49 protein-coding genes, 2 tRNA genes and 1 pseudogene are annotated in these 57671 nt (G+C 68.4%); 17 read left to right on the top strand and 35 right to left on the bottom strand.

Features of this window, described 5'->3' with window-relative positions; genetic code table 11:
• Positions 1 to 673: 673 nt before the first annotated feature.
• Complete coding sequence (locus tag AU195_RS25720; protein WP_157531151.1) at positions 674 to 934, bottom strand: hypothetical protein; 261 nt, start codon at positions 932 to 934, stop codon at positions 674 to 676.
• 47 nt (positions 935 to 981) lie between these two features.
• Between AU195_RS25720 and AU195_RS25715 the strand changes: the two genes are divergently transcribed.
• Positions 982 to 1584, top strand: coding sequence for a hypothetical protein (locus tag AU195_RS25715; protein ID WP_157531150.1), 603 nt, complete (start codon positions 982 to 984; stop codon positions 1582 to 1584).
• 360 nt (positions 1585 to 1944) lie between these two features.
• On the opposite strand, the gene AU195_RS15855 is transcribed toward AU195_RS25715, so the two are convergent.
• The 4 genes from AU195_RS15855 to AU195_RS15840 all read right to left on the bottom strand — a co-directional run bounded on the left by AU195_RS15855 (position 1945) and on the right by AU195_RS15840 (position 4836).
• Positions 1945 to 2742 carry a bestrophin-like domain gene (locus AU195_RS15855; RefSeq protein WP_059160010.1) on the bottom strand — a complete coding sequence of 266 codons (798 nt, stop codon included), beginning with the start codon at positions 2740 to 2742 and terminating at the stop codon, positions 1945 to 1947.
• A 138-nt stretch (positions 2743 to 2880) separates the two neighbouring features.
• Positions 2881 to 3285, bottom strand: coding sequence for an arsenate reductase ArsC (locus AU195_RS15850; protein WP_059160009.1), 405 nt, complete (start codon positions 3283 to 3285; stop codon positions 2881 to 2883).
• Positions 3278 to 4387: an ACR3 family arsenite efflux transporter gene (arsB, locus tag AU195_RS15845; RefSeq protein WP_059160019.1), complete on the bottom strand. Its 1110-nt coding sequence runs from the start codon at positions 4385 to 4387 to the stop codon at positions 3278 to 3280. Before arsB ends, AU195_RS15850 begins: the two co-directional genes overlap by 8 nt.
• Positions 4384 to 4836: an ArsI/CadI family heavy metal resistance metalloenzyme gene (locus AU195_RS15840; protein WP_059160008.1), complete on the bottom strand. Its 453-nt coding sequence runs from the start codon at positions 4834 to 4836 to the stop codon at positions 4384 to 4386. The genes arsB and AU195_RS15840 overlap by 4 nt, the downstream gene beginning before the upstream one ends.
• A gap of 101 nt (positions 4837 to 4937) precedes the next feature.
• On the opposite strand from AU195_RS15840, the gene AU195_RS15835 reads away from it, so the two are divergent.
• Both AU195_RS15835 and AU195_RS15830 read left to right on the top strand, forming a co-directional pair.
• Positions 4938 to 5297: an Rv2640c family ArsR-like transcriptional regulator gene (locus AU195_RS15835; RefSeq protein ID WP_059160007.1), complete on the top strand. Its 360-nt coding sequence runs from the start codon at positions 4938 to 4940 to the stop codon at positions 5295 to 5297.
• A 385-nt stretch (positions 5298 to 5682) separates the two neighbouring features.
• The gene (locus tag AU195_RS15830; protein ID WP_082703079.1) at positions 5683 to 6090 is read left to right on the top strand and encodes an Ltp family lipoprotein; all 408 of its coding nucleotides are present in this window, start codon (positions 5683 to 5685) and stop codon (positions 6088 to 6090) included.
• 36 nt (positions 6091 to 6126) lie between these two features.
• Here the strand turns inward: AU195_RS15830 and AU195_RS15825 are convergent.
• The 3 genes from AU195_RS15825 to uvrB all read right to left on the bottom strand — a co-directional run bounded on the left by AU195_RS15825 (position 6127) and on the right by uvrB (position 9892).
• Positions 6127 to 6200 (bottom strand) — tRNA-Cys (locus AU195_RS15825).
• Positions 6201 to 6290: 90 nt separating this feature from the next.
• On the bottom strand, positions 6291 to 7688 hold the full coding sequence (locus AU195_RS15820) for an MFS transporter (RefSeq protein WP_059160017.1): 1398 nt from the start codon (positions 7686 to 7688) through the stop codon (positions 6291 to 6293).
• Positions 7689 to 7732: 44 nt separating this feature from the next.
• The gene (gene uvrB / locus AU195_RS15815) at positions 7733 to 9892 is read right to left on the bottom strand and encodes an excinuclease ABC subunit UvrB (RefSeq protein WP_059160006.1); all 2160 of its coding nucleotides are present in this window, start codon (positions 9890 to 9892) and stop codon (positions 7733 to 7735) included.
• A gap of 57 nt (positions 9893 to 9949) precedes the next feature.
• Here uvrB and AU195_RS15810 point away from each other — a divergent pair, with 57 nt between their 5' ends.
• Together AU195_RS15810 and AU195_RS15805 are read left to right on the top strand one after the other, a co-directional pair.
• A complete protein-coding gene (locus AU195_RS15810) occupies positions 9950 to 10456 on the top strand; it encodes a ribonuclease FAU-1 family protein (protein ID WP_172800604.1) in 507 nt (168 codons plus the stop codon).
• Positions 10457 to 10466: 10 nt separating this feature from the next.
• Positions 10467 to 11009, top strand: coding sequence for a hypothetical protein (locus AU195_RS15805; RefSeq protein ID WP_059160004.1), 543 nt, complete (start codon positions 10467 to 10469; stop codon positions 11007 to 11009).
• 4 nt (positions 11010 to 11013) lie between these two features.
• Here AU195_RS15805 and coaE read toward each other — a convergent pair whose 3' ends face one another.
• Positions 11014 to 12171, bottom strand: a complete 1158-nt coding sequence (gene coaE, locus AU195_RS15800; RefSeq protein WP_059160003.1) for a dephospho-CoA kinase — start codon at positions 12169 to 12171, stop codon at positions 11014 to 11016.
• A gap of 76 nt (positions 12172 to 12247) precedes the next feature.
• Complete coding sequence (rpsA, locus tag AU195_RS15795; protein ID WP_059160002.1) at positions 12248 to 13687, bottom strand: 30S ribosomal protein S1; 1440 nt, start codon at positions 13685 to 13687, stop codon at positions 12248 to 12250.
• Positions 13688 to 13882: 195 nt separating this feature from the next.
• On the opposite strand from rpsA, the gene AU195_RS15790 reads away from it, so the two are divergent.
• Positions 13883 to 15061, top strand: coding sequence for a PrsW family intramembrane metalloprotease (locus AU195_RS15790; RefSeq protein ID WP_059160001.1), 1179 nt, complete (start codon positions 13883 to 13885; stop codon positions 15059 to 15061).
• A 23-nt stretch (positions 15062 to 15084) separates the two neighbouring features.
• Here the strand turns inward: AU195_RS15790 and polA are convergent, their stop codons facing one another.
• Positions 15085 to 17745 carry a DNA polymerase I gene (gene polA / locus AU195_RS15785; protein ID WP_172800602.1) on the bottom strand — a complete coding sequence of 887 codons (2661 nt, stop codon included), beginning with the start codon at positions 17743 to 17745 and terminating at the stop codon, positions 15085 to 15087.
• A 185-nt stretch (positions 17746 to 17930) separates the two neighbouring features.
• Between polA and AU195_RS15780 the strand changes: the two genes are divergently transcribed.
• Positions 17931 to 18371, top strand: coding sequence for a Zn-ribbon domain-containing OB-fold protein (locus AU195_RS15780; RefSeq protein ID WP_059159999.1), 441 nt, complete (start codon positions 17931 to 17933; stop codon positions 18369 to 18371).
• A complete protein-coding gene (locus AU195_RS15775; RefSeq protein ID WP_059159998.1) occupies positions 18368 to 19567 on the top strand; it encodes a lipid-transfer protein in 1200 nt (399 codons plus the stop codon). The genes AU195_RS15780 and AU195_RS15775 overlap by 4 nt, the downstream gene beginning before the upstream one ends.
• Before the next feature lie 24 nt (positions 19568 to 19591).
• Here AU195_RS15775 and AU195_RS15770 read toward each other — a convergent pair whose 3' ends face one another.
• The 6 genes from AU195_RS15770 to AU195_RS15745 all read right to left on the bottom strand — a co-directional run bounded on the left by AU195_RS15770 (position 19592) and on the right by AU195_RS15745 (position 25467).
• Complete coding sequence (locus AU195_RS15770) at positions 19592 to 20335, bottom strand: ABC transporter ATP-binding protein (protein WP_059159997.1); 744 nt, start codon at positions 20333 to 20335, stop codon at positions 19592 to 19594.
• Positions 20319 to 21146, bottom strand: coding sequence for an ABC transporter ATP-binding protein (locus AU195_RS15765; RefSeq protein WP_059159996.1), 828 nt, complete (start codon positions 21144 to 21146; stop codon positions 20319 to 20321). The genes AU195_RS15770 and AU195_RS15765 overlap by 17 nt, the downstream gene beginning before the upstream one ends.
• Positions 21143 to 22321, bottom strand: a complete 1179-nt coding sequence (locus AU195_RS15760) for a branched-chain amino acid ABC transporter permease (protein ID WP_286149281.1) — start codon at positions 22319 to 22321, stop codon at positions 21143 to 21145. Before AU195_RS15760 ends, AU195_RS15765 begins: the two co-directional genes overlap by 4 nt.
• 32 nt (positions 22322 to 22353) lie before the next feature.
• Complete coding sequence (locus AU195_RS15755) at positions 22354 to 23391, bottom strand: branched-chain amino acid ABC transporter permease (RefSeq protein WP_059094746.1); 1038 nt, start codon at positions 23389 to 23391, stop codon at positions 22354 to 22356.
• Positions 23392 to 23475: 84 nt separating this feature from the next.
• The gene (locus AU195_RS15750) at positions 23476 to 24687 is read right to left on the bottom strand and encodes a branched-chain amino acid ABC transporter substrate-binding protein (RefSeq protein ID WP_059159994.1); all 1212 of its coding nucleotides are present in this window, start codon (positions 24685 to 24687) and stop codon (positions 23476 to 23478) included.
• A gap of 156 nt (positions 24688 to 24843) precedes the next feature.
• The gene (locus AU195_RS15745; protein ID WP_157531148.1) at positions 24844 to 25467 is read right to left on the bottom strand and encodes an ANTAR domain-containing response regulator; all 624 of its coding nucleotides are present in this window, start codon (positions 25465 to 25467) and stop codon (positions 24844 to 24846) included.
• Positions 25468 to 25537: 70 nt separating this feature from the next.
• On the opposite strand from AU195_RS15745, the gene AU195_RS15740 reads away from it, so the two are divergent.
• A tRNA-Leu gene (locus AU195_RS15740) sits at positions 25538 to 25611 on the top strand.
• Positions 25612 to 25623: 12 nt separating this feature from the next.
• On the opposite strand, the gene AU195_RS15735 is transcribed toward AU195_RS15740, so the two are convergent.
• Positions 25624 to 26940, bottom strand: coding sequence for a lipase family protein (locus AU195_RS15735; RefSeq protein WP_059159992.1), 1317 nt, complete (start codon positions 26938 to 26940; stop codon positions 25624 to 25626).
• Between the two features lie 115 nt (positions 26941 to 27055).
• Here AU195_RS15735 and AU195_RS15730 point away from each other — a divergent pair, with 115 nt between their 5' ends.
• On the top strand, positions 27056 to 28348 hold the full coding sequence (locus AU195_RS15730) for an HNH endonuclease signature motif containing protein (protein WP_059159991.1): 1293 nt from the start codon (positions 27056 to 27058) through the stop codon (positions 28346 to 28348).
• Between the two features lie 4 nt (positions 28349 to 28352).
• On the opposite strand, the pseudogene AU195_RS15725 reads toward AU195_RS15730, so the two are convergent.
• Positions 28353 to 29108: pseudogene (locus AU195_RS15725) on the bottom strand (arginase family protein).
• Between the two features lie 91 nt (positions 29109 to 29199).
• On the opposite strand from AU195_RS15725, the gene AU195_RS15720 reads away from it, so the two are divergent.
• Positions 29200 to 30519 (top strand): adenylate/guanylate cyclase domain-containing protein, encoded by a 1320-nt coding sequence (locus AU195_RS15720; RefSeq protein WP_059159990.1) that lies wholly within the window; start codon positions 29200 to 29202, stop codon positions 30517 to 30519.
• Here the strand turns inward: AU195_RS15720 and AU195_RS15715 are convergent.
• The 9 genes from AU195_RS15715 to AU195_RS15675 are packed head-to-tail and all read right to left on the bottom strand — an operon-like array spanning position 30485 to position 39358.
• Positions 30485 to 32077, bottom strand: a complete 1593-nt coding sequence (locus tag AU195_RS15715) for a phytoene desaturase family protein (RefSeq protein ID WP_059160016.1) — start codon at positions 32075 to 32077, stop codon at positions 30485 to 30487. The genes AU195_RS15720 and AU195_RS15715 overlap by 35 nt on opposite strands.
• Entirely contained in the window at positions 32058 to 32510 is a 453-nt protein-coding gene (locus AU195_RS15710) for an SRPBCC family protein (protein ID WP_059159989.1), read from the bottom strand. The genes AU195_RS15715 and AU195_RS15710 overlap by 20 nt, the downstream gene beginning before the upstream one ends.
• Before the next feature lie 28 nt (positions 32511 to 32538).
• Entirely contained in the window at positions 32539 to 33027 is a 489-nt protein-coding gene (locus AU195_RS15705; protein ID WP_059159988.1) for a Dps family protein, read from the bottom strand.
• Positions 33028 to 33082: 55 nt separating this feature from the next.
• On the bottom strand, positions 33083 to 34870 hold the full coding sequence (locus AU195_RS15700; RefSeq protein WP_059159987.1) for a DUF2339 domain-containing protein: 1788 nt from the start codon (positions 34868 to 34870) through the stop codon (positions 33083 to 33085).
• 57 nt (positions 34871 to 34927) lie between these two features.
• Positions 34928 to 35557: a response regulator gene (locus AU195_RS15695; protein WP_157531152.1), complete on the bottom strand. Its 630-nt coding sequence runs from the start codon at positions 35555 to 35557 to the stop codon at positions 34928 to 34930.
• A 19-nt stretch (positions 35558 to 35576) separates the two neighbouring features.
• Complete coding sequence (gene macS, locus AU195_RS15690; protein ID WP_059159986.1) at positions 35577 to 36722, bottom strand: MacS family sensor histidine kinase; 1146 nt, start codon at positions 36720 to 36722, stop codon at positions 35577 to 35579.
• Entirely contained in the window at positions 36723 to 37475 is a 753-nt protein-coding gene (locus AU195_RS15685; RefSeq protein WP_059160014.1) for an amino acid ABC transporter ATP-binding protein, read from the bottom strand.
• A 5-nt stretch (positions 37476 to 37480) separates the two neighbouring features.
• Positions 37481 to 38404, bottom strand: coding sequence for an amino acid ABC transporter permease (locus AU195_RS15680; RefSeq protein ID WP_059159985.1), 924 nt, complete (start codon positions 38402 to 38404; stop codon positions 37481 to 37483).
• Between the two features lie 18 nt (positions 38405 to 38422).
• Positions 38423 to 39358 (bottom strand): ABC transporter substrate-binding protein, encoded by a 936-nt coding sequence (locus AU195_RS15675; RefSeq protein WP_059160013.1) that lies wholly within the window; start codon positions 39356 to 39358, stop codon positions 38423 to 38425.
• Positions 39359 to 39509: 151 nt separating this feature from the next.
• Here AU195_RS15675 and AU195_RS15670 point away from each other — a divergent pair, with 151 nt between their 5' ends.
• The 6 genes from AU195_RS15670 (at position 39510) to AU195_RS15645 (ending at position 46445) form a co-directional block, all read left to right on the top strand.
• Positions 39510 to 40094 (top strand): HdeD family acid-resistance protein, encoded by a 585-nt coding sequence (locus tag AU195_RS15670; RefSeq protein WP_059159984.1) that lies wholly within the window; start codon positions 39510 to 39512, stop codon positions 40092 to 40094.
• Positions 40095 to 40189: 95 nt separating this feature from the next.
• Positions 40190 to 41659, top strand: coding sequence for a cytochrome ubiquinol oxidase subunit I (locus AU195_RS15665; RefSeq protein ID WP_059159983.1), 1470 nt, complete (start codon positions 40190 to 40192; stop codon positions 41657 to 41659).
• A 14-nt stretch (positions 41660 to 41673) separates the two neighbouring features.
• Entirely contained in the window at positions 41674 to 42726 is a 1053-nt protein-coding gene (gene cydB, locus AU195_RS15660; RefSeq protein WP_059159982.1) for a cytochrome d ubiquinol oxidase subunit II, read from the top strand.
• Between the two features lie 23 nt (positions 42727 to 42749).
• Positions 42750 to 44315, top strand: coding sequence for a thiol reductant ABC exporter subunit CydD (gene cydD, locus AU195_RS15655; protein ID WP_059159981.1), 1566 nt, complete (start codon positions 42750 to 42752; stop codon positions 44313 to 44315).
• Positions 44302 to 45822 (top strand): ATP-binding cassette domain-containing protein, encoded by a 1521-nt coding sequence (locus AU195_RS15650; RefSeq protein ID WP_059159980.1) that lies wholly within the window; start codon positions 44302 to 44304, stop codon positions 45820 to 45822. The genes cydD and AU195_RS15650 overlap by 14 nt, the downstream gene beginning before the upstream one ends.
• Positions 45823 to 45833: 11 nt before the next feature.
• The gene (locus AU195_RS15645; RefSeq protein ID WP_059159979.1) at positions 45834 to 46445 is read left to right on the top strand and encodes a DUF4190 domain-containing protein; all 612 of its coding nucleotides are present in this window, start codon (positions 45834 to 45836) and stop codon (positions 46443 to 46445) included.
• Here the strand turns inward: AU195_RS15645 and AU195_RS15640 are convergent.
• The 7 genes from AU195_RS15640 to AU195_RS15610 form a co-directional block, all read right to left on the bottom strand.
• Positions 46442 to 47305 carry an acyl-CoA thioesterase II gene (locus AU195_RS15640; protein WP_059159978.1) on the bottom strand — a complete coding sequence of 288 codons (864 nt, stop codon included), beginning with the start codon at positions 47303 to 47305 and terminating at the stop codon, positions 46442 to 46444. The two genes, AU195_RS15645 and AU195_RS15640, sit on opposite strands and share 4 nt — an antisense overlap.
• Before the next feature lie 11 nt (positions 47306 to 47316).
• Positions 47317 to 48735, bottom strand: a complete 1419-nt coding sequence (gene pyk, locus AU195_RS15635; protein WP_059159977.1) for a pyruvate kinase — start codon at positions 48733 to 48735, stop codon at positions 47317 to 47319.
• 27 nt (positions 48736 to 48762) lie between these two features.
• Positions 48763 to 50271: a glutamate synthase subunit beta gene (locus tag AU195_RS15630; protein WP_059159976.1), complete on the bottom strand. Its 1509-nt coding sequence runs from the start codon at positions 50269 to 50271 to the stop codon at positions 48763 to 48765.
• Positions 50264 to 54820: a glutamate synthase large subunit gene (gene gltB / locus AU195_RS15625; RefSeq protein ID WP_059159975.1), complete on the bottom strand. Its 4557-nt coding sequence runs from the start codon at positions 54818 to 54820 to the stop codon at positions 50264 to 50266. The genes AU195_RS15630 and gltB overlap by 8 nt, the downstream gene beginning before the upstream one ends.
• Before the next feature lie 83 nt (positions 54821 to 54903).
• Positions 54904 to 55317 (bottom strand): DUF2752 domain-containing protein, encoded by a 414-nt coding sequence (locus AU195_RS15620; protein WP_059159974.1) that lies wholly within the window; start codon positions 55315 to 55317, stop codon positions 54904 to 54906.
• Positions 55307 to 55714, bottom strand: a complete 408-nt coding sequence (locus AU195_RS15615) for an NINE protein (RefSeq protein WP_059159973.1) — start codon at positions 55712 to 55714, stop codon at positions 55307 to 55309. The genes AU195_RS15620 and AU195_RS15615 overlap by 11 nt, the downstream gene beginning before the upstream one ends.
• Positions 55715 to 55845: 131 nt before the next feature.
• On the bottom strand, positions 55846 to 57671 hold a 1826-nt coding region (locus tag AU195_RS15610; RefSeq protein ID WP_059159972.1), incomplete at its 5' end, for a prolipoprotein diacylglyceryl transferase family protein.

Genomic DNA, 57671 nt, shown 5'->3' with positions numbered 1-57671 from the left:
GCAGGCTCCACCACCGCAGCCGGAGGAACCGGCGGCGCCGGAGGCGTCACGGCCTCCACGGAATTGCCAGCCGGGACAGCCGGTGCGGGCGGAGCCGGAGGCGCAACACCCGCAGCAGGCTCAACCACCGCAGCCGGAGGAGCCGGCGGCGCCGGAGGCGTCACGGCCTCCACGGAATTGCCAACCGGGACAGCCGGTGCGGGCGGCGCCGGAGGCGAGAACCTCTCGACCGTGCTCGTCGAGCCACCACCCGGAGCCGGAGGCGCCGGAGGAGTCACGGCCTCAACAGAATTGGCAGCCGGAACAGCCGGCGCCGGCGGAGCCGGAGGCGAGAACCTCTCGACCGTGCTCGTCGACCCACCACCCGGAGCCGGAGGTGCCGGAGGAGCCACATTTTCGACCGAACTCACCGCCGGACCACCCGGAGCCGGAGGCGCCGGAGGAGTCACGTTCTCCACCGAACTCACCGCCGGACCACCCGGAGCCGGAGGCGCCGGAGGAACCACGTTTTCGACCGAACTCACCGCCGGACCACCCGGAGCCGGAGGCGCCGGAGGAGTCACGCCGCTCGAAGAATCGACGGTGGCCGCCGGCGGAGCCGCAGGAGCAGGAGGCGCCACCGCCCCACCCGAACCACCAGCCGGAGCACCCGGAGCCGGCGGAGCAGGCGGCGTCACACCGGCGGCCGGCTCCACCACAGCAGCCGGCGGAGCAGGCGGAGCGGGAGGCGCCACCGCCCCACCCGAACCACCAGCCGGAGCACCCGGAGCCGGCGGAGCAGGAGGCGCCACACCCGAAGCCGGCTCCACCACACCGGCAGCCGGCTCAACCACAGCAGCCGGCGGACCCGCAGGAGCAGGAGGCGCCACACCGGCGGCCGGCTCCACCACACCGGCAGGCACGGCAGGCGCAGCAGCAGGCGCACCCGCCCCACCCGAACCACCGGCCGGTCCGCCTACAGCGCCCGGCGCGGGAACCGCCGTGCCGGCAGCCGGCTGCACCACGGCCGCCGGCGGAGCCGCTGGCGCAGCAGGCGCACCCGCCCCACCCGAGGTGGCCACCGGAGCACCAGGCGCGGCAGGCGCCGGAGGAACTGCGCCACCCCCTGCACCGGCCGTCGGCACACCCGGCGCGCCGGGAGCCGGCGGTGTCGCGCCGCTGGCGGTGTCGACGCGTGCCGTCGGCGGCACCGGACCCGACGGCGGAGTGATGCTTTGCGACGACGTCGTCACCGGCGCACCCGGGACAGGCGGACGAGGCGGTGTCGCGGCGGCGGTTCCGTTGAGCGACCCGGCAGGCGGGATCGCGACCGACGGCGGTGTCGCCGATGCGGTGCCGTTCAGCGACCCGGCCGGCGGGATCCCCACCGACGGCGGCGTCGCGGTGGCGATGCCGTTGGTCGATCCGGCCGGCGGGATGGGACCCGCCGGCGGTGCGGTGTTGGTCAGAGCGGAATTAGCCCCCGGCAACGTCTGCGGCAGGCGCCCCGGCACGGTGAGCAGCTGCTGCATGATGTTCACGCACGGAACGCCGGGGCTCACTGCCCCAGGCTCAGCGATCGCCGTCGCAGGATTGAACAGCTGAACGATCCAGCAGGCCCCTGCGGTAGCCAGGGCGGTGAAGCCCAATCGGTTCGTGGTCCGCGACATGTTCCCTCAGTTCTCTGTGCGCTTCCTACTGACGCTTGCGTCGGGGGGAACGTATGCCGGTTCAGCGAATTGGCCGTTGCGACAATTCTGGCGTTTATAGAACTGTTGCAAATGAGAAGTGCTTCGGTGACCGGACGCGGGTCAACGCAGGTGAGCAGGGCATCTGCTTCGCTTAGGCAACGAACTGGGCGAACTCACGGCCCACCGCGGGAAACGCCATGACCTACCGCGGCGAACGGTCGACGGCGCCGATCGCGCGTCGTTTCGCCCGACCAGCCTGGTGAGGGGCGCTCGCCTACCCGGGGACGCGCTGAAGGAGGCGGACCACCTGATGCAACGGCTCAGATGACGTCGCAACCTCCCCGACGAACGGATGCGACAACTCCAGCACCAGGAACAGTTGCGCTCCGACGAGTACGCCCAGAATGGCGACCATCGTGTAGTGCGTAGCGGCCTTCTCGACGCTGTAGATGATCGCGCACCCCAGCAGCAGGCCACTCGTCAGGAATATGACGGCCCACAACGACCACGGCGGGCCGGTGTCGGTTCGTGCCTGCAGCACACGCTCGGAGCGTGCCTTGCTCATGTCGTTGAGGTTGGAGAACGAGGCGGACAAGAGCGCCTTCTGCGCGTCGCCACGGACTTCGACCTGCTCGTACGCGGCGTAGAGGCGGGTGAGCGCATCGTCGGCGTCAGTCGAGGAACCGCCCTTGGCGGCTTCGTCCCACTCGGTGATCGCGGCCTGGTGATAGGCCAGCAGGCTCTGCCGGATCCGACTCTCGTCAGGCTCGTCGAACACGTGGAGATCCCGGGCGAGTTGTGCGCCCGCCGACCCTTCGGCACGCGCTCTGTCATCCGCGCCGTTGATCTGACCCCACGTCGCCGACACCACGAATCCGATGAAGAAGGCGAAGACGAAACCGACGACTCCGAAGGCGAACTTCGTGACATCGTTGTGCTCGTCGCCCCGCAGGTGTTCTGCGAACCGGCGGCGGACGATCATCTGGACGCCGACAGCTAGGCACGTTGTGAGCGTTACCAGCCCGAGGAGCAGAAGCCATGACGGCAGATGACCGACCAACCACAAACTCACCCAGGGCCGCCCATCTCGTCGGGCCCGATCACTCGGCTGACACGGGCTTTCCGACTCTAGGTGCGCGGCGTCGTACGCGGGGACGAATAAGCCATTTCGTGTGCTGTCTCGCGCACACCGCGCCCGCTTAGGGACCGATCACAGCGTGAGCTGGTCCAGAAGGGTCCGCACGCGTCGTTCCACCTCATCGCGGATCGGACGCACGGAGTCCAGGTCCCCTCCGGCCGGGTCGGCCAGTTCCCAGTTCTCGTAACGCTTGCCGGGTATGTAGGGGCACTCGTCTCCGCATCCCATGGTGACGACGACGTCGACGGCTTCCACCATGTCCGTTGTCCACCGTTTCGGTTGTTCACCCGCGATGTCGATCCCCCTCTCGGCCATCGCTTGTACGGCGGCGGGATTGACCTCCTGCGCCGGCTCGGACCCTCCGGAGTAGACCCGGACGTGCTCGCCGGCAAGGCTTTTGAGGAAGCCCATGGCCATCTGGGAGCGGCCGGCGTTGTGCGTGCACAGGAACAGCACGCCGGGTGTTCGGTCATTCATCGTCCGTTGCCCTCCGCTGTGTTTCAGCACTGACAGGTGAGCGAAAACGTCTGCGCAACAACAGTGACACGTACACGAGGGCGACGAGAACGGGGACCTCGATGAGCGGGCCGACCACACCTGCGAGGGCCTGGCCGGAGGTCACCCCGTAGGTGGCGATGGCAACGGCGATGGCGAGTTCGAAGTTGTTGCCCGCTGCGGTGAACGCGAGCGTGGTGGTGCGCTGATAACCGAGACCGAGCGCCGCGCCGAGCAGGTAGCCACCGCCCCACATGAGCGCGAAGTACATCAACAGCGGCACGGCGATGCGTAGAACGTCGAGTGGGCGACTGGTGATCTGCTCACCCTGGAGCGCGAACAGAACGACGATGGTGAACAGAAGGCCGTAGAGCGCCCACGGCCCGACTCTGGGAAGAAACGTCGATTCGTACCAGGCCCGCCCCCTGACCTTTTCACCCACGCGGCGCGACAGATAGCCCGCAAGCAGAGGGATGCCCAGGAAGACGAGCACCGACTGCGCGATGTCCCATGGCGAAGCGCTGATGGTGGCGGTTTCCCAGCCGAGCCATCCCGGCAGGACGGACAGGTAGAACCATCCCAGAACGGCGAACATCACGACCTGGAACAGCGAGTTGAGCGCCACCAGGACGGCCGCGGCTTCCCGGTCACCGCATGCGAGGTCATTCCAGATGATGACCATCGCAATGCAGCGCGCGAGCCCGACGATGATCAGCCCCGTGCGGTATTCCGGCAGATCCGGCACGAGCAGCCACGCCAGCGCGAACATCAGCGCAGGACCGAGCACCCAGTTCAGCACCACGGAGCTCACGAGAAGCCTGCGGTCGCCGGTGACGGTGTCGAGCCGGTCGTATCGCACCTTGGCCAGCACCGGGTACATCATGACGAGCAGACCCAGCGCGATCGGTATCGAAATGCCCTGTATCGCAATGCTGTTGAGAGCGTCGTCGAATCCGGGCAACGAACGGCCGAGCAGCAGCCCGACGGCCATCGCCAGGCCGATCCACACCGGGAGGAATCGATCCAGCCCGGAGAGTTGCCTGACGACGGCCGAGTCGGTGCCGCTATCCACCCGTTGGGTCACGACGCCGCACTGCTGGCGCTGCCGCAGCACGCGGCACTTTCGCCGCCGTCGTCGCCGAGCGCGGACGAGTGCGTGCCGAACGTCTCCGAGTCGGCGAGCACGGTGTACACCTCCCACTTCTCCCCCGCCGGGCCCGTGACCCACACCTTGTCCTGGGTGGCGAAACAACAGGTGGTGCCGATCTCCTCTTCGGTGAAGAGACCCTCGCCCGCGAGGCGGGCGATCTCGGTGTGAACCGTCTGACTGTTCTCGACTTCGGCCCCGAGGTGGTTCAGGGTGCCGCCGTGCCCGGGGTTCTCGATGAGAACCAGCTTCAGCGGCGGGTTGGCGACCGCGAAGTTCGCGTAGCCCGGCTTGACCTTCGCCGGTGCGGTGCCGAACAGTTTCGAGTAGAAGGCGACAGCCTCGTCGAGGTCATCGACGTTGAGGGCGAGTTGTGCACGGGACATGGCGACCTCCGTTACCTGTGTGACTTATGTCGAACTTCTGATGCCGTCCAGAATCACCCCCTTTTCGATATATGTCAACAAGGTGTGGCAGAATGTTGTGCATGCCGAAGACACTGCCCACCGTCGACATCTCCGCACCGGTCTGTTGCTCACCGGTCGCGGCCGGACCTGTCGGCGACGAGGCGGCACTCGAGATCGCTCTGCGACTCAAGGCGCTGGCCGATCCGGTACGAGTCAAGCTGGTGTCACTGCTGTTCAGCTCCCAGGACGGTGAGGTGCGCGGGAGCGACCTCGCGACAGCCGTCGGCCTCGCCGAATCCACTGTCAGCCACCATCTTTCGCACCTGCGCCGGGCGGGACTGATCGAGTCGGAACGGCGCGGTATGAACGTCTACCACCGACCGCGGCGGGAGTCTCTCATCGCGCTCTGCACGGTGCTGGACCCGAACTGCTGCCGGTAGTTCTAAAGCAGGTGACGGGATTCGAACCCGGATCGCCAATGAGGCGACTGCATGGTGACGACGTCAGCGGGATGCTGCAGCGCGGTGCGCGCCAGCGTAACCAGAAGTTGCTTTCGGAAACGAAAGCAAACACATCAGGCGCTTCTCCGGTCCACCTACCTCGCTTCGCGCGCATCGACCCCACGCAGACGCAACCCTGGTCCCGCATGTGTCGCCAGTTCAGTGAGTTTCGGGAGGCAAACTTTGCGATCGCTAGGACGAACCGCATGTCAGAGGATCGCGAGGTGATCGTGCCCGAGGCGCGTGGTTGAACACGGGCCTGCAACGGAGGGCGGCGTACCTTTGGAATAGGGGGGCATCAAAACTATCGACCACAGGGGGAAACATGATTCGCGTTCTTGTTGCGGCAACTGCCATCGGCGTAGCTGGCTTCGGCTTGGCTCCGACCGTGTTGGCTGAACCTTTCGCCGTCGGCCCTTCATCCAGCTCGGAACTGCCCGCATCGCCGGTGAGCCAGCAGAACGCCGTGCGGGCCGCAGAGGAGTATCTGGAAGTAAGCGCCTTCTCCCGGCAGGGGCTGATCGAGCAACTCGAATACTCAGGGTTTTCGACCGCGGACGCAACGTTCGCGGTCGACGCCATCGTCGTTGACTGGAATGAACAGGCAGTAAAGGCCGCTCAGGAGTACCTCGAAGTCAGCGCTTTCTCCCGAAGCGGACTGATCGACCAGCTTGTGTACAGCGGGTTCACCCCGAGTCAAGCCGCGTACGGAGTCGCCGCAACGGGTCTCTGATCAACGGCGCTCGACCCGAACTGCTGCCGGTAGTTCTGGAGCGGATGACGGGATTCGAACCCGTGTAAACGGCTTTGCAGGCCGGTGCCTAGCCACTCAGCCACACCCGCGTCGCCATCGACAATGCCCGACGGCCGTCTCCGGGCCCATCTTTTCGCTCGCCGTGATTCCTTCTGGCGCCGGCTGGGTGAGCCACTTGGTCAATGGGTCCGGCAACTTCGTGCGGACGCGATGACGCCCATGGCGACGAAGGCCGCGAACACCGCGAACAGCCAACGGGCCGCCGTCGCGTTCCCGGCGTCGGTGAGGTTGACGACCACCCCCGCAAGCCCCGCCCCGAAGGCCCCGCAGATGAGTTGGACGGTGTTGATCGCCGCGGCGGCCGCTGGCCCTTCGGCCGGATCGTCGACGCGACTCATCGCCCATGCGGACAGATGTGGCCACGCGATCCCGATTCCGGTACCGGTCACGAGCAGCCCGACCGCCCACAGCGCCGCCCAGCCCGGCGACATCTCGTCGCGCAGCGCGATCATGCCGAGCGTCAGACCCGCCGCCATGACGAGCGGGGCGAGAGCGACAGTGCGCACGATGACCCGGGTGCGGGTCAGCGAGGCACTCACGATTTCGCCGCCCGTCCATCCGACGGAGAGCACGGCACCGAAGAACCCCGCGATCACCGGTGCCATACCGGCGAGACGCTGCCCGAACAGCGGCACGTACATGTCCACCATGGTGGCGGCCATCAGCAGCCCCAGCGTCGCGTAGATCCACTTCAACGGGCCGGGGCCGAACGTGCTGGGCGGCAGCACCGCAACCTCGGCGCGGCGATCCACGAGCACGAAGACGACCACCACGGCGACGCCGGCGGCGAGCAATCCGGCCGTCGCGCGAGTGTCGTGCGGGATCCCCGCCGTGCTGACCACCAGCGCCGCGGCTCCCAGCAACAGCAGAGACCACAGCGGGATACGCAGGCGTGGCCGATCCGCGTCCGGGCTCTCGACGCGGCCGGGCAGGGCGAACGGCACCAGCACTCCCATGGCGACGGTGAGCGCGACCAACAGTCCGAACGCCCACCGCCAACTGCCGAACTGCGCGAACAGCCCACCCGCGGCGGGGCCGACGAGGGTGCCCACGCCCCACATGGCGGACACCAATGCCGATGCGCGCGTCCACAATCGGCTCGGCAGTGCGGTATTGATCACCGCGTACCCGAGGCCGGCGAGCAACCCACCCGCCGCACCCTGCACCGTCCGCCCGACGAGAAGCAGTTCCATGGTCGGGGCCAGCGCACACCCCAGGCTCCCGGCCGCGAACACGCTCAGGCCAGACCAGTACGCCCGACGCGGACCCAGACGCATGAGCAGCGGGTGCACCGTTGTCGCGGCGATCACCGAGGCGACCAGATACACCGTCGTCACCCACGCGTAGAACCGCTGACCGCCGATGTCGGCGACGGCGCTCGGCATCAGGCTGATGGTGAGGAACTCGTTCGTCGCGTACAGGGCGACACCGCCCGCCAGCACGGTCGACGTACCCAGGTGGGCGGGGCCCAGCAGGTCCCGCCAGGTCGCCACCGAGACGCGTGAAGTGTCAGTCACGCCGCCCACGCTAGGAGCTCAAGGGCGGTTGAGGTCAACCCCTGTCACTTCAGGCCTGCGGCGTCCATACCGCGCAGTTCCTTCTTGAGGTCCTGGATCTCGTCGCGGATCCGGGCGGCCAGTTCGAACTGCAGGTCGCGGGCCGCAGTCATCATCTGCTCGGTGAGATCCTTGATCAGGTCTGCCAGTTCGGCTCGCGGCATGTTCGTGGTGTCGCGGCCCTCGACGATGCCGGCACTGACGGCACGGCCCGGCTCGCCCTGAGCGCGGCGGCCTCGCGACGCGTTGCGGCCGGACCCGCCGACCTCGACGGTCTCGCTGTCGTCGGCCTCGCGGTACACCTGGTCGAGGATGTCGGCGATCTTCTTGCGCAACGGTTTCGGGTCGATGCCCCGTTCCTCGTTGTAGGCGATCTGTTTGGCCCGGCGACGTTCGGTCTCGTCGATCGCCTCGCGCATCGAATCGGTGATCTTGTCCGCATACATGTGGACCTCACCCGACACGTTGCGGGCGGCACGGCCGATGGTCTGGATGAGGCTGCGCGTCGACCGCAGAAAACCTTCTTTGTCGGCGTCGAGGATCGCCACCAACGAGACCTCAGGGAGGTCCAGACCCTCACGCAGCAGGTTGATTCCGACCAGCACGTCGTACTCGCCGAGCCGCAACTGGCGAAGCAACTCGACGCGGCGCAGTGTGTCCACCTCCGAGTGCAGATAGCGAACCCGGATGCCCAACTCCAGCAGGTAGTCGGTGAGGTCCTCGGCCATCTTCTTGGTCAGCGTGGTGACCAGCACCCGTTCGTCGAGTTCGGTGCGCTTGCGGATCTCGCCGATCAGATCGTCGATCTGCCCCTTCGTGGGTTTGACCACCACCTTCGGATCGACCAGGCCGGTCGGGCGGATCACCTGCTCGACGAACTCGCCGCCGGACTGGCTGAGCTCGTAGGGACCCGGCGTGGCCGACAGGTACACGGTCTGGCCGATCCGCGATGCGAACTCCTCCCACGTCAGCGGCCGGTTGTCCACCGCCGACGGCAACCGGAACCCGAAGTCGACCAGGTTGCGCTTGCGCGACATGTCCCCTTCGTACATGCCGCCGATCTGCGGCACCGTCACGTGGGACTCGTCGATGACGAGCAGGAAATCTTCCGGGAAGTAGTCGAGCAGGGTCGCCGGGGCCGACCCGGCGGGGCGCCCGTCGATGTGGCGCGAGTAGTTCTCGATGCCGGAACAGAACCCGACCTGACGCATCATCTCGATGTCGTAGTTGGTGCGCATCCGCAGCCGCTGGGCTTCGAGCAGCTTGCCCTGCCCTTCGAGCTCGGCCAGCCGGTCCTCGAGTTCCTTCTCGATCGTCGAGATGGCTTGCGCCATCCGTTCCGGGCCGGCGACGTAGTGGGTCGCGGGGAAGATCCGCAGCGAATCGACTCTGCGGACGATGTCGCCGGTCAGCGGGTGCAGGTAGTACAGCGCCTCCACCTCGTCACCGAAGAACTCGATGCGCACCGCGAGCTCCTCGTAGGACGGGATGATCTCGACGGTGTCCCCGCGCACCCGGAAGGTCCCGCGGGTGAACGCCATGTCGTTACGGGTGTACTGCACGTCGACGAGCAGCCTCAGCAGCCCGTCGCGCGGCACCTCGTCGCCCACCTTCAGCTCGACCGACCGGTCCATGTAGGACTGCGGCGTGCCCAGACCGTAGATGCAGGAGACCGACGCCACCACGACCACGTCACGCCGCGACAGCAGGCTCGACGTCGCGGAGTGCCGCAGCCGCTCCACGTCGTCGTTGATGGAGCTGTCCTTCTCGATGTAAGTGTCGGTCTGGGCGATGTACGCCTCGGGCTGGTAGTAGTCGTAGTACGACACGAAGTACTCGACAGCGTTGTGCGGCAACATCTCCCGCAGTTCGTTCGCGAGCTGGGCGGCGAGCGTCTTGTTGGGCGCCATCAGCAGCGTCGGCCGTTGCAGCCGCTCGATCAGCCACGCGGTGGTGGCCGACTTGCCGGTACCGGTCGCGCCGAGGAGGACGACGTCACGTTCTCCCGCCCGGATGCGCCGCTCCAGCTCGTCGATCGCCGCGGGTTGGTCCCCGGCGGGCTGGTAGGGACTGACCACCTCGAACCGGTTGCCGGTACGCACCATCGCCTCGACCGGGCGGTACTCGGAGTGCGCGAGCACTGGGTGTTCGGTAGCGAAAGCCATTTCACCAGGGTAGAACCAGCCACCGACAACCTCTTGTTCGCGGTTCTATGCTGAGGTATCCATCCACCCAAACACGAGACGTTCGACCTGCTCGCCTGCACGAACACCGACCCCAAGGGCATCGTGCGGGCCGTCGACGTCTATTCGGTGGAACCGTGGGGGCTCTACATGGCCCGCCCGACACCCGGTCGCGCGCAGTTCCACTATCTCGAGTCGTGGCTGCTGCCGTCGCTGAACCTGCGCGCGTCGGTGTTCCACTTCAACCCGGGGTTCGAGAAGGACCAGGACTTCTACCTCGACGTCGGCAGCTATTCGCCGGGGCCACACCGGTGGACGGCCGAGGACCACTATCTCGATCTGGTGGTGCGGACCGGGGTCGGAGCGGAGTTGTGCGACGTCGACGAACTGCTCACCGCGGTGCGGCACAACCTGCTCACCCCGGAGGTGGGCGAGCGGGCCGTGCAGACGGCGGTGAACACCGTCGACGGCCTCGCGCGGCACGACTACGACCTCCACCGCTGGCTTGCCGGCAACGGTATGGTCCTGTCGTGGCGGACATTGTAAGGTCATCTACATGAACTCCGTCATGCGCGGATTGGCCGCGGGCGCCGCGGCCGCGGCCGTCGTCGGTGGCTTCCAGTTAAGTCCCGCCGTCGCGTTCGCCGACCCGGATGTTCAGCCGCAACCGGTCGCGCAGGAGAACCCGCAGGTGCTCCGCAACGTCGTCTACCGGGCCCGCATCGACGGCGTGTCCCGCGGCGCCACCATCACCTACAGCGCCGAGAACGATCAGACGCTGACGGCCAACCCGACCATGGTGCCGGGCCGGGTGTTCGAGGTGAACACGGTCCTGCCGGAGACCGGTGTGGCCACCATGAAGGTGTCGGTGCAGTGGCCGTACTCGGCGAATCTGCACTGCGAGATCCTCGTCGACGACCAGATCGTGGCTCAAGCAGACGATTTCATCGCCCCGCGCTTCCTGCCGCAGGACCCCGACTACGCCGCCCTGACGTGCGAGGCGCCGGTCGCCATGCAGGCGCCCGCGCCGGTAGACCCGGCTGCACCGGTCGATCCCGCGCCACCGGCGGATGCCGAACCGGTTCCTCCCGGTTTGTGACCGCTCAGGGCCGCCAGCCGGTCGCCTCCGCCCACGCCAGCGCCTTCGGGTAGGCCTCGGCGAACCAGGGTTCCTTGGCGTCCGCGTAGTCCGGCGCGCTGAGCGCCGCCCGCTTGACCTGCACGTAGTCCTCACGCGCTTCGGGGTTCGCGGTCAGCCACGCCGGGAACAGCAGCGCGAACCGCTGGTTCGGCCAGCCCTCGACGCGCAGATGGATATTGGCGGGACGGCCCGGATCGGCTGCGCCGTGCACCCGCTTACCCCACCGCCCGGTGTCGTCGTGCGCCACGTCGGTCTCATGGTCCGGCAACCGCGGGTAGCCCACGGCGGCCAGCGCACCGGCGATCTCGTCGGCGTCTTGGAGCGACGCCACCGTCACCTGGATGTCGAAGACGTCCTTGGCGTCGAGCCCGCCGACCGAGGTGGATCCGACATGGTCCGCCCGTAGCACCTTCGCCCCCGCGGCCGCCTTCACGCGGTTGATGATCCGCTGCGCGTCCGCCGCCCAGACCGGATTGTGCGGCACCAGCCCGGGCGCGGGGCGCACCGCCTGCCCGTTGCGGATGTTCTCCGCGAGCGGCAGCACCCGGTCGAACCAGAGCTGCCTCGCCTTCTCGACGAGTTCCTCCTGGGTGCCCGAATTGTTCAGCAGCACATCGGCGATGGCGCGTCGCTGCTCATCGGACGCCTGAGCCTTCATCCGCGCGCGGGCGTCGTGCTCCGGTAGGCCGCGTTTGATGAGGCGGGCGACGCGGGTTTCTTCATCGGCCCACACCACCACGACGAGCGGGAAGAAGGGCGCCATCCCGGTTTCCACCAGCAGCGGGATGTCCTCGACCACGACGGTGCCGTCGGCGACCGAGTCGATGATCTCCTGCCGGCGCTTGCCGACCAGCGGGTGCACGATGCCGTTCAAAATAGCGCGCTGTTCGTCGTCCTGGAATGCCTTGGCGGCCAACGCCGGCCGGTCCAGCGCACCGTCGGGCAGCAGGATGTCCTCGCCGAACGCCTCGACGAGCGCGGCCAGACCCTCGGTGCCCGGCGCGACGACCTCGCGGGAGATGACGTCACCATCGACGATGACGCCGCCGCAGTCGGCGAACGTCGCGGACACGGTCGACTTGCCCGCCCCGATGCCGCCGGTCAATCCAATTCTCAGCACCGCACCAGTCTGTCAGGACCCGGATACGGCGAACGCCCCGGCTCGCGGTGAGCCGGGGCGTTCGTCGAGATGGCTGCTAGGCGTTGCCGGCCAGCTTCTCCCGCAGTGCGGCGAGCTGGGCGTCGCTGGCGAGCGTTCCACCGGAAGACTCCTCCGAGCGCGACGAGCCGTTCGACACCGGACGCGCGGCCTCTTCGGCCTCGGCCGCGGCGAACTTCTCCATCTGCGCGGTGTGCATCTTGTGCCGGCGCTCCGCCTCGGCGTAGCGGGACTCCCACTCCTCACGCTGCTTCTCGAAACCTTCGAGCCATTCGTTGGTCTCGGAGTCGAAGCCCTCGGGGAAGATGTAGTTGCCCTGCTCGTCGTAGCTGTCGGCCATACCGTACTTCGAGGGGTCGAACTCCTCGGTGTAGTCCTCGTTGGCCTGCTTGAGCGACAGCGAGATCCGGCGACGCTCCAGGTCGATGTCGATGACCTTGACCATCGCGTCGTCGCCGACCTGGACCACCTGGTCCGGGACCTCGACGTGGCGCTCGGACAGCTCGGAGATGTGCACCAGACCCTCGATGCCCTCCTCGACGCGGACGAACGCCCCGAACGGCACCAGCTTGGTGACCTTGCCCGGCACGATCTGGCCGATCGCATGGGTACGGGCGAAGTGACGCCACGGATCTTCCTGAGTCGCCTTGAGCGACAGCGAAACCCGCTCGCGGTCCATATCGACGTCGAGCACCTCGACGGTGACCTCGTCGCCGACGGTGACGACCTCGGACGGGTGGTCGATGTGCTTCCAGGACAGCTCGGAGACGTGCACCAGGCCGTCCACGCCGCCGAGGTCGACGAACGCGCCGAAGTTGACGATCGAGGAGACGACACCCTTGCGGATGGCGCCCTTCTGCAGCTGGTTGAGGAACTCGCTGCGCACCTCGGACTGGGTCTGCTCCAGCCAGGCGCGGCGGCTCAGCACCACGTTGTTGCGGTTCTTGTCGAGCTCGATGATCTTGGCCTCGATCTCCTTGCCGATGTACGGCTGCAGATCGCGGACCCGACGCATCTCGACCAGGGAGGCGGGCAGGAAGCCGCGCAGGCCGATGTCGAGGATCAGGCCGCCCTTGACGACCTCGATGACGGTGCCCTTGACGGCCTCGTCCTTTTCCTTGAGCTCTTCGATGGTGCCCCAGGCGCGCTCGTACTGGGCGCGCTTCTTGGACAGGATCAGGCGGCCTTCCTTGTCCTCCTTGGTGAGGACCAGGGCTTCCACCTCGTCGCCGACGGACACAACCTCATTGGGGTCGACGTCGTGCTTGATGGAGAGCTCGCGGGAAGGGATGACGCCTTCGGTCTTGTAACCGATGTCTAGGAGTACTTCGTCGCGATCGACCTTGACGATCGTCCCCTCGACGATGTCGCCATCGTTGAAGTATTTGATGGTCTTGTCGATGGCGGCGAGGAAATCCTCAGCCGAGCCGATGTCGTTGACGGCTACTTGCGGCGAGGTGACGGAGGGACTTGGCATGTGGTGGGTTGCTCCGGACAGGTTTACTCGTAGGTACAGGTGATTGGTTGGTGACCTGAGATCGCGCACACAGGTACCTGTCGAGCCTACTCGACTCGGTCCATGCAGGACAAACCCGGATCAGCCCGGTCTCCGCCGCCCCGCGTGCCGCGGCGAAAGCCCAGATCGCCCCGGTCAGGGGGCTACCCTGCTCTGGTGTCCCCCGTCGGCACCCCGCCTCCCCCGCATCTGCCCGTTTCGCCGTGGGCCCGGCAGGTCCGCAAGGTCGGCGCCCCGCTGGGGCTGCTGATCGCGCTCGGGACCCTCGCGGGCGTCCTCGTCATCCTGCTGACCGCGGTCAACCCGGTCGGCACGGCGGTCGGGTTCGTCCTGTCCAGCATCGCGATGGCCGTCGTCGTGCTGGCTTACCTGTGGCTGGACCGGTGGGAGCCCGAACCGCCGCGGCTGCTGGTGTTCGCGTTCATCTGGGGAACCTCGGCGGCCGTCGTCATCTCTGCGGTGTTGCAGATGTTCCTCGAGGTGTGGCTGAACCCCGCTGTCGGCACCGCCGACTCGGGCGCCAGTCCGGTGACGCTGGTCCTGGGCGCCCCGCTGACAGAGGAGGCCGCCAAGGGCCTGTTCCTGCTGATCATGATGACCGGGGCGCGTCGCAACGAGATGAACTCGCTGACCGACTGCCTGGTCTACGCCGGCCTGGTCGGTGCGGGCTTCGCGTGGCTCGAGGACATCCTCTACATCGCCAACGGCGAATCGCTGGCCGATTCACTGCTGACCGCCGCGCTCCGGCTGATCATGGCGCCGTTCGCCCACTCGCTGTTCACGACGGTGTTCGCGATCGGCGTGTGGTTCGCCCTGCACCGCCGCGACGCCGCCGCGCGAGCCGGATTCCTGCTCCTCGGCTACGCCGGGGCAGTGCTGCTGCACGCCATGTGGAACGGTTCGTCGCTGCTCGGGGTCGAGGCGTACTTCGGCCTGTACGTGTTCTGGATGATGCCGATCTTCGGGCTGGCGATCCTCCTGGCCATCCGGAGCCGCCGTCGCGAACAGCACATCGTCGCGGCCAAACTCCCCGGGATGGTGGCCGCGGGAGTGGTGACGCCCGGCGAGGCGGCATGGCTGGGCTCCCTCCGCGGCCGCAACCTGGCCGTCGCGGAAGCGAGGCGGATCGGCGGCAGCCAGGCCGGCGATTCGGTCAAGCGTTTCGCCCACCAGGTCGTCGAATTGGCGTTCGTCCGCGACCGCATCGACCGCGGTTTCGGCGACCCACGCGTGGTCGGGCTCCTGCACGAGGAGACCTACGCGGTGTACGCGGCCAGGGCGGCATCGCCGGCGCTGCAGTCGATGGCCGGCTACCGCGCGACGCTCGGGCTTTGAAGTAGCACGGGTGCGACGGCACGTCAGTGCGCCGCCGCGTCCCAGCTGCGCCCGTACCCGACACTGACCTCGAGCGGCACGTCGAGCGCGTATGCGCCGCCCATCTTGTCGCGAACCAGCTGTTCGAGCGTCTCGCGCTCGCCGTCGGCGACTTCGAACAGCAATTCGTCGTGCACCTGAAGCAGCATCCTCGACGAGAGCCCGGCGTCCTTGATCGCCTGGTCGACGTTGATCATCGCGACCTTGATGATGTCGGCGGCGCTGCCCTGGATCGGGGCGTTGAGCGCGGCCCGCTCGGCGGCCTCACGGACGTTGCGGTTGCTGCTGTCCAGTTCGGGCAGGTAACGGCGGCGACCGAACACCGTCGAGGTGTAGCCGTCCTTGCGGGCCTGGTCGACGACATCGCGCAGGTAGTCGCGGATACCGCCGAACCGGGCGAAGTACTGGTCCATCTGGACCTTGGCCTCTTCGGTGGAGATCTTGAGCTGGGCGGCCAAACCGTAGGCGCTCAGGCCGTAGGCCAAGCCGTAGGACATCGCCTTGACGCGGCGGCGCAGGTCCGGCGTCACCTCGTCGATCGGCACGTCGAACGCCCGCGACGCGACGAATGAGTGCAGATCCTCGCCGGTGTTGAAGGCCTCGATCAGCCCGGCGTCCTGCGACAGGTGCGCCATGATGCGCATCTCGATCTGGCTGTAGTCAGCGGTCATGAGTTCGGCGTATCCGTCACCCACGACGAACGCGTCGCGGATTCGCCGACCCGCTTCGGTGCGGATCGGGATGTTCTGCAGGTTCGGTTCGGTCGAGGACAGCCGACCGGTCGCGGCGATGGTCTGGTTGAACGTGGTGTGGATGCGCCCGTCCGAGGCGACGGAGTTCAACAGCCCGTCGACGGTGACCTTGAGCCGGGTGGCGTCGCGATGCGCCAGCAGGTGCTGCAGGAACGGATGGCCGGTCTTGTCGAACAGCGACTGCAGCGCGTCGGCGTCGGTGGTGTATCCGGTCTTGGTCTTCTTCGTCTTCGGCATCTCGAGTTCGTCGAACAGCACCGCCTGGAGCTGTTTGGGGGAACCGAGGTTGATCTGCTTGCCGATCACCGCGTAGGCCGCCTCGGCGGCGTCGCGGATCAGGTCGGCGAACTCGCTCTGCAGCTGTCGCAGTTGGTCGACGTCGACGGCGATCCCGATGTGCTCGATCTCGGCGAGCACCCGCTGCACCGGCAACTCCATCCGGCCCAGCAGCGAGGACGAATCGATGCGGGCCAGTTCCTCGTCGAGGGCCGCGGCGAGGTCGAGGACCGCGACAGCACGCAGAATCAGCGTCTGGACGGCTTGATCGTCGCCGCCCTCACTGTCGTCGAGCAGTGAGAGTTGTTGTTGCGCAGGGTTATCCGCGCGGAGTTCGCGACGCAGGTAGCGCAGGGACAGGTCGTCGAGGCTGAAGCTGCGCTGCCCGGGCCGCACCAGATAGGCGGCCAATGCGGTGTCGGAGGTGACCCCGGCGAGCTTCCAGCCGCGGCCGGCGAGGTCGTGCATCGCCAGCTTGGCTTCGTGCAGCGCCTTCGGCGGGCCGGGGTCGGCGAGCCAGGACGCCAGCGCCGCCTCGTCGTCCGGGTCCAGCGAGGTCGTGTCGATGTAGCGGCCGTCGCCGTCGGCGGCGACGATGGCCAGCGCGGTGGCGTCGGCGTCGTAGGCGAGGTGAGTGCCGACGACCGCGAGCCCGAACCGGTTGCCGAGGCTGTGTTCGGAGAGCCAGGCCGCGAGTTCGCCGCGCTCGAGCGCCTTGCCCCGGACGTCGAAGCCGTGCTCGACCTCGGGTTCGACGGCCGCCAGCGTCTCGAACAGCCGGTCGCGCAACACCCGGAACTCGAGGTCGTCGAACAGCCGGTGGATCTGGTCGCGGTCCCAGGGCTGCACCCGCAGGGTGTCGGGGGTGTGCGGCAGCGGGACGTCCTTGACGAGGTCGGTGAGTTCGCGGTTGAGCACCACGTGGGACAGGTTCGCCCGCAGCGCGTCGCCGACCTTGCCCTTGACCTGGTCGACGTTGTCGACCAGGGCCTGCAGGGACCCGTATTCGGCGATCCACTTGGTGGCGGTCTTCTCCCCCACGCCCGGGATGCCCGGCAGGTTGTCGCTCGGATCGCCCCGCAGCGCCGCGAAGTCGGGGTACTGCTGCGGCGTGAGCCCGTACTTCTCGAGCACCGCGTCCGGGGTGAAGCGGGTCAGTTCACTGACGCCCTTGCGCGGGTAGAGCACGGTGACGTCGTCGCTGACGAGTTGCAGCGCGTCGCGGTCACCCGTCACGACGAGCGTCCGGAACCCCTCGGTCTCGGCCTGGGTGGCGAGCGTGGCGATGATGTCGTCGGCCTCGAAGCCGGGTTCGGCCAGCACGGCGATGCCCAGCGCGACGAGCACCTCCTTGGTGATGTCGATCTGTCCGCGGAACTCATCGGGCGTGGACGAGCGCCCGGCCTTGTACTCGGGGTACTTGTCGACGCGGAACGTCTGGCGGGAGACGTCGAAGGCGGCGGCCACGTGGGTGGGCTGCTCGTCGCGGAGCAGGTTGATGAGCATCGCGGTGAATCCGTAGACCGCGTTGGTGGTCAGCCCGCCCTGGGTCTTGAAGTTCTCCGCCGGCAGCGCGTAGAAGGCGCGATACGCCAGTGAGTTGCCGTCCAGCAGCATCAGTGTCGGCTTGTCGTCCGCCTTGGCGGCGGCCGTCTTCTTGTCTGCAGAGGTGCTGACTGGGCTCACGGGCACAACTCTAGGCACCCGCGGTGACACACAGGTGTTCGCGGGCCATGCCGAAGTGCCCGCCCGCTGACTGGAACACGTTTCAGTTTTACCGGTCGTCTGGGTACGCTGACCGCGTGTCAGCAGCTTCCACGCAACCGGCGATCGACGGCTGGTTCGCCACCGACGGGTCCGGTGGGGCCTATCTGATCGGCGGCAAATGCCATCAGTGCGGGACCTACGTCTTCCCTCCCCGGGCGAACAACTGCCCCAATCCCGCCTGTGACGGCGACGACCTCGCCCAGGTCCCGCTGTCCCGGCGCGGAAAGCTGTGGAGCTACACCGAGAACCGCTACGCCCCGCCCCCGCCGTATCCGTCCCCGGATCCGTTCGAACCCTTCGCCGTCGCCGCGGTCGAATTGGCCGACGAAGGCCTGATCGTGCTCGGCAAGGTGGTCGAGGGAACGCTCGCCGCCGACCTGAAGGTCGGCATGGAGATGGAACTGACCACCATGCCGCTCTACATCGACGACGACGGCGTCGAGCGCATCGTGCACGCCTGGAGGATCGCCCGATGAGCCCCGAACCCGTCTACATCCTCGGCGCCGGTATGCACCCATGGGGCAAGTGGGGCAACGACTTCACCGAGTACGGAGTGGTCGCCGCCCGCGCCGCACTGGCCGAGGCCGGCCTGGACTGGCGCCAGATCCAGTTGGTGGCCGGCGCCGACACCATCCGCAACGGGTATCCCGGCTTCGTCGCAGGATCGACGTTCGCCCAGAAACTGGGCTGGAACGGCGTGCCCGTCACCTCGAGTTACGCCGCATGTGCCAGCGGATCGCAGGCGCTGCAGAGCGCCCGCGCGCAGATCCTCGCCGGCTTCTGCGATGTCGCGCTGGTGATCGGCGCGGACACCACCCCGAAGGGGTTCTTCGCCCCCGTCGGCGGCGAGCGCAAGAACGACCCCGACTGGCAGCGCTTCCATCTCATCGGCGCCACCAACACCGTCTACTTCGCGATGCTCGCGCGCAGGCGGATGGATCTGTACGGGGCCACGCTCGAGGACTTCGCTCAGGTGAAGGTCAAGAACGCCCGCCACGGCCTGGACAACCCGAACGCGCGCTACCGCAAGGAATCCTCCGTCGAGGACGTCCTGGCCAGCCCCGTCGTGTCCGATCCGCTGCGCCTGCTGGACATCTGTGCGACGTCCGACGGCGCGGCGGCGCTCATTGTGGCCAGCAAGTCGTTCGCCGAGAAGCACCTCGGCTCGGTCGAGGGTGTGCCGTCGGTGCGCGCGGTGAGCCTACAGACGCCGCAGTACCCGCAGCACCTGCCCGAACTGCCCGACATCGCCACTGATTCGACGGCCGTGGTGCCGGCACCCGAGCGGGTGTTCAAGGACCAGATCCTCGACGCGGCGTATGCCGAGGCCGGGATCGGTCCGGAGGATCTCAGCGTCGCCGAGGTCTACGACCTGTCCACCGCGTTGGAACTCGACTGGTACGAACACCTCGGGCTGTGCCCCAAGGGCGAGGCCGAGCAGCTGTTGCGCAGCGGCGCCACGACGATCGGCGGCCGGATCCCGGTCAACCCGTCCGGCGGGTTGGCGTGCTTCGGCGAGGCCATCCCGGCGCAGGCGATCGCGCAGGTCTGCGAATTGACCTGGCAGCTCAAGGGTCAGGCCACCGGCAGGCAGGTCGAGGGCGCGAAGGTCGGCGTGACGGCGAACCAGGGGTTGTTCGGCCACGGCTCATCGGTGGTCGTCGCGCGGTAGCCGCGCAGAACCGGCGGACCCGGCTCAGGCGACACCCAGGTAGGCGGCGCGAACGCTGTCGTCGTGCAGCAGTTCCCGGGCATTGCCCGTCCGGGTGACCTCGCCGGTCTCGAGGATGTAGGCACGATCGGAGCGTGACAGCGCCTGCTGCGCGTTCTGCTCGACCAGCAGCACGGTCGTGCCCTGAGCGTTGATGTCGGCGATGATCTTGAAGATCTGCGAGATCACCATCGGCGCAAGCCCCATCGAGGGCTCGTCGAGGAGCAGCACCTTCGGCCGGGCCATCAGCGCCCGCCCGATCGCCAGCATCTGCTGTTCGCCGCCGGACAACGTCCCGCCGACCTGTGAGCGCCGCTCCGCGAGCCGAGGGAACGTCTCGAACACCCAGTCCAACCGCTCACGATGCTCCGCCTTGCTGGCGAATTTCCGTGAGTAGCAACCCATTTCGAGGTTCTCGGTCACGGTCATCCCGGGGAACACGCCACGCCCCTCGGGCGCCTGGATCAAACCGTCCGCCACCCGACGGTGGGCCTTCACCCGCGAGACGTCCTTCCCGTCGAACCACACCGACCCCGAGGTGAGCGGGCGCAGGCCGGAGATGGCCCGCATCATGGTGGTCTTCCCCGCGCCGTTGGACCCCAGCAGCGTGACCAGCTCACCTTCGTGCACCTTGATGGACACCCCGTGCAGCGCCCGGATCCGGCCGTAGTGCACGACGACGTCGCGGACCTCGAGCAGGACCTTGCGCGGCTCAACCGATTTCGTCATCAGGCACTCCCAGGTAGGCGGCGATGACCTTCGGGTCCTCGCGGATCTCGGCGGGCAGCCCGTCGGCGATCTTGCGGCCGAACTCCAGGACGACGATCCGGTCGGTCACCCCCATGACCAGCCGCATGTCGTGCTCGATGAGCAGTACGGTGTAGCCGTCGTCGCGGATCTTGCGGATCAACTCGATCAGCGCGGCCTTCTCGGCGGGGTTGAAGCCGGCCGCGGGTTCGTCCAGGCACAGCAGTTTGGGTTCGGTGGCCAGCGCGCGGGCGATCTCCAGGCGCCGCTGATCGCCGTAGGGCAGGTTCTTCGCCTTCTCCTCGCCGCGGTGCGCGATTCCGACGAAATGCAGAAGCGCCGCCGAGCGCTCGATCGCCGACTTCTCCTCCCGGCGGTGCCGCGGCGTGCGGATCAGCGCCCCGGGCACCGAGGTCAGGTGCCGCGCATCGGTGCCGACCATGACGTTCTCCAGCGCCGTCATCTCCCCGAAGAGCCGGATGTTCTGAAACGTCCTGGCGATTCCGCGCCGGGTGATCTGGTGGCGCTTGATGCGGCCGAGGGGTTTTCCGTCGAACGTCACCGAACCCGAACTGGGGCGGTAGACACCGGTGATGGCGTTGAAGCAGGTGGTCTTGCCCGCGCCGTTCGGACCGATCAGACCGAGGATCTCGCCGCGCCGGATGTCGAAGGTCACCGAATCCAGCGCGGTCAGACCGCCGAACTTCACGGTGAGATCGTGGGTCTGCAGCAGGGTCTCGCCCTCGGCCGCCTCGATCTCCCGGTGCACACCGGAGAGCTCTTCGATCGTCATCGCACCGCCCCCTCGTTCTCGCCGGGCGCCCGGCGCAACAGGTCACGCGCCGCCTTGCCGTAGGTGAGCAGTTGCTGACGCGCCGGGAAGAGCCCCTGCGGGCGGAAGATCATCAGCACCACCAGCGCCAGTCCGAAGAACAAGTACTTCAGGTCGCCGAGGTTGATGCCGAGGAAGTGCACGCCGAGAAGCCGGTTCGGCAGGTAGACGATGATGAACGCGCCGAAGATCACGCCCAGTTTGTTGCCCTGCCCGCCGAGGACGACCGCGCACAGGAACAGCATCGAGTTGATGATGTTGAACGTCGGCGGCGCCACGTACTGCACCTGGCCGGCGTAGAGCGCCCCGGACAGCCCGCCGATCGCGGCGCCGATCACGAACGCCCACAGCTTGAAGCGGAAGGTGTTGACCCCCATGACCTCCGCGGCGTCCTCGTCCTCGCGGACCGCCACCCACGCCCTGCCGACCCTGCTGCGCTCGAGGTTGCCGACCAGCAGCAGGATGCCGACGATCAGCAGCAGGCCGAGCCAGAACCACCAGGTGCCGTAGTTCGCCTCGCCCGTCGAATTGGCCCGCGAGAACACGCCTTCGGGGAGCCGCTCACTCTCCCCCACCCGCGGGTACTCGACCTCGTTGAGGCCGCGGGGCCCATTGGTGACGTCGGAGAGGTTGTCGGCGAGCAGGCGGATGATCTCCCCGAAGCCGAGCGTGACGATCGCCAGGTAGTCACCGCGCAGCCGCAGTGTGGGGGTGCCCAGGATGAGCCCCGCGAGCGCTGTCACCGCCATCGCCAGGGGCACACACGCCAGCCACGCCCAGTCCGTCGTCAACCAGCCACCGGGACCGGCCTGGTTCCACGGGCTGCTGGGACTGGTCAGGAGTGCGACGGTGTAGGCGCCGACGGCGTAGAAGCCGACATAGCCGAGGTCGAGCAGACCTGCCTGTCCCACAACGACATTGAGGCCGATCGCGATGATCGCCACCATCGCGAACTGGGCCATGGTACCGCCGAAGCTGATGCCGGGTGTGTTGAGGAACGGCGGGGTGAACAGCGGCAGCAATGCCAACAAGCCGAACAGCAGCACCCCGAACAGCCATTTCACCGGCCGGCTCAGGCTCGCCCACCAGGCGCGCAGGCCGTCGCCGGGAGCGAGCAGTTTGTCCGTCCTGCTCATGGGCGCTCGCGTCGCGCCTCCCTGCTGTTCTGTCATACCCGTGCCTTCCCGAGGCTCTCACCGAGTATCCCCGTCGGGCGGAACAGCAGAACCAGCACCAGCAGGACGAAGGCGACGACGTCACGCCACTGCGTGCCGAACACGGCCTGCCCGTAGTTCTCCATGACCCCCAGGATCAGCCCGCCGAGCAGCGCGCCGCGCAGATTGCCGATGCCGCCGAGCACCGCGGCGGAGAACGCCTTGATACCGAGCAGGAACCCGCCGGAGTAGATGATGCCCTGCGGGACCTTGAGGGTGTAGAGCAGTGCCGCCGCGCCGGCCAGCAGACCGCCGATCATGAACGTCAGCATGATGACCCGTTCGCGCGACACCCCCATCAGCGTCGCGGTGTTCGGATCCTGCGCCACCGCGCGGATGCCGCGTCCGAACTTCGTCCGGTTGATGGCGATATCGGTGAGCAATGCGAAGAACAGGGCGGCCCCGATGATCACCAGCGTGACGTTGGAGACCGCCGCGCCGAAGATCTCGAACTGGGTCTTCGGCTGCACCAGCGTGATCGGCTGCTGCGCGTTGCTGCCGCCGTAACCCTTGATGATCTTCGGCAATATGAAGTGGACGAATTCCTGCAGCACGAACGACATGCCGATGGCCGTGATGAGGAAGGTCAGCGGCCGCGCCCCGCGTCTTCGCAGCGGCCGGTAGGCCACCGCCTCCAGACCGACGGCCGCCGATCCGGACACCAACATGGCGAACAGCATCGCGATCGCCAGATACAGCACCGTCAACGCGATGCCCTTGTTGTAGGCGTTGCCCGACGGGGTGAAGCCGAGGATGAAGTCCAGACAGAAGTAGGCGCCGAACATCCCGAGCATGAAGATCTCGGAGTGGGCGAAGTTGATCAGCCGCAGCACGCCGAACACCAACGTGTAACCGACTGCCACCAGCGCATAGATGGCGCCCCACGACAACCCGTCGATCGTCAACTGCCAGAAGCCGTTTCGCAGGCCCTCCAGGTTGAAGCTGATATTCGCCGCCAGACAGGCGTACTGGTCGACGCAATCGGCGATCATCGGTGCGGTGGGCTCCTCGCGCGGTGGGAGTGCTAAGCGAAACGCGTCCGAGCCAACCGGTTCGGACGCGTCTCGTCTAGTCGATCACTGAACCTTGTACATCCAGATCAGCGTGGTGGTGAGTTCACCCTGCGGTGTCCACTGATAGTTGCGCGCCACGCCCTGGCCGTTGTAGTTGCGCACGTAGTCCAGTAGCGCCTGGCGGGTGATGGCGCCGGAATCGATGCCCTTCACCAGGATGGTGCCCAGGTCGTAGCCCTCGGTGCTGTAGGTGCCGGGCTCCTGGCCGAACTTCTGGGTGTACTCGTCGGCGAAGCCGCCGGTGGCCGGGCCGCAGGGGCAGGACAGCAGGGCGTCCTTCGACGCCTCACCGGCCTGCTTGACGAACTCCGGATCCTTGGTGCCGTCGGCGCTGACGAAGGTGCCCTCGAATCCGCCGTCCTTGAGCTGCTGCACGAACGGCGCGGCCTCCGCGTAGTAACCGCTGAAGAAGACCGACTGCGGGCTGGCACCCTTGACCTGGGTGACGGCGGCCGAGAAGTCCTTGTCGCCCTTCTTCACCGAGATGTTGCACGCCGGGTCGGCGACCGGGCCGAGCGTCTCGCGGACCGCCTGGGCCAGGCCCAGGCCGTAGTCGGTGCTGTCGTCGACGACGCATACCTTCTGGTGACCGAGCGTGTTCTTCAGGTAGTTGGCGACCGACGGGCCCTGCACACCGTCGTTGGCCAGGCCGCGGAAGAACGTCCGCCACCCCTTCTCCGACAGCGTGACGTTGGTGGCCGAGGCGGTCGCCGCGACCAGGCCGGCCTGGTTGAACACGTCGCCGGTGGCGTTGGTCTCGCCCGAGAAGGCCGGGCCGACAAGGCCGATCGTGTACTGGTCGTCGACGATCTGCGGTGCGATCGCGCTGGCCTTCTGCGGATCGCCCTCGGTGTCGAACGTCTTGAGCTGGACCTGACAGCCCGGGTTGGCGGCGTTGTGCTTGTCGACGGCCAACTGCACGCCGTTCTTGATGTTGATACCCAGGGCCGCGTCCGGGCCGTTGAGCGCGCCTGCCATCGCGATCGACAGTGGCGGGCAGGTCGCCTTGCCGTCACCGGCCGGATCTGCCGGGGCGGCGCCTTCGGCGGCCTTGACCTCCGCGCCGTTCTCGTCGATCTGGACCTGCTCGACGATCTTCAGATTCGTCTGCGCCGCTTCCTCTTCGGGTGTCGACTGACTGCAGCCGCCAAGGGCGAGCGCCAACAGCCCCGCGCTACCGAGAGCGAATGCGTTCCGTGCCACGCGACCGCGCACGTTTTCACCTCCTGGTCGATGTTGTCATCGGCATCGACCCCCGCGGCCGGAACGGCCTGGGCGCTGACGCTTCCGGTAGAACATAGCCAACACCCGGCCATGGTGCGTGTTGTTGGAAAACGCGCGGCGCGTCCGCGCAGGTGGAAAGCGACGGATCTAGCCGGCTGACGGCTCGCTCTTCGGGGTGTCCAGCGTCTCCAGGACCACCTCGGCCACCCGCTTCATGGTGGTCCTGCGGTCCATCGCAGCGCGCTGGATCCACTTGAAAGCCTCCGGCTCGGTCATCCCCTGATTGGCCTGGAGCAGCCCCTTCGCCCGCTCGACGAGCTTGCGGGTCTCCAGGCGGTCCGAGAGCGTCGCAACCTCTTCCTCGAGCGCGTGGATCTCGCTGAAGCGGCTGACGGCCACCTCGATGGCCGGAATCAGGTCGTTCACGTTGAACGGTTTGACCAGATAGGCCATCGCCCCGGCGTCGCGGGCCTTCTCGACGAGGTCACGTTGGCTGAAGGCGGTGAGGATGACGATCGGGGCGATCCGCTTGCCCGCGATCTCCGATGCGGCGTCGATCCCGTCCCGGCGCGGCATCTTCACGTCCATGATGACGAGGTCGGGGTTGAGCGCCTCGGCCAGTTCGACGGCCTCCTGCCCGTCGCCGGCCTCGCCGACGATCTCGTAGCCCTCGTCGCGCAGCATCTCGGCCAGGTCCATCCGGATGAGCGCCTCGTCTTCGGCGATGAGCACGCGGCGGGGCGTCGGCGCGTCGGTCGGTGAGCCGGTCATGGATGTCATTGTGGCGGTAACCCGGGCGATCAGCGACCTCGGGGCCATCCTCTATGGTGGGAGACCGCACGCCCTCGTATCCCAACTGGCAGAGGAAACGGATTCAAAACCCGTACAGTGTGAGTTCGAATCTCACCGAGGGCACTCAAGATTCTGCTACCGGTCCAGCTGTGACAACGGGCGGCGCTCGACGCCTCGACCGGCGATCACCTTCCCGCTGACCACGGCGAGCCGAGCCATCCCCCGATACGTCGACGGGTTCAACAGCGTGGGCCAGGTGGTCCGGCTCCTGCGCTCCTCGACAGGCAGACCCTCGAACCGGTCGCGAAGCCACCGCAGCGACATCGGCGCCGAGAGCGGATGCAGGAGGATGTGCTCGCAGAACCGGTCCCGGTGGTAGGTGACGTCGGTGCCGCCGAGTTCATAGGTCTGCGCCAGCTGATCGATGTCGTCGACCGAGATGATCCGATCGTGGACGGCCTGGATGATGAGGACGGGCATCGTGGGGGCGGCGGTGCCGAGTCGGATGTTGTCGAACACGTGCTGGACTTCGGGGAGCTCGAGGACCTCGTCGAGCGATCTGCTCAGCATCGTCGCCATGTCCTTCTTCGCCAGGCGCATCACCGCGTGCGCCGTGGTCATCCTGGTCAGCTGTTCCAGCGTCGCCCTGCCTTCGTCGGTCAGGTGTTCTCCGATGACTCTGCGGAACTCCGGATAGGTGTGCATCAACGCCGCCACCACCATCACCGGCAGCCCGGAGAAGAACTTGCCGTTGAGACGGTGATATGTGTTGCCTAGGTCCCCGACGGGTGACCCCAGCACGGCGGCGACGATATTGAGTTCGGGCGCGTACCGGTCGTACATCTCGGCGGCCCATGCGGTCGCCAGGCCGCCGCCCGAGTAGCCCCACAGACCGATCGGCGCCGTCGGCGACAGCTCCAGCGGCTCGAAATTCAGCGCGGCGCGCAGCCCGTCGAGCACGCAGTGACCGGGTTCGAACGGCGCCCCGAACACACCGTGGGGTCCGCCGTGGTCGGGGATCGACACGGCCCAACCTTCGGCGAGCACCGCGGCGATCAACAGGAGTTCGACCTGCGCGAGGGCGCCCACCGCCCTGGCCCGGCGGCGCAGGGCGTAGGAGGGGAAGCAGCGGCCCGCCAACGCGTCGATGGCACATTGGTACGACACGATCGGACAGGGCTCGGTGCGCTCGGAGGGGGTCAGCACGGTCGTCACCGTGGCCAGCGGGTTGTCGGCCATATCGGCCGTGCGATACAGCAACTGCGTCGCGGTGAACCGCTGTGGAACCACGCCGAGGAACGCCAATTGCACCTCGCGCCAGCGCAATACGGTTCCTGGCTCCGTGTTCTCGTAACCCGCGGGCGGTCGGTAGAAGGGGTCGACATCCGGCACCTGCGGGCGCCCTCCCACGTGTCGTGGTTCGTCGGCCACCCGCTCGCTGCTCGGATTCATCCCTGTTTGATACCCGCCAACCCGCGTCCCGCAACGTCACCCCGTCGCGGTGTCGATCCAGGCGACCCGGAAATCTTCGTGGCGGGTTGTCGACCGGGGTGGTATAGTCGAACGTATGTTCGATTTAGAGGTGTTCGCAGGGGTCGACCCGCTGGCCGAGGAGGCCGCGCTGGTCGCCCGCATCGCTCACCTCGAGCGGGTCAAAGCCGCCGCCGCGGCCGGTCAGGCCCGCGCGACCGCAGCGTTGGACGCTGCGCGGCGGAGTCGGGAGGCGGCCGAGGGGGTGCCCGCCGCCAAACGTGGCCGCGGTCTGGCCAGCGAGGTCGGCCTCGCCCGCCGCGACTCGCCGGTCCGCGGCGGAACACACCTGGGCTTCGCCAAGGCTCTAGTGAACGAGATGCCTCACACATTGAGAGCCCTCGAGCGTGGGGCGCTCTCGGAATGGCGGGCGACCCTGATCGTGCGCGAATCGGCCTGCCTGGGCGTCGAACACCGTCGCCAACTCGACGCCGAGATGTGCGCCGACGTCACGGCTCTGGAAGGCAAGGGCGACAAGGCCATCGAAGCGGACGCGAAGAGAATCGCCTATCGGCTCGACCCCCAGGCCGTGGTCGACAGGGCTGCCAAGGCTCCCGCTGAACGCACCGTCACCTGCCGTCCGGCCCCCGACACCATGGTCTATGTGACGGCTTTGCTGCCCGTTGGCCAGGGCGTCGGGGTGTACGCCGCACTCAAGCGGGCCGCCGACACCACCTTCGACGATCGCTCCCGCAGGCAGGTCATGGCCGACACCCTCGTCGAACGGGTCACCGGAACCCCCGCCGACGTGGCCACGCCGGTTGCGGTGAACCTGGTGATGACCGACCGCAGCCTGATCGCGGGCGGTCGGGAACCGGCCGAACTGGCCGGCTACGGACCCATCCCCGCCGCGGTCGCCCGGCACATGACCGCGGCCGCACTCACCGACGCCCGCTCGACGGCGTCCCTGCGCAGGCTCTACCGCCGTCCCGCCACCGGATCCCTGGTGGCGATGGAGTCGCGGTCGCGTCGGTTCCCGAAAGGCCTGGCCAGCCTCATCACCTTCCGTGATCAGACCTGCCGCACCCCGTACTGTGACGCCCCGATCCGCCACATCGACCACGCCCGCCCCCGCCGCGACGGGGGACCCACCAGCGCGGTCAACGGACAGGGCAAGTGCGAACGCTGCAACTACGACAAAGAAGCCCCCGGCTGGCGCGCCACCACCGACACCCGAACAGGACCGCACACGGCCAACCTCGTCACCCCCACCGGAGCGCGGTACCGATCCACCGCGCCTCCGTTACCGGGGGCTCCGATCATCACCGTCGCCAGGCTCGACACCCGGGTCACGATCGACGTCGACGGCATACGCTGCCACGCCGCCTGAGCTCTCAGAGGTTGGCGGCCAGCACCGAGATCAGTTCGTAGGCCACATGCGCGGGGCGATCCCGGTGATCTCGGCATGGTCGTAGGCCGGCGCCACCTCGACGATGTCGGCGCCGACGACGTGGGCACCCGGAGCCGATCACCTGAAAGCCGAGCACGCGGTCGTCGGACAGGTCGGTCGGCGCGTAAAGGGGGCCACGAATCCCGATGTGCAGACAGTGCTCCGGATCGAGCAGCCCCTCTTCGCCGGCGCGCCGGAACGGTGTGCCGTGCGTGAACGGCGCGCCGAAGTAGGTGTCCCAGGTGTCGAGGTGGGCGTCGAAGTGCAGGACCGCGATGGGTCCGTGCTCGCGGTGCAGCGACCGCAGCAACGGCAGCGCAATCGTGTGGTCACCGCCGAGCGTCATCAGTTTCGTTCCGCCCCGGCGCAATTCGTCGGAATGGCGTTCGATGGTCGCGATGGCCTCGGCGATGTCGAACGGGTTGACTTCGGTGTCCCCCGCGTCGACCACCTGTTGCGCCGCGAACGGTTCCACGTCCAGGCGCGGATGGTAGGGACGCAGCAGCTTCGACGACGCGCGGATGTGGGCGGGACCGAATCTGGCACCCGGCCGGTAGGACACCCCCGAGTCGAAGGGCACCCCGACGACGGCGACGTCGGTGCGGCTCACCTCGTCGAGCCGCGGCAGGCGGGCGAAGGTCGCGGGCCCGGCATACCGGGGCACCTTGGTTGCGTCGACGGGACCGATGGGGGTGTTCATGGACCCAGCCTCGCCGAGGTCCACCGATCGCGCGCTCGATCGGCCACGCGATTGCCGGCCGACCGGACGTCCGCGGCGATACGCTGCGTCAATGGCCGTCCGCGACGCTTCGCGCGCCATCTGCGTGCCGGAGCTGGCACTGCAGAGCCGCATGCCCGCACGCACCCGGCACTACGCCGAAGCGGTGGTCCGCCGGCTACGCGTGCTCACCATCGCGACGTGGATCGCGGCGGTCGTCTCCGGGCTGTTCGGCGCCCTCCAGGTGACGATGGGCGGTCCGGGATGGTGGATAGGCATTCTGAACCTCGCGTTTGCGGCCCTCTTCCTGGCCAACCCGCTGCTCTACCGCTTCGGTGAACTGATCGCGCCGCTGACGTTCTTCTTCCTCGCCTATCTCTCGGTGACCTTCATCTGCTACTCCGTCGGCACCGGTTCCGGTCTGCAGTTCTACTACCTCGTGGCCGCATCGCTGGTGGTGCTCGTGCTGGGCATCGAACGCATCGTGATGTCGGCGGTGATCGTCGCCGTGGGCCTCGCGGCCTGCATCGCGATCGAGTTGACCGTGCCCGAGGACCGCGATCTGGGGCCGCCGGGCATGATGACCGTCGGCTTCGTCCTGTCGGCGGTGTCGGCGACGGTGATGGTCTTCGCCACCGTCTGGTACGCACTGCGCGAAACCGACCGCGCGGAACGGGCGATGGAATCGGAGTATCAGCGCTCGGAGCGACTGCTGGCCAACATCCTGCCCGCCTCGGTCGCCGAACGGCTCAAGGATCCGGCGCACACGATCATCGCCGACCGGTACGACGACGCATCGATCCTGTTCGCCGACATCGCCGGCTACACGAAACGCGCCAGCGACACCTCCCCGACCGAACTGGTGCGGTTCCTCGACCGCCTCTACACGGATCTCGACGGGCTCGTCGACCGCCACGGACTGGAGAAAGTGAAGACCAGCGGCGACAGCTACATGGTGGTCAGCGGTGTGCCGCGGCCGAGACCGGACCACGTCGAGGCGCTGGCCTGCCTCGCCCTCGACATGGCGGAAGCGGTCGCCGACCTGAAGGATCCGCTGGGCCGTGCGGTGCCGCTACGGATCGGGTTGGCGTCCGGACCGGTGGTGGCCGGCGTGGTAGGGGCGCGCAAGTTCTTCTACGACGTGTGGGGCGACGCGGTCAACGTGGCGGCCCGGATGGAGACCACCGACGAGGAAGGTCGAATCCAGGTGCCGCACAACGTCTATGAGCGCATCAGGAGTTCATTCATCCTGGAGGAGCGTGGCGACGTCGACGTCAAGGGCAAGGGTGTGATCCACACCTGGTACCTGGTCGGACGGCGCAACGACAACGCGGTGCGCGAGGCGGTCGAACACCCCGCTAACGGACGAACAGCGACATCACCAGCTGGTTGACCTTGCGCCGCGGCCAGCCGGTCAGCCCGTCGCTCGCGATCGCGGCCGCGGCCGCGTTGCGCCCGCAGACACCGTGCACCCCGCCGCCGGGGTGCGCGCCCGCACTGCCCAGGAACAGGCCGTCGATCGGCGTCTCGGCACGGCCGAACCCGGGCGTCGGCCGGAAGATGAGCTGTTGCTGCAACTGGGCGGTGCCGCCGTTGACGGCGCCCCCCACGAGGTTCGCATCGGAAGCCGTCAGCTCCGACGGACGCTGGATGAACTTCCCGACGATCTGATCGGAGAACCCGGGTGCATGCTCCTCGAGCACCCGGTCCACCGCCTCGGACAGTCGATCCGCCGACGCGTCGTCGGTGACGTCGCGCGGCAGATGCGTGTACGCCCAGGCGCTTTCGGTGCCCTCCGGTGAGCGCGACGGATCCGCGGTGGTCATCTGCCCGAACAACATGAACGGGTGGTCCGGGACCGTGCGGGTGTTGAGGTCGGCCATCCACCGGACCAGCCCGTCCGCGTCCGCACCGAGATGCACCGTGCCGACCTCGTTGAGGTTCTTCGACCGCCACGGGATCGGCGCGTCCAGCGCGTAGTTGATCTTCAGGACCGGGGTGTCCCAGGTGAAGTGCTCGAGATCCTCGAGCACACGAGGCGGTACGGCCGACGACGGCAGCAGTTCGCGGTACAACGCGGGCGCCGACACATCGGCCACCAGGGCGCGGCGCGCGGAGATCGTCCGCCCATCGGCGGTGCGCACGCCGACGGCCCGGCCGCCGCGCACCTCGATCCCGGTGACCGGCCGGCCGCAGTGAATCTCCGCACCGGCGGCTTGCGCCCGGTTGACCAGCGCGGCGGTGAGTTGTCCGGCGCCGCCGACGGGGACCGGCCAGCCGCCGTCCTGCGCCATCATGATCAGCATGAACCCCATGACGCCGCTTCCTGGGGCATCGACGGGGACGTCGGCGTGCAGGGCGTTGCCGAGGAGCAGCAGGCGGGCGGCGTCGCCGGCGAACAGTTGCCGGGCCATCTCGCCGACGGGCAACACCAGCCGGTGCACCAGGCGCAGCGCGTCGGCCGCGCCCAGCCTTCTCAACAGCCCGGCCGCACCGCGCACCGGAGGGAAGGGCGAGAAGAGGCTGCGCAACAGCGGGTCTTTGACCTGCTGCCAGAGCTCGAACAGGGCCAGCCAATTGTCACCGTCCGCGGGGTGGTGGCGCGCGAGTTCCTCAGCGGTGCGGGCGATGTCGCGGTAGATGACCGGTGCGTCGTCATCGGTGGCCGAGCGCGGATGGCCGACGACCGCGGGCGCGTGTGTCCACCGCAGACCGTGGTCTTCCAGGTGCAGGCCCGCCAACACCGGTGAGGCGACGGACAACGGATAGAACGCGCTGTAGAGGTCGCTGGTGTAGCCGGGGATGCGTTCGGCGCTGCGCACGGCGCCGCCGGGTTCGGGCTGCGCCTCGAGCACCACCACGTCCCACCCCGCGTCGGCCATCAGCGCAGCGGCGACCAGTCCGTTGTGGCCGGCGCCGATGACGACGGCGTCAGCTGCCGTCGACGTCACGGTCGTCACGGCGCTCGGCGAGGAAGGCGAGCCGCCTCAGGGTTTCGTTGTTGCGCGGCCACACGGCGGCGTCGGCGAGACGCTCGGGCATGAGCTTGCCGATACCGCTGATCGGGAACTCCTGCATGGAGATCCGGCACCCGTCGGGAATGTCGCTCAGCTCCAGCACGATTCGGGCGCCGCCGAAGGGTCTACCCTTCGCGTGGAGCACCAGCCGCTCCGGCGGGGTGGACTCCTCCACCACGGTTTCGTCGTTGAGCAGCACGGGCCACACGCCGATGGAGTGGTGGATGGTGGAGCCGGACTCGGGCCAGTCGGGGTCCACGGCCCGCATCCGGCTGTTGCCCACCACCCACTGCGAGTACGTCCAGCCGTCGGCGATCACTTCCCATACGCGTTGGCGCGACGCAGCGATATCTCGGGTCACAGTCACGCCGGACGTGTACCCGTCGTGGGCCGGTTTAGACCTTCCGGTTCTCCGATTTGATCAACCAGGCCAGCTTCTCCAGACCGTCGATCAGCTGATGCAGGATGTCCGCGGTGCTCGGGTCCTCGGCGTCGACGGTGTCATGCACGCTGCGCATGGTGTCGACCGCGGCGTGGATCCGGACGGTGATCAGGTCGACGACCTCGGCGGTGCTGCGCTCGTAGGCGGGGAACTCCGGAAGGCTCGTGGTCGCCGCGACCGTGTCGGACCGGCCGTCCGGCACCGCGTCGAGCGCCCGCATGCGCTCGGCGATGATGTCGCTGCCCTCACGGGCGAAGTCGACCAGTTCGTCGAGTTGCAGATGCAGGTCCCGGAAGTTGGTGCCGACGACGTTCCAGTGCGCCTGCTTGCCCTGCAGGTGCAACTCGATCAGGTCGACCAGGACACGCTGCAGGCTGGCAGCGAACCCGGGTGAGGCGGTGAATCCCTGTACTTCTGCTTCGGTGCGACGTGTTGTGTTCATGTCTGTATCAACGACCCCTAAATTGGAATAGATCCAGATTATTGCGTGACTCTCCTCACACCGCCCGGCGGTCCTGGACGGCCAACAGGCGGGCGTAGCCGGCACCCATACCGAGCAGGATCAGGCCGACCACGAGGAACACCGTCACCCGGAAGATCCCGTCCAGGGTGCCCAGGTCGAAGAGGAACAATTTGGCCATGGCCGCGCTGACCAGGGCGAGCGCGGCGGCGAGGAAGGGCGGCCGCTCGGTCCTCGGTCGGCGGGCGGCGTAGCCGAACAGGGCCGCAGCGGCGCCGATCCAGCAGACCGTCGCGGCCACGTGGCCGCCGAAGAACCCCCCGCCGGTGCCGCCGATCAGCACGCCCGCGCACACACAGAACGCCGTCACCGCATAGGTGGCGACGACCCCCGTGGCCGCCCACGACATCCGGGCGTCGTCCTCCCCGGCGCCGGCCCGGCCGGTCCAGGCGCGCGCGATCGCCACCGCCGCCGCGATGAGCAGGAGGCTGGAGACGAGTACGGCCGCCGCGTCCGGGCCGCTGGTCGCGACCGCGTGCACCAGGGCACTCGGCGGCGCGTAGGCGACGTACAGACCACCGCCGATCACAGCGAACCCGAGTGCCGACCACCGAGCGACATCGTCATGGCGCCCGGCCACGGCGACCACGGCCGCCATCGCCAGCAACAGCGGTGCGGCGACTTCGCCGTCGAACGCGACGGTGACCGCGATGAGCGCGCTCACCGCCGACAGCGCCGACCAGATCTGCCGGACGGGACCGGTCACCGCGGGCAACCACTGAGCACTCAACACGATCGCCAGCAGCGCCGCGGCCAGTGCAGCGATCATCAACGACGCCACCACCCGGTCGGCGGTGAGCGACACGCAGAGCACCGGCGCCACCCCTGCCGCGGTGAGCAGCGCCATCGCCGCCCGCCGAGACGTCTGGGGCAGCACGAGCAGCGCGCCGGCCAATGCGAGCAGTGCGGCGATCCCGCACGCCCCGGCCAACAGCAGATCGTGGTCGCGGTCGAACGCGAGCGCCGCCAACAGCGGCAGCGTCACCGCCGCCGTCCGGGAGGCATGCAGCCACAGCCAGTCCCTGCCCAACTGCACCGGAAGCGTCGCGGCCGACAGCGCGAGCATGAACGACACGAGCAGCAGCGTCACCCCGTCGGTGAGCACCGGGGCGAGTGCGATCAGCGGCACCAGCACCAGCAGCCCCAGATGCTCGGAGTCCCAACGGCGGGCCAGCGTGAGCCCGCCCCCGCCGACGGCCGCGGCGAGCACCAGTCCGACGGGGGCGGCGATCCACTCGTAGATCGTCGTGACGGCGATGACGTCGAAGTACGCCGCGGCGATCCCGGTGGCCGTCAACGCGATACCGCCCACCCGGCCACCGTCCCTGCCGTTGAGCCGGCAGCCGACGGCAACGAGCGCCCCCGCGAGCAACGCGCCCGCGCCCACCCGGATCTCCGGTCGCAGAATGCCGGCCTGCGCCGCGAGTACCAGCAGCAGTACGACACCGATGAGCGTCACGGCCACACCGGCCACCGCCAGCACCTTGCCGATCCACCCTTCCGACCGCTCCCGCCGGACACGCGGCGCGGGCGGTGGCGACGGCGCGGGTCGCGGCGGTGGCGGCGGGGGTGGCAGCACGGGTCGCGGCACCGGCGAGGGCATGTAGACCGGTGGCTGTTGTGGCGCCGGCTGCGGTGCCTGCGGTGTGCCGGCCAGCAACCGGTCCAACTCCGTCAGATCCGCCGACACCCGGGCGAGTTGCCGGGAGATCGCCGCGAAATCGGTCGACAGCCGGGCGATCACGGCACGGTGGGATTCGGTCATGTACTCATCGTCGGCGCGCAGGCACCCGGAGCGGATGAGTAGGACTACCCGACTTCGCTATTCGTCGAGCCCGTGCTCGATCGCGTAGCGCGCGAGTTCCACCCGATTGGCCACCTGCAGCTTGCGGAAGGTCGCCTGTACGTGGTTCTCGACGGTGCGGTGACTCAACGACAGGCGCGCCGCGATCTGCTTGGCCGTCAGCCCCTTGGCGACGTGGCGTAGGACCTCGGTCTCGCGCTCGGTGAGGGTCGGCACCGACGCGCCCGTGTCCGGACGCTGCGCGATACGGCGGTACTCCCCCAGTACCAGCCCGGCGAGCCCGGGAGTGAACACGGCCCGGCCGTCGGCGGTGGCGCGCACCGCCGCACACAGTTCGGCCTTGGACGCGCTCTTGACGAGATAGCCGGTGGCACCGGCCTTCACCGCCTCGAGGACGTCCTCGCGTTCGTCGGACGCCGACAACACCAGCACCCGCGACGACGGCGAGACCGCCAGCACCTCCGCGGTGGCCCGGGCGCCGTCGCCGTCGGCCAACCGCATGTCCATCACCACCACGGCGGGTTTGACGACGGCGGCGCGGCGGCGGGCCGCCGCCACCCCGTCGGCGGTCGCGACCACCGCGAAACCATCGTCGGCGAGGTCGCGGGCCACCGCGTCCCGCCAGATCGGGTGGTCGTCGACGACCATCACGGTGGTCCGCTGCGGGTCAGCCACGGCCACCGTTCCCGCGTTGACGGGGCACCGTCAGCTCCCATTCCGTCCCGCGACCCGGTTCGGTGTACAACTCGGCCACACCACCCAACGAATTCATCCGCGCGACAATCGATTTGGCCACACCCATCCTTCCCTCGGCGGCGGCTTCGGCCAGGCGGCCCGCGGGGATGCCCACCCCGTCGTCCCGCACACTCACCGTCACCGCGTCACCCAGATCCTCCACCAGCACGAAGGCCCGGGCGTTCGGCCCGGCGTGGGCGGCCACGTTGTCGAGCGCGTTCCCCGCCGCCGCACAGAGTTCGGCCGCGACGTCGGAGTCGAGCACGACCGGGTCGGGTGGCAGGCTCACCGAAACCCGGTCGGACGCGCGACGGCGCAGCACCGCCCCGATGTCCGTCTGCGCACCGACCGCGTCGGCGGTGTCGCCGTCGCTGACCAGACGTCGGAGCGCACGTTCCTGTTCGCCTGCCAGTTCGGCCAGTTGCGCGGTCGGACCGCCGATCTCCTTGCCGCGCCGCGCGACGAGCGCCAGCACCTGGATGGCCCCGTCGTGGACGTGACGGGAGAGCCGCTCGCGTTCTTCGAGGGCGGCGGCCAGCCGGGTGGCGCGTTCGAGTTCGGCGTGCGCACGGCGCGCGGTCTGGGCGGCCATTCCCACCACCAGCCCGACCGCGAGTTCGATGACGATCGTGGCGTTGCGGAACACGTTGATGCTGACGTGACCCTTGAGCAGGGCGTAGGCCGCCATCACCACGAGGCCGGTGGCCATGCCGGCCACGGGTCCGCGCAGGATCGCCGCCGAGATCACGGCGTTGGTGGCCCACAGCGTCGTCGGCCAGGACTGGTTGTCGGCCACCCACTGGTCGTCGGCCACCAGCTCGGTCGACAACATCAGCGCTGCCACGACGCCGACCTCCGCGGCGACCCAGAGCGGTGTGCGCCCGAAACCCCGCAGATAGGCGACGGCGCAGGCGATGCTCCAGGCGGTCAGCGCGGCGAACAGCGTCCACGCGAGCACACGGCGGTCGAGGTCGTCGTTGACCGCGAGCTGGAAGCCCAGCGCGTAGAGCCAGCTCAGCAGCCGGAACACCTGCGCCGCCCGCCACAACGGGGTCGCGGGGTCCACCCGCTGGGACATCTACATCACCTTGGACAGGAAGGCCTTCGTGCGTTCTTCCCGCGGGTTGGCCATCATCTCGCGCGGGTTCCCCGACTCGACGATCACCCCGCCGTCCATGAACACGAGCTTGTCGGCGACCTCGCGTGCGAACCCCATCTCGTGGGTGACCACGAGCATCGTCATACCCTCCGACGCCAACTTCTTCATCACGCCCAGCACCTCACCGACCAGTTCCGGGTCGAGCGCCGACGTCGGCTCGTCGAAGAGCATGAGTTTCGGATTCATCGCCAGCGCCCGTGCGATCGCGACGCGTTGCTGCTGACCGCCCGACAGCTGCGCGGGATAGGCGGTGGCCTTGTCCGCCAGCCCGACCAGTTCGAGCAGATCCTTCGCCCGCGCCTCGGCGTCCTGCTTCTTGACCCGTTTGACGTGCAGCGGCGCCTCGACGATGTTGCCCAGCGCGGTGCGGTGCGGGAACAGGTTGAAGTGCTGGAAGACCATGCCGACGTCACGGCGCTGCTTCGCCGCCTCACGGGGTTTGAGCTCGTGCAGCCTGCCGCCGCGTTCCCGGTAGCCGACCAACTCGCCGTCGACGTAGAGGCGTCCCGCGTTGACGTGCTCCAAGTGGTTGATACAGCGCAGGAACGTCGACTTCCCGGATCCGGACGGCCCGACGATGCACAGCACCTCGCCCCGCTCGACCTCCAGCGTCACTCCCCGAAGCACCTGCAGCGCACCGAAGTTCTTGCAGACGCCCTCCGCCTTGACCATCGGCGTCACGGGTGTTCACCCACTCTCTGCGCCTTCGCGAGCGCCTCGAGCTGCTTGGTGGTCAGCTTCCGCGACGCCCCCCGGGAGAAGTAGCGCTCGAGGTAGTACTGGCCGACCATCAGCACGCTGGTGATCGCGAGGTACCAGGTGGCGGCGACCATCAGTAGCGGGATGGGCTGGAAGATGACCCCGGCGATGTCGCGGGCCCGACCGTAGAGCTCGAGACTGTAGGGCACGGCCGTCACCAGCGACGTGGTCTTGAGCATGCTGATGATCTCGTTCCCGGTCGGCGGGATGATGACGCGCATCGCCTGCGGCAGCACCGTGCGCCGCATCGTCATCGCCCACGACATGCCCAGCGCCGTCGACGCTTCGGACTGCCCCTCCGGCACCGAACTGATTCCGGCCCTGATGATCTCGGCCATGTAGGCGGCCTCGTTGAGACCGAGGCCGATGATCGCCAGCGTGAAGCTGATCGACAGACCCTGCAGATTCATCTCGAAGAACGACGGCCCGAACGGGACGCCGATCCGGATGTTCTGGTACAGCGTCGGGAAGAGGCCCCAGAAGACCAACTGCACGTACACCGGTGTGCCGCGGAAGATCCACAGGTACACCCAGGCAACGGATTTGAACACCGGATTCGGGGACAGCCGCATCACGGCCAGGATCACGCCGAGCACCAGCGCGAGCACCATCGAGAAGATGGTCAGCTGCAGGGTGTTCCACGCGGCCTCGGAGATGCGTTGGTCGAACAGGTACTTGCTGTACGTCGACCATCCGTACGCCTCGTTGGTCGCCGCTCCGTACAGGAACAGGCTTACGAGGATGACGATGACGACCGCCGCCACCCACCGCCACGGATGTCGCAGCGGTACGGCATCGATGGGAGCGGGGTCGGCGCGCGGCGACGAATCGGCATCGGTCATCGTGTCGGGTCGGCTCCGCTAGCTGATCGCGCCGTTGATCACCGGCTTGTCGATCATCCCGTCCTCGACACCCCAGTTCTTCGCGATCTGTTCGTAAGCGCCGGATTCGATGAGGTGCTCGAGCGCCTGCTGCAGCGACTGGCCCAGCGGCGATCCCTTGGCGACGGGCCACCCGTAAGGCGCCGCGTCGAAGATGTCACCGGCCGTCTCGAGCTTGCCGTTGCTCTGCTTGACGGCGTATGCGGTGACCGGCGAATCCGCCGACATCGCATCGGCCTGTCCGAGCACCACGGCGTTGGCCACCGCGTCCTGCTCGTCGAACTTCACGATCTCGATGGCCGGCTTGCCGGCGTCGGTGCAGGCCTTGCTCTTGGCAGGCAGTTCCTCGGTCTCCTCGATGGTCGTCGACTGAACGGCGACCCGCTTACCGCAGGCGTTCGCGGGATCGATGCCGCCGCCCGCCTTCTGCGCCCACTGGATACCGGCCGAGAAGTACGTCACGAAGTCCACCGACTCCTCGCGCTCCTTGGTGTCGGTGAACGACGACATCCCGACGTCGTAGGTGCCGCCCTGAATGGACGGGATGATCTTCTCGAAGTCCGATTCGCGGTAGTCGGCCGTCACGCCCAGCGTGGAGGCGATCGCGTTCATCAGGTCGACGTCGAAGCCGACGATCTTGCCGCTGGGGTCCTTGAACTCGTTCGGGGCGTAGGGCACGTTGACGCCGACGATGAGCGAACCGCGGTCCTTGATCGGCTGCGGCAGCGTGTTGGCGATCTCGTCGACCTTCTCCGCACTCGCCGCCGTCGTCTCCTCCGCCGGACCGGTGGTGTCGGTGTTCTGCGCACATCCCGACAACGCCATCGCGCCGCTGACGGCAAGAATCGCTGCGATGCGCCACATCTTTCCCGTACGGATCTGGCATCGTGACACTGTTGCCTCTTTCTCTTGCATCGGGCCGTTCCCGGTCTCCAAGCCGACGACGTTAACCATCGCGGTCGCGGCACGCACTTCCGGTAACGGAACATTAACGACCTGGCACCGAAGCCACAGGCGTACCGCCAAATCGTCAGCCCTGTGCCCGACGCTGTGCCACACTGCGCGCATGGAAACTACCGCTGCCCCAACCATGTTGCGGCACCTGTGGATCTACACCGTGGTCTCGGGTCTCCTGGCCGTGCTGCTCGGCGTCCTCATCTTCATCCGTCCGGGCGCGGCCATCCTGGTGACCGCCATCTTCTTCGGCGCCTACCTCCTCGTGACCGGTATCGCGCAGGTCGTCCTGGCCTTCAGCGTCCGCTCGTCGTTCGGCGGGCGCGCGCTGCTGTTCATCAGCGGCGCCGCCGCCCTGGTGCTCGCCGTGCTGTGCTTCATCAACCTGTCCAACTCGATCGACCTGCTGGCGATCTGGATCGGCGTCGGCTTCATCTTCCGCGGCGTCGCCACCGCGATGTCGGCGTTCAGCGACCAGTCACTGCCGGGCCGCATCTGGGAGATCATCGTCGGCGTCATCAGCGTGATCGCCGGCATCATCATGTTCGTGGCGCCGCTCGAGGGTCTGGTCGCCCTCACCCAGGTGACCGGCGTCATCCTCGTCGTCATCGGCATCGTCGAGGTCGTCGCCGGTATCCGGATCCGCAGGGAGTCGGCGGGCGTCGCCGCTTCGCCACGCGCGGACAACGTGACGTAACGCACCCAAGAAGGGACCAAAGTCCCTGCTCCGTGACCCCGCGCGGCTACTACACTTCGTCGTAGATACGTTGAGTAATCGCGAGGGTTGGTCAGATGGACGCATTGGACGTGTCACGGTGGCAATTCGGTATCACCACCGTCTACCACTTCATCTTCGTTCCGCTGACCATCGGTCTCGCGCCGCTGATCGCGGTGATGCAGACCGTGTGGGTCGCCACCGGCAATCCGACGTGGTATCGCCTCACCCGCTTCTTCGGCAAGCTGTTCCTGATCAACTTCGCGATCGGCGTCGCGACCGGCATCGTCCAGGAATTCCAGTTCGGCATGAACTGGAGCGAGTACTCCCGCTTCGTCGGTGACGTCTTCGGCGCGCCGCTGGCGATGGAGGGGCTCGCCGCCTTCTTCTTCGAATCCACCTTCATCGGCCTGTGGATCTTCGGCTGGACGCGCCTGCCCCGCCTGGTCCACCTGGCGTGCATCTGGATCGTCGCGATCGCGGTCAACATGTCGGCGTTCTTCATCATCGCGGCGAACTCGTTCATGCAGCACCCCGTGGGCGCACAGTTCAACCCGGAGACCGGGCGTGCCGAATTGACCAGCATCGTCGCGCTGTTCACCAACAACACCGCGATCGCCGCGTTCAGCCACGCCGTGGCGGGGTCGTTCCTGACGGCGGGCACGTTCGTCGCGTGCGTGTGCGCCTGGTGGATGGTCAAGGCGCACCGCGAGGGAGGGACGCCTGCCGAGAAGCACACGGCCGCCGCGCTCTACCGGCCGGCCACCATCCTCGGCTGCCTGGTCGCGATCGTCTCCGCCGGCGCGCTGTTCTACACCGGTGACGTCCAGGGCAAGCTGATGTTCGAACAGCAGCCCATGAAGATGGCATCGGCAGAATCGTTGTGCCACAGCGCCACCGACCCCGCATTCTCGGTCCTGACCGTCGGCACGCACAACAACTGCGACAGCGTCACACACCTCATCGAGGTGCCCTACGTGCTGCCGTTCCTCGCCGAGGGCGAGTTCAGTGGCGTCCACCTCGACGGCGTCAAAGATCTTCAGGAGCAGTACGAGCAGCAGTTCGGGCCGGGCGACTACCGGCCCAACCTGTTCGTCACCTACTGGTCGTTCCGCGCGATGATCGGCTTCCTCGCCGTACCCGTCCTCTTCGCGATGGCCGCGCTGTGGCTGACCCGCCGCGGCCGCGTTGCCCATCAGCCCTGGCTGTCCCGCTTCGCGCTGGTGACCCTTCCGACTCCGTTCCTGGCCAACAGCGCCGGCTGGATCTTCACCGAGATGGGCCGTCAACCGTGGGTCGTGGTGCCCAACCTCGACGGCGACCTCAGCGTCCGGCTCACCGTGGACCAGGGCGTGTCCGGGCATTCGATCGGGATGGTGATCACCTCACTGGCCACCCTCACGCTGGTGTACGGCGTGCTCGCGGTCATCTGGTTCTGGCTGCTCAAGCGATACGTCGCCGAGGGGCCCCAGGAACACGACTCCGAACCCACGCCCCCCAGTCCACCCGGTGACGACGAGGTCGCACCGCTGTCCTTCGCGTACTGAGGGGGTCGACGACAATGGGACTTCAGGAACTCTGGTTCATCCTCCTGGCGGTGCTGTTCCTCGGCTTCTTCGTGCTCGAGGGTTTCGACTTCGGCGTCGGGATGCTGATGGGCTTCTTCGGCCGCGCCGCGCGCGACCGCGGACCCGAGGCCGTCGAAGTGCACCGGCGCACCGCCCTCAACACCATCGGCCCGGTGTGGGACGGCAACGAGGTGTGGCTCATCACCGCGGGCGGGGCGATGTTCGCCGCGTTCCCCGACATGTACGCCAGCATGTTCTCCGGGCTGTACCTGCCGCTGCTGGTCATCCTGTTCGCGATGATCCTGCGGGTGGTGGCCATCGAATGGCGCGGCAAGATCGACGATTCGGACTGGCGCCGGTGGGCCGACATCGGTATCGCCACGGGGTCGTGGCTGCCCGCCGTGCTGTGGGGTGTGGCGTTCGCCGCGCTGGTGCGCGGGCTGCCCGTCGACGCCGACAAGCAGGTCCACCTGTCCGTCGGTGACCTGCTCAACGCGTACACCCTGCTCGGCGGGTCGGCCACCTGCGGGCTGTTCCTCCTGCACGGCGCGGTCTTCACCGCGCTGAAAACCGAAGGCGCCGTGCGGGATGACGCGTTGCGGTTCGCCGGTGTGCTGGCTCTGCCCGTCACCGTGCTGGTCGCCGGGTTCGGTCTGTGGACCCAACTGGCCTACGGCAAGAGCTGGACGTGGTGGGTGCTCGGCGTCGCCGTCGTCGCCCAACTGGCCGCGGTGATCCGCGTCTGGAGTCGCAGCGGGGAAGGCTGGGCCTTCACCTACACCGCGGTGGTCGTGGCCGCCGTCGTCGTGCTGCTGTTCGGCTCGCTCTATCCCCAGCTGATCCCCTCGACGCTCGACCCAGCCTGGAGCCTGACCATCGACAACGCCTCCTCGTCGCCGTACACGTTGAAGATCATGAGCTGGGCGGCGCTCATCTTCGCCCCGTTGGTGGTCGCGTACCAGGCGTGGACGTACTGGGTGTTCAGCAAGCGGATCTCCGCCGAACGCATCCCCGAACCGATCGGTCTGCGGAGGCGGTCGAGCTGAACCTCTGGCGCAGTTCACCGGCGATGCGGCGCTTCCTGGCCGCATCGGTGCTCTGCGGTGTGGTGATCAGCGCCGCGACCATCGCCTCGGCGGTGGTGCTGGCCCGTGTGGTGGCCGGGGTGGTCACCGACCCGGCGTCCCGGACTCTGGCGGCGTGGGCGCCGATGCTCGTGCTGCTCGCCGGACTGTGGACGGTGCGGTTTCTGGCCCAATGGCTGCAGGGCCGGCTGTCGCAACGGGGCGCCACCGCGGTGATCGCCGACCTCTCCGCACAGGTGCTCCGAACCGTGACCGCGATGTCGCCGCGGCAGCTGGCCGCGGCGCGCGACGATGCGGCGACGGTGGTCAGCCGAGGTCTCGACGGTCTGCGGCCGTTCTTCACCGGATACCTGCCCGCCGTGTTCCTCGCCGGGATACTCACTCCCGCAGCGGTTTTCGCCATCCTCGTCGTCGACTGGCGGTCGGCGGTCATCGTGCTCATCGCGTTGCCGCTGATCCCGATCTTCATGGTCCTGATCGGCCTGGTGACCCGTGACCGGTCGGCAGCAGCGCTGGCGGCGATGACGACACTGCAGTCCCGGCTGCTCGACCTCGTCGCCGGCATCCCCACCCTGGCCGCGCTCGGCCGTGCGGGCGGATCCGCGCAGCGCATCGCCGAACTGTCCGCCGCCCACCGCCGCTCGGCGATGGCGACGCTGCGGGTGGCGTTCCTGTCCGCCTTCGTCCTCGAGCTGCTGGCGACGCTCGGTGTCGCGCTGGTCGCGGTGAGCGTCGGGCTGCGGTTGGTGTTCGGCGACATGACGCTGTTCGCCGGTCTGGCCGCCCTGCTGCTCGCCCCCGAGGTGTTCTGGCCGCTGCGCCGCGTCGGCGTCGAGTTCCACGCCGCCCAGGACGGAAAGACCGCCGCCGAACGAGCTTTCACGCTGATCGAGTTGGGAACCGTCACACCGTCGGGCACCGGGACCGTGACGGGACGCGGTGCAGTGATCCACGTGGACGGCCTGACGTCCGATCTGCTGCCCGGACGGGTGACGGTGCTGACCGGCCCGAACGGCTGCGGCAAATCCACGACCCTGCAGGCCATCCTCGGGCTAGGCGCGCCGCTGTCGGGCAGGGTGACCGTCGCCGGTGTCGACGTCACCGAACTCGACCTGCCCGCATGGTGGGAGCAGATCGCCTGGCTGCCGCACCGGCCGGTGCTCGTCCCCGGCACCGTCCGCGACAACCTCGACCTGTTCGGGCCGTTGAACGATGTCGAGAGCGCCTGCCGTGAAAGCGGATTCGACGAGGTTCTGGCGGGCCTGCCCGAGGGCCTCGACACCGTACTGGGCCGCGACGGGGTCGGCCTGTCACTCGGCCAACGTCAGCGGCTTGGCCTGGCGAGGGTCTTCGGCTCCGACGCCGCGGTGCTCCTGCTCGACGAGCCGACCGCCCACCTCGACGCGGCGCTGGAAGCCCGCGTCCTCGCGGCGATCGCGGCGCGGGCGCGGGCCGGCGCAACGGCGATCGTGGTCGGACACCGTGACAGCGTGCTGGCGGTCGGTGACCGGGTCGTCAGGATGGGAGCTGAGGTCCTTGTCGACCACTGATCCCCTGCTGCGCTTGACCGTGGACCTCCTGCGACCCCGGGTGGGACGACTGGCGCTCGCAATCGGCCTGGGTGTGCTCTCGCTGGGCAGCGCCCTGGCCCTGGCCGCCATCGCCGCGTGGCTGATCACCCGCGCCTGGCAGATGCCGCCGGTACTCGATCTGAGCGTTGCCGCCGTCGCGGTGCGTGCCCTGGGCATCTCGCGCGGTGTCCTCGGTTACTGCCAGCGGCTCGCCGTCCACGACACCGCGTTGCGCGCGGCCGGTCATGCCAGGACGGGGCTGTACCGCACGCTCGCCGCGGCACCCCAGGAGGTCTCGATGCGGCTGGCCGGCGGTCAGCCCGGCGCCCGCATCGGGGCGTCGGTCGACGATCTCGCCGACGTCCTCGTGCGGGCGGTGGTGCCGATCGCGGTGGCCGCGGTGCTGTCGGTGGCCGCGGTCGGCCTGCTGGCGGTCATCTCGCCGGGGTCCGCGGCCCTGCTGGCGGCCTGCCTGCTCGTCGCCGGCGTCGCCGCACCCCTTCTGGCCGCGCGCGCGGTCGCCGCGGCCGAGAACGCCGCGGTGACCCACCACGCGGATCGCGACGTCGCGGCGATGCTCGCCCTCGACCACGCCGCCGAGCTGAGGGTCAGCGGCCGGCTGGCCGGTGTCGTCGCCGAAGCGCAACGCCGTCAACACGACTGGGGTGAGGCCGCCGACCGCGCAGCGGCCCCCGCGGCCCTGGCCGCCGCCGTCCCCGGTGCGGCCATGGGCGTCAGTGTGCTCGGCGCCGCCGTCGCGGGTATCGCACTCGCCGGATCGGTGGCGCCGACGACGGTGGCAATCCTGATGTTGCTTCCGCTGTCCGCGTTCGAGGCGACCACGGCACTGCCCGCCGCGGCGGTGCAACTCACCCGCTCGCGCATCGCGGCCCGGCGGTTGTCCGAACTGACCGATCCCGCGCCCGGCGACCGGCGCAGGCCCGCCGTGTCGCCCATACCCCTGCACAGAGGCGACCGCGTGGCCGTCACCGGACCGAGCGGTTCGGGGAAGACCACGCTGTTGATGGCGATGGCCGAGCAGTCCGACGACTTCACCGGTGCCCGCGCGTTTTTCGCCGAGGATGCGCACCTGTTCTCGACCACCGTGCGGGACAACCTGCTGGTCGCTCGCGGGGACGCCACCGACGGGGAACTGCGGTCCGCGCTCGCGAAGGTCGGCCTGCTGACGTGGCTCGACGACCTGCCCGACGGGCTGTCCACCGTTCTGGTCGGCGGCGCGGCCGCGGTCTCGGCCGGCCAGCGCCGACGCCTGCTGCTCGCGCGCGCACTTCTCTCGTCGTTTCCCGTCGTGCTGCTCGACGAGCCGACCGAACACCTCGACGCGGACGACGCCGCGCGACTGCTCGTCGAACTGCTCACTCCCGGTGGGCTTTTCCCGGCCGACCGCACCGTCGTCGTGGCCACCCACCACCTACCCGACGACGACGTTGCCTGTCTACGCCTGAATCTGGCCGTCAGCGGGTAACGTCAGCACACATGACCGAGTCGGACAAGCCCGAACAGTCGCCGTCGGCACCGCCGCCGCCACCCCAACCTGATCCGGCACAGCAGCAGGCCTACCCACCGCAGCAGGGGTATCCGCAACAGCAGCAGCCATACCCGCCGCAACAGCCGTACCAGTACGGCGCCTACCCCGGCGGCTATCCCCCACCGCCGCAGGGCTCCTACGGCGGCGGTTATCCAGGCGGTTACCCGGGCGGCTACCCGATGCAGACCGCACCGAAGAACGGCCTCGGCATCGCCTCCTTGATCGTCGCGATCGTCGGTCTGCTCTCGGTCTACGGCGGGATCCTGCTCGGCGTCGTCGCGGTGATCCTCGGCGTCCTCGGCCGCGGCCGGGCCAAGCGCGGTGAGGCGACCAACGGTGGTGTGGCGATGGCCGGCATCGTCCTGGGCGCGCTGGCCGTCGTGGTGTCGATCGCCGCGATCGCGATGACGGTCATGTTCGCCAGGGAGGTCGGCGCGGGCGATCTGTTCGAATGCCTGCAGCAGGCCGGCAACGACGTCGATGCGCAGCAGGAGTGCCAGGAACAGTTCCAGCGCAACATCGAAGACCAGTTCAGCGTCACGCTGACGCCCTCGCGTTAGCGGCCGGGGAAGTACTTCACGACCGCGTCCGACGCGACTGTCGCCAGCAGCGCGCCGGACCGGTCGAAGAAGTGTCCGGTGCCCAGGCCGCGTGATTCTGCGGCTGCCGGCGAGGACGTCGAGTAGAGGACCCACTCGTCGAACCGCACCTGCCGGTGGAACCACACCGAGTGGTTCATCGTCGCGGCGAAGATGCGGTCGAACCCCCACGACAGACCGTGCGTGGTGATGATCGAGTCCAGCACGGTGGTGTCCGACGAGTAGACCAGCGCCGCGCTGTGCAGCACCGGATCGTCGGGCATGGCGCCTTCGGTCTTGAGCCACACTCGGTTGTGTTCGAGGCGTTCCCCCTTGTCGCGCATCACCCATGCCGGATCGTTGGTGTAGCGCCACTCGATGGGCCGCAGTGCGTCGACGAAGTGCGGCACGGTCTTCTCGTAGCCGCGCAACAGGTCACCGATCCCGGGCAACTCGTCGGGTCCCGGGACGTCGGGCGCGGCGACGCCGTGTTCGAGTCCGCGCCCGCCGTTCATGTACGACACCATCGCGGTGGTCAGCAGGTCGTCACCCTGGCACACGTCGACCCGGCGGTTGGCGAACCGCCGTTCGTCACGCAACCGCGTCACCCGGAACTCGAGATCCCTGGCCGGGTCGCCGCCGGCGATGAAATGCACCGACAGCGCGCTGGGCGAGATCCGGTGATCGACGGTGCGACTGGCCGCCACGAACGCCTGGGCCATCATCTGCCCGCCGAACGTGCGGACCGGGTTCTTACTCGGGTGCGATCCGAGGAAGGTGTCCTCGTCGACGCGTCGGAGGTCGAGAACCGCCAGCAGCTCTTCGAAATCCGCTGCCGACAAGATCGCCCCCTCTAGACGTCGTCCTCCCCGATCCGGTGCACGTGGATCAGATTCGTGGAGCCTACTGTGCCCGGCGGCGCGCCCGCGACGATGACCACCAGATCGCCCCGCTTGTAGCGGCCCAGTTCGAGCAGCGACTTGTCGACCTGCCGGATCATGCCGTCGGTGGTGCCGATCTGCGGCACGATGAACGTCTCGGTGCCCCACGTCAGCGCCAGCTGGCTGCGCACCTCCGGCAGCGCGGTGAACGCGAGCACCGGCAGTGGCGTGTGCAGCCGCGCGAGGCGCCGCACCGTATCGCCGGACTGCGTGAACGCGACCAGCGCCTTGGCGTCCAACCGCTCCCCGATGTCGCGGGCGGCGTAGGAGATCACGCCGCGCTTGGTGCGCGGCACATGGGTCAACGGCGGGACGACGACGGAGTTCTCCTCGACCGCGGTGATGATGCGCGCCATGGTGCGTACGGCCTCGAGCGGATACTTGCCGACCGAGGTCTCCCCCGAGAGCATGACCGCGTCCGCGCCGTCGAGCACCGCGTTCGCGACGTCAGAGGCCTCCGCGCGGGTGGGGCGGGAGTTCTCGATCATCGACTCCAGCATCTGCGTGGCGACGATGACCGGCTTCGCGTTCTCCCGGGCCATCTGGATGGCGCGCTTCTGGACCAGCGGGACCTCCTCGAGCGGGAGCTCGACACCCAGATCGCCGCGGGCGACCATGATCGCGTCGAACGCCAGCACGATCGCCTCGAGGTTGTCGATCGCCTCGGGCTTCTCGAGTTTGGCGATGACGGGGACCCGCCGCCCCACGCGGTCCATCACCTCGTGCACGAGTTCGACGTCGGCCGGCGAACGCACGAACGACAACGCGACCAGGTCGACCCCGAGCCGCACCGCGAACTCGAGGTCCTCGATGTCCTTCTCCGACAGCGCAGGCGCCGAGACGTTCATCCCGGGCAGCGACATCCCCTTGTTGTTGCTGACGCGGCCGCCCTCGGTGACCTCGCAGACGACGTCGTTGCCCTCGATGGCGTTGACCACCAGTGCGACGTTGCCGTCGTCGACCAGCACCCGGTCCCCGGGGGTGGCGTCCTCGGCCAGCCGTTTGTAGGTGGTGGACACGCGGTCGTGGGTGCCGTCGATTTCGTCGACGGTGATCCGGACGGTCTCGCCCTCGGCCCATTCGGTCGGTCCGTCGGCGAACCGGCCGAGCCGGATCTTCGGGCCCTGCAGGTCGGCGAGTATGCCGACGGCGCGTCCGGTGTGGTCGGAGGCCGCGCGGACCCGCTTGTAGTTGGCTTCGTGATCGGGGTAGTCGCCGTGGCTGAAGTTGAGCCGCGCGACATCCATCCCGGCCTCGACGAGCTTTCGGACGGCCTCGTCGGAGGCCGTGGCCGGGCCGAGGGTACAGACGATCTTCCCGCGTCTATTCACGTTGACTCATCGTAGTCGTTGATCGATTCAGACGACGGCCAGTGGCAGCGCGCCTGGTCGCACGGGTGCGGGCAGGTCGGACTCGCCCATCAGGTACGCGTCGACCGCGTGGGCGGCGCTGCGCCCTTCGGCGATCGCCCACACGATCAGCGACGCACCGCGGTGGGCGTCGCCGCAGACGAACACCCCCGGCGCGTCGGTCTGCCAGTCGCTGCCGCAGGGCAGCGCGCCGCGGTTGTTCAGGCGCAGCTCGAGCCCGTCGAGCAGCGGCATGTGCTCGACGCCGTCGAATCCGATGGCGAGCAGGGCCATGTCGCAGGGGATCTCGAGCGTGTCCCCGACGGGCACGATCCGCCTGCGACCCTCGGCGTCACGTTCCACCTTCACCTCGGCGATCTCCATGCCCCGCACGTGGCCGCGCTCGTCACCGAGGAAGCGCTGCACGGCGACCTGGTAGCGACGCTGCCCGCCCTCGGCGTGGGCCGGGGACAGCCGCGTCCGCAGCACCAGCGGCCACGTCGGCCACGGGGTACGGGTGTCGTCGCGCATCTCGGGTGGTTCCGGGTTGTAGTCGAGCTGGGTGACCGATTTCGCGCCCTGGCGGTGCGCGGTGCCGAGACAGTCCGCGCCGGTGTCTCCGCCGCCGATGATCACCACGTGCTTGTCGCGGGCCGACAGCGATGACGGGCCGTCACCCTCGCACTCCTTGTTGGCCGGCACCAGGTGCTCCATCGCCAGGTGCACGCCTTCGAGATCCCGTCCCTCGACATCGTTGTCCCTGGCGCGCAGCGCACCGACTGCCAGGACCACCGCGTCGTGGCGTTCGCGGAGCTGTTCCACAGTCAAGTCGACGCCCACTTCGCAGTCGGTGACGAACCGGGTGCCCTCCGCGCGCATCTGCGCCAACCGCTGGTCGAGTGTCCGCTTCTCCAGCTTGTACTCGGGGATGCCGTAGCGCATGAGCCCGCCGACACGGTCGTCGCGTTCGAAGACCGTGACATCGTGGCCGGCGCGGGTGAGCTGTTGTGCCGCAGCCAGACCCGCAGGCCCGGAGCCCACGACGGCGATGCGCTTACCGGTGCGGATCGACGCCGGTTGCGGATCGACCAGTCCCAGCGTCCACGCCTGGTCGGCGATGGTGTTCTCGATGCGTTTGATGGTGACGCTGCCGCCGGTGTGGTCCTCGCCGATCGAGAGCACACAGGCCGCCTCGCACGGCGCCGGGCACAGCCGCCCGGTGAACTCCGGGAAGTTGTTCGTGGCGTGCAGGCGTTCGCTGGCGGCGTCCCAGCGTCCGCGCCGCACCAGATCGTTCCACTCGGGTATCAGGTTGCCCAGCGGGCACCCGGCGGAACCGGAGTGGCAGAACGGGATTCCACAGTCCATACAGCGACGCGCCTGCTGCGACACCTCCTCGGCGCGCTCGGGCAGGCTCTGACGTTCGTACACCTCGTGCCAGTCGCCGACCCGCTCGTCGACGGGCCGCTTGGCGGCCTCGACCTTGGGCACCTTGAGGAATCCGGTGGGATCAGCCACGGCTGGCCTCCATGATCGCGGTGTCGACGTCGCGTCCCTCGGCCTTGGCCATCCGAGTGGCCTCCAGGACGCGCTGGTAGTCGGTGGGCAGGACTTTGGTGAACTGGGCGCTGCGCCGCGGCCAGTCCGAGAGCACCGAGGTGGCCACCGTGCTCCCGGTGTTCCTCGCGTGCCGGGCCACGACGTCGTGCAGCCACACCAGATCCTCCGGATCGAGTCGCTGCAACTCCACCATGGCGGTGTTGACCTTCGCCGGGTCGAGGCCGAGCACGTAGGCGATGCCGCCCGACATGCCGGCGGCCATGTTGCGACCGGTCCTGCCGAGCACCACCACCCGGCCGCCGGTCATGTACTCGCACGCGTGGTCACCGACGCCCTCGACAACCGCCAGCGCGCCGGAGTTCCTGGCGCAGAACCGTTCTCCGACCTTGCCACGCAGGAAGACCTCACCCGACGTGGCTCCGTAGAGCAGGGTGTTGCCGGCGATGACGTTGTCCTCCGGCAGGAACAACACGTCGTCGGCGGGTTTGACGATGATCCGTCCGCCCGAGAGTCCTTTGCCGACATAGTCGTTGGCGTCGCCGGTCAGCTCGATCGTGATGCCGGGCGGCAGGAACGCGCCGATCGACTGCCCCGCGGACCCGGTGAGGCTGACGCGGACGGTGTCGTCGGGGAGCCCGGCCGCCCCGTAGCGACGGGTCACCTCGGCGCCGAGCAGGGTCCCGACCGTGCGGTTGACGTTGCGGATCGGCAGCTCCAGCGTGACCGGGTGGGAGTCTTCGAGTGCGCCCTCGGACAACTGGATGAGGGTCTGGTCGAGCGCCCGGTCCAGCGCGTGGTACTGGTCCTTGAGCTTGCGCCGCTGGGTCGTGCCGCTGTGCGCGTCGGTCGGGACGGCGAAGATCGGCGCGAGGTCCAGTCCCCTGCTCTTCCAGTGCTCCACCCCGGTTGCGGTGTCGAGCATCTCGGCGTGGCCGACGGCCTCGTCGACGCTGCGGAAGCCCAGTTCGGCGAGGTGGCGGCGGATGTCCTCGGCGATGAAGCGGAAGAAGTTCTCCACGAACTCCGGTTTGCCGTTGAACCGTGCCCGCAGTTCGGGGTTCTGGGTGGCGACGCCGACCGGGCACGTGTCGAGGTGACAGACCCGCATCATGATGCACCCCGCCACCACCAGCGGGGCCGTCGCGAACCCGAACTCCTCGGCGCCCAGCAGCATCGCGACCATCACGTCGCGGGCGGTCCGCATGCCGCCGTCGCACTGCACGGTGATGCGATCGCGAAGTCCGTTGAGCACCAGCGTCTGCTGCGCGTCGGCCAGGCCGATCTCCCAGGGCGCACCGGCGTGCTTGAGGCTGGTCAACGGGGCGGCGCCGGTGCCGCCGTCGTGTCCGGAGATCAGCACCACGTCGGCGTGCGCCTTGGACACCCCCGCCGCGACGGTGCCCACACCGACGCTGCTGACCAGCTTGACGTGGATGCGGGCCCGGTCGTTGGCGTTCTTCAGGTCGTGGATGAGTTGAGCCAGGTCTTCGATCGAGTAGATGTCGTGGTGCGGCGGCGGGGAGATCAGGCCCACCCCCGGTGTGGAGTGCCGGGTCTTCGCGATGTTCGGGTACACCTTGTAACCCGGAAGCTGGCCGCCCTCACCGGGTTTGGCGCCCTGCGCCATCTTGATCTGGATGTCGGTGGCGTTGACGAGGTAGTCGCTGGTCACGCCGAACCGGCCGCTGGCGACCTGTTTGACCGCGCTGCGCCGCCGCGGATCGTAGAGCCGGTCGACATCCTCGCCGCCCTCACCGGAGTTGGACCGCCCACCGAGATTGTTCATCGCGATCGCCATGGTCTCGTGCGCCTCGGCGCTGATCGAGCCGTAGCTCATCGCCCCGGTGTTGAATCGCTTGACGATCTCGCTCGCCGGCTCCACCTCGTCGAGCGGCACCGGCGGGCGACTACCCGTCTTGAACTCGAAGAGCCCGCGCAGGGTGCCGCCGTCGCGGGACAGCCGGTCGACCTCCTCGGAGTACTGCCGGAAGACGTCCTGGCGGCCGGTGCGTGTCGAATGTTGCAGCAGGAAGACGACTTCCGGGGTGAACAGATGGAGTTCACCCTCGCGGCGGAACGCGTACTCCCCGCCGACCTCGAGCCGGCGGTGCACACGTTCGGTCGGGTTCTCCGGATAGGCACGCCGGTGCCGGAGCTTGACCTCCTCGGCGATGACGTCGAGGCCGATGCCCCCGAGCTGGGTCGGCGTCCCGGTGAAGTACTCGTCGATGACGTCGCGGTCGATGCCGACGGCCTCGAACGCCTGCGCGGCGGTGTACGAGGCGACCGTGGAGATACCCATCTTGCTCATCACCTTCGTCACCCCCTTGCCGAGCGCCTTGAGGTAGTTGCGCACGGCGGCCGCGGTGTCGATACCGGTGAGCTCGCCTTCACGGATGAGGTCCTCGATGGATTCGAAGGCGAGGTAGGGGTTGACCGCGGCGGCGCCGAATCCGATGAGCATCGCGACGTGGTGCACCTCGCGGGCGTCACCGGACTCCACCACCAACGCCACCGCGGTGCGCTGCTTGGTGCGCACGAGGTGGTGGTGCACCGCGGACACCGCGAGCAGCGACGGGATCGGTGCGCGGGTGTGGTCGGAGTCGCGGTCCGAGATGACCAGGGTACGAGCGCCGTTCGCGATGGCATCACTGGCACGGGTGCGCAGATCGTCGAGGGCTTCGGCCAGCCCCTCCCCGCCGCGCTCGACCTCGTAGAGCGCTTTGAGGACCGTCGCGCGCAGGCCCGGATGCTCGCCGTCGTCGTTGATGTGGACGATCTTGCCGAGTTCGTCGTTGTCGAGCACCGGCCACTTCAGCAGGATCTGCCTGCAGGATGCCGCCGTCGGCTCGAGCAGGTTCTGCTCCGGTCCCATGATCCGGGCCATGCTGGTCACCACTTCCTCCCGGATCGCATCCAGCGGCGGGTTGGTGACCTGGGCGAAGAGCTCGACGAAGTAGTCGTAGAGCGGCCGGGACCGTTCGGACAGGACCGCCGTCGGGGTGTCGGTGCCCATCGACCCCAGAGGTTCCGCGCCGGATGCCGCCATCGGCGTGAGGAGGATCCGCAATTCCTCCTCTGTGTAGCCGAAGGCGATCTGGCGGCGGACCACGGATTCGTGATTGGGCTGCACGCGCACGCGGTCCGGGAGCGTGCCGAGTTCGAGCAGTCCGGCGTGCAGCCACTCGCCGTAGGCCTCGGCCTTCGACAGTTCGAGCTTGATCTCGTCGTCGCCGACGATGCGGCCAGCCGCCGTGTCGATGAGCAGCATCTTGCCGGGCTGCAGGCGGCCCCTGGCGACGATGCGGTCGGGCGGCACGTCGAGCACACCGCTCTCGCTGGCGAGGATGATCCTGTCGTCGATGGTCCGCCACCAGCGGCCGGGCCGTAAACCGTTGCGGTCCAACACCGCTCCGACCAGGGTGCCGTCGGTGAAGGTGACGCAGGCCGGACCGTCCCACGGCTCCATCAGCGAGGCGTGGAACTGCCAGAAGGCGCGCTCGTCGGCGTCCATCGACGCGTTGTTCTCCCACGCCTCGGGGATCATCATCAGCACCGCGTGCGGCAGGCTGCGGCCACCGAGGTGGAGCAGTTCGAGGACCTCGTCGAAACTGGCCGAGTCCGACGCGTCCGCCGTGCAGATCGGGGACAGCCGGCTCAGGTCTCCCGGGATGTCTGCGCTGGCCAGCATCGCCTCGCGGGCGTGCATGCGGTTGCGGTTGCCGCGCACGGTGTTGATCTCGCCGTTGTGGGCGACGAACCGGAACGGGTGTGCCAGCGGCCACGACGGGAAGGTGTTGGTGGAGAAGCGACTGTGCACGATCGCGATGGCGCTGGTGCACCGCGGGTCGCGCAGGTCGCTGAAGTACAGCGGCAACTGCACCGTGGTGAGCATGCCCTTGTAGGCGATGGTGCGGCTGGACAGGGAGGGGAAGTAGACCTCGGCGGACCTCTCCGCGCGTTTACGCAGCGGGTACACCCGCCGGTCGAGTTCGATCCCGCCGGGGCGGACACCGTCGACTTCCGGTGCGGCGACGAACAACTGGGCCATGTACGGCATGCAGCCGAGCGCGGTCTGCCCGACGTCGGCGCCTTCGGGGTCCACGGGAACCGGGCGCCACCCGAGCACCTCGAGGTTCTCCTCGGCGGCGAGCGCCTCCACGCGCTGGGTCGCTTCGGCGCGCGCCGCCGGGTCCTGCGGCAGGAAGCAGGTGCCGGCCGCGAAGGTGTTGCAGCCCTCGGCCGTGGGCCGCGGGAGGTCGAAGTGCACGACCTCGGCGAAGAGTTCGACCGGCAGCTGCAGCAGGATGCCTGCGCCGTCGCCGCTGTTGGTCTCGGCGCCTGCTGCGCCGCGGTGGTCGAGGTGTTCCAGGGCGACCAGACCGTCGGCGACGATGGAGTGCGACCGTCGGCCCTGGATGTCGGCGATCATGGCGACGCCGCACGAGTCCTTCTCGTGCTCAGGATCGTAGAGTCCCTGTGCGCCGGGGGTAGCCGAGTAGAGCATCGAATTGCACCTCCGCAGTTCCGGAAAATCGTTGCCGGGACTGCGGCGGCCCGAAGTGCCAGTGTATCAGCGCAGGTGAGCGCCTACCCGCCGAGCAATGTCGGGACCAGCGGAAACCCGGGCAGGTTGCGCACCACCGTCCAGGTGATGGTGGCCACTGCGATGGCGACGATCGCGCCCACGGGCACGACCGATCTGTGCTGACGGCGCCGGATGAGCACCCACAGGGCCAGCAACGGGAGACCGACGAGGAGGAAGACGTTGTCGGCCACCGCTGCGGCGACGTCACCGTGCAAGAGGTCGTGGGTCATCCGCAGTCCCCCGCACGCCGGGCAGTCCCACCCGGTCACGTGCTTGAACGGGCAGAGCGGCGCGAGAAAGCCCGGCCGGTGTGGGTCGGCGATCCCGATGTAGGTCAGCGCCCCGGCGAACAGTGCGCCGGCGCCGATGGTGAGGTAGAGCGGCGTGCGACTCGGTGCGGGTGCGTCAGGTTCCATCGCGCAGTGGGAGACCGTTCGGGTCGCGGACCTTGTCGGTGAAGATGAGGACCGCGTCGACGATCCCCCAGATGACCGCGCCGATACCGCAGGTGACGAGCCCGACCACCAACTGGGCGACACCCAGGCCGACCTGGCCGAGGTACATCCGTCCGATACCGACGATTCCGAGCAGGCCCACGAGTTGGAGCAGGCCCGCGACGACTTTCGACTTGTCCGAGTACGGCTCCCCGGTCATCGGATGCCTGCCGTACGGCGCGGAAGGGTCGTAATAGGGCGGTGGGTAATTGCCCGGCGGCGGCGGGTAGTTGCCCGGAGGCGGATACGACGGTGAGTAGCCTCCCGGCGGTGGCGGCGGGCCGTCGGGCGTGTTACCGAACTGCGAGGGATCGGTCATGTGATCAGCATGCCAGAAGCGCCGACAGTGTGCGGGAGCCTTCTTACGTCGCCAATCTCACTCGTGCACCGCTCGGCGCTGCGCCGAGTGTGCAGTGGTTGCGAAAAAGGGGTCCGGATGTCGCTGTGAGCTCACGTTCGGCGCTGGCGGCGACGCCACCAGCGGCGACGCTCCTGTCCCGGTTCGGGCGCCGTGATGATCTGGTACGCGGACTCATCGGCCGGGGCGTCCTCACCGGGTTCCAGCGGTTCCTCACCCGTGTCGGCGCTGTCCTCGTCGGTGTCGGCGACGTCCTCGCCGGTGTCCGCGACGTCCTCGTCGGTGTCGGCGACGTCCTCGCCGGGTGCATCTTGCACGCTCGCAGCCAGGTCTTCGTCCTCGACGATCGGTTCGGCGGGGGCGGTTTGATCCTGCGCGTCCACGGTGTCGAGCGCATCTGCTTCGGCCGCGCCGACTTCGCCGGCGACTGCTTCGGCGTCTCGGCCTTCGACGGGCTCGTCGTCGGCGAACTCACCCGCGGCGTCGGCGACGGCGATCTCTTCGGCGACGGCCTCCGCCTCGTCGGCGCGTTCCACTGCCGCCTCGAGGTCTTCTTCGGGCTCTGCTTGGTCTTCGCTCGTGACTTCGTTCACGTCAGCCTCGGCGACCGGCTCCGCCGTCTCCTCAGCAGTCACCTCATCGGCGACCGCCTCCGCCTCCTCGGCGCGCTCGACCGCAGCCTCATGCGCCTCTTCCGCAGACTCCTCCGCCGCGACCGCGTCCTCACCCTCAACCGCGCCAACCGTCGTCAACGGCTCACGATCGGCGGCCTCACCCGCCTCCGCAAACGCCACCGCCTCAGCGATGTCCTCCGACGGCGCCGACTCGACATCCTCCGCCAACGCCTCAGCCTCGGCCACCGGCTCCGGCTTCGCCGAGTGTGAACCTCTTGCGAAAAATCGGCCCAAGAATCGCGGAGGTTTCACACTCGGCGCTTCGGCGGGCGTCTCGGGGGTCGTGTCCTCAGCGGCGACCTCCTCGGCGACGGCCTCGGCCTCCTCGGCGCGCTCGACCGCGGCCTCATGTGCCTCTTCAGCGGACTCCTCCGCCGCGACCGCGTCCTCACCCTCGACGGCACCAACCGTCGACGGCGCCGGCTCGCCATCCTCCGCCACCGCGTCCGCCTCGGCCACGGGCACCGGCGTGTCCTCGGCGTCCTCTTGTGCAGCGTCCTCGTCTTCGGCGTCACCTGCGATCTTGGCCGCCGCCCCCACACCGGTGGTCACCGCGACAGTGGCGACAAGTCCCTTGAGGAGTTCCTCGGTCTCGGCGTCGTCTCGTTCGGTGTCTGCGGGCTCGGTGCCGTCGCTCTGGAAGTCATCTGGTGAACTCGTGTGCACCTCGACGTCTTCCTCTGCAGCCGGACGCAGCGTGGCGGGATCCTCTCGCCCACGCGGAGCCGCCATCAGGTACACCACCGCCCCGATGAACACGAACATCGACGTGAACGAGTTGACGCGGATGCCCGCCAGCTCGGTGGCCAGGTCACTGCGGAGCAGCTCGATCCAGAACCGGCCGAGGCAGTAGCCCGCGACGTACAGCGCGAACAACCGGCCGTGTCCCAGCTTGAACCGCCGGTCCGCCCAGATCAGCACCGCGAACACCAGCAGGTTCCACAGCAGTTCGTAGAGGAACGTGGGATGCACGACCTCGATGACGCGACCCGTCGACACCCCGATCAGGTCGTTGCGCGCTCCGCTGGCGTCGACCCGTTCATAGATCTCCAGACCCCACGGCACGGTCGTCGCGCGCCCGTAGAGCTCCTGGTTGAAGTAGTTGCCGAGCCGGCCGATCGCCTGCGCCAAGATGATGCCCGGCGCGATGGCGTCGCCGAACGCGGGCAGCGGGATGCCGCGACGGCGGCAGGCGATCCACGCCCCCACCCCACCGAGGGCCACCGCACCCCAGATGCCCAGCG

The sequence above is a fragment of the Mycobacterium sp. IS-1496 genome, from assembly GCF_001499995.1.
Lineage (GTDB): Bacteria > Actinomycetota > Actinomycetes > Mycobacteriales > Mycobacteriaceae > Mycobacterium.
The sequence above is the reverse complement of the archived record's forward strand: the minus strand, read 5'-3'. Positions and strand labels throughout refer to the sequence as shown.

Coding starts and splice junctions, on each gene's coding strand:
- AU195_RS15850 (WP_059160009.1), bottom strand. CDS start 3,285: ATGAATGACCGAACACCCGGCGTGCTGTTCCTGTGCACGCACAACGCC.
- AU195_RS15840 (WP_059160008.1), bottom strand. CDS start 4,836: ATGTCCCGTGCACAACTCGCCCTCAACGTCGATGACCTCGACGAGGCT.
- AU195_RS15835 (WP_059160007.1), top strand. CDS start 4,938: ATGCCGAAGACACTGCCCACCGTCGACATCTCCGCACCGGTCTGTTGC.
- AU195_RS15830 (WP_082703079.1), top strand. CDS start 5,683: ATGATTCGCGTTCTTGTTGCGGCAACTGCCATCGGCGTAGCTGGCTTC.
- uvrB (WP_059160006.1), bottom strand. CDS start 9,892: ATGGCTTTCGCTACCGAACACCCAGTGCTCGCGCACTCCGAGTACCGC.
- AU195_RS15805 (WP_059160004.1), top strand. CDS start 10,467: ATGAACTCCGTCATGCGCGGATTGGCCGCGGGCGCCGCGGCCGCGGCC.
- rpsA (WP_059160002.1), bottom strand. CDS start 13,687: ATGCCAAGTCCCTCCGTCACCTCGCCGCAAGTAGCCGTCAACGACATC.
- polA (WP_172800602.1), bottom strand. CDS start 17,745: ATGCTGCTGGACGGCAACTCACTGGCGTATCGCGCCTTCTACGCGCTG.
- AU195_RS15775 (WP_059159998.1), top strand. CDS start 18,368: ATGAGCCCCGAACCCGTCTACATCCTCGGCGCCGGTATGCACCCATGG.
- AU195_RS15770 (WP_059159997.1), bottom strand. CDS start 20,335: ATGACGAAATCGGTTGAGCCGCGCAAGGTCCTGCTCGAGGTCCGCGAC.
- AU195_RS15765 (WP_059159996.1), bottom strand. CDS start 21,146: ATGACGATCGAAGAGCTCTCCGGTGTGCACCGGGAGATCGAGGCGGCC.
- AU195_RS15760 (WP_286149281.1), bottom strand. CDS start 22,321: ATGAGCAGGACGGACAAACTGCTCGCTCCCGGCGACGGCCTGCGCGCC.
- AU195_RS15755 (WP_059094746.1), bottom strand. CDS start 23,391: ATGATCGCCGATTGCGTCGACCAGTACGCCTGTCTGGCGGCGAATATC.
- AU195_RS15745 (WP_157531148.1), bottom strand. CDS start 25,467: ATGACCGGCTCACCGACCGACGCGCCGACGCCCCGCCGCGTGCTCATC.
- AU195_RS15735 (WP_059159992.1), bottom strand. CDS start 26,940: ATGAATCCGAGCAGCGAGCGGGTGGCCGACGAACCACGACACGTGGGA.
- AU195_RS15730 (WP_059159991.1), top strand. CDS start 27,056: ATGTTCGATTTAGAGGTGTTCGCAGGGGTCGACCCGCTGGCCGAGGAG.
- AU195_RS15720 (WP_059159990.1), top strand. CDS start 29,200: ATGGCCGTCCGCGACGCTTCGCGCGCCATCTGCGTGCCGGAGCTGGCA.
- AU195_RS15705 (WP_059159988.1), bottom strand. CDS start 33,027: ATGAACACAACACGTCGCACCGAAGCAGAAGTACAGGGATTCACCGCC.
- AU195_RS15700 (WP_059159987.1), bottom strand. CDS start 34,870: ATGACCGAATCCCACCGTGCCGTGATCGCCCGGCTGTCGACCGATTTC.
- AU195_RS15695 (WP_157531152.1), bottom strand. CDS start 35,557: ATGGTCGTCGACGACCACCCGATCTGGCGGGACGCGGTGGCCCGCGAC.
- macS (WP_059159986.1), bottom strand. CDS start 36,722: ATGTCCCAGCGGGTGGACCCCGCGACCCCGTTGTGGCGGGCGGCGCAG.
- AU195_RS15685 (WP_059160014.1), bottom strand. CDS start 37,475: ATGGTCAAGGCGGAGGGCGTCTGCAAGAACTTCGGTGCGCTGCAGGTG.
- AU195_RS15680 (WP_059159985.1), bottom strand. CDS start 38,404: ATGACCGATGCCGATTCGTCGCCGCGCGCCGACCCCGCTCCCATCGAT.
- AU195_RS15675 (WP_059160013.1), bottom strand. CDS start 39,358: ATGCAAGAGAAAGAGGCAACAGTGTCACGATGCCAGATCCGTACGGGA.
- AU195_RS15670 (WP_059159984.1), top strand. CDS start 39,510: ATGGAAACTACCGCTGCCCCAACCATGTTGCGGCACCTGTGGATCTAC.
- AU195_RS15665 (WP_059159983.1), top strand. CDS start 40,190: ATGGACGCATTGGACGTGTCACGGTGGCAATTCGGTATCACCACCGTC.
- cydB (WP_059159982.1), top strand. CDS start 41,674: ATGGGACTTCAGGAACTCTGGTTCATCCTCCTGGCGGTGCTGTTCCTC.
- cydD (WP_059159981.1), top strand. CDS start 42,750: ATGCGGCGCTTCCTGGCCGCATCGGTGCTCTGCGGTGTGGTGATCAGC.
- AU195_RS15645 (WP_059159979.1), top strand. CDS start 45,834: ATGACCGAGTCGGACAAGCCCGAACAGTCGCCGTCGGCACCGCCGCCG.
- gltB (WP_059159975.1), bottom strand. CDS start 54,820: ATGCTCTACTCGGCTACCCCCGGCGCACAGGGACTCTACGATCCTGAG.
- AU195_RS15620 (WP_059159974.1), bottom strand. CDS start 55,317: ATGGAACCTGACGCACCCGCACCGAGTCGCACGCCGCTCTACCTCACC.
- AU195_RS15615 (WP_059159973.1), bottom strand. CDS start 55,714: ATGACCGATCCCTCGCAGTTCGGTAACACGCCCGACGGCCCGCCGCCA.